We start from the raw sequence: 55,637 nt of genomic DNA on the forward strand, positions 1-55,637 counted from the left end.
CCACCCGACCCACCGTCACCCCGCCGCGCGACCTCGGTCCGCTGACCGGATCGCTCGCGCATCCGAAAAGCCGCTGGGTGCCCGTGGGCTGGTCCGAACTGCCGGGCTTCAGCGAAGACCCGCTGCATGAGGCGTGGATCGCGCTGCTGGCCAACTGCGCACGCCCCAACGCCGCCTTCGCGCCGCTGTGCCGCGAGGTGCGCCAGCTGGCCATTGCCACGCCCGAGGAGCAGCGCCGCTGGATGACCGACCGGCTGCAGCCCTACCGCGTCGAATCGCTCGCGGGCCAGAGCGAAGGCAAGCTCACCAGCTACTACGAGCCCGTGTACGAAGCCTCGCGCGTGCCCTCGGCCGGCTTCAGCGTGCCGCTGTACCAGGCGCCCGACGGCCTCGTGCCCAAGCGCCCCTGGTTCACGCGCCAGGAGATCGAGACCCTGCCCGAGGCCCAGGCCGCGCTGCGCGGTCGCGAGATCGCCTGGATGGCCGATCCCATCGACGCGCTGATGCTGCACATCCAGGGCTCGGGCCGCTTGCGCATCACCGAGGCCAACGGCTACCAGCACACGGTGCGCGTGGCCTATGCGGCCACCAACGAGCAGCCGTATCGCAGCGTGCAGCAGTGGCTCATGAGCCAGGGCGTCGCCAAGGTCGGCAAGTGGCCCGACGACACCAAGGCCTGGGTGGCGCAGAACCCGCAGCGCGTGTCGCAGCTGCTGTGGAGCAATCCGCGCTACGTGTTCTTCCGCGAAGAGACCATGAGCGAACTCGACGCCGCCTTCGGCCCGCGCGGCGCGCAGGGCGTGCCGCTGACGGCAGGGCGCTCCATCGCGGTCGACCGCGAGAGCATTCCCTACGGCACGCCGGTCTGGCTCGCATCGAGCGGCCCGACCGCGCAGCTGCAGAAGCTGGTGGTGGCGCAGGACACGGGCAGCGCCATCCTGGGCGCCGTGCGCGCCGACTACTTCGCCGGCACCGGTGCCGAGGCTGGACGGCTGGCGGCGAGCGTGAACCAGCCGCTGCGGCTGTGGGCGTTGTGGCCGAGGCAGTTGCCGGCGCCCTGACGGCCATTTCTCGTTCTTGAACGACACGACGGCGCGGTGATCCCGCGCCGTTTTGCATGCCGCCGGCCGGTGCGTGGGCGGGGTGTGGTCGTGGCGGTCGTCATCGTTCTGTCATGCGCGATGCATGCCTTCGTCATGGGCGCCTTTTAAGGTCTGCGCCCTGACAGAGGTCGACTTTCGGCCTCATGCCGAACCACCCACGATCCCTGGAAAACAAATGACTGATCAAGCCAAGGCGCCCGGCGCCTCCCGCCGTCACGCCCTGAAACTGCTGGGCGCCGCCCCGATGCTCCCACTGGGCGGCGTCGCCTTCCTCACCGCCTGCGGCGGTGGCGGCGGCGGTGGCCAGGCCTTCCCGCCCTTCGTGGTGCCGCCGCCGGCCCCCGCGCCGGCGCCCGCACCGGCCGCGCAGTTCGTGTCGGCCGAATTCAACGGCATGGCCGCGCCCACGCTGGCCGACCCGGCCGCCATGGCCACGAACACCGTGGGCTCCACGCTCAAGGTGTCGTTCGACAACGGCAGCTCCACCGAATACCGCCTGGCCTACCAGCCCTTCTTCCTGACCGGCGACATGGTGCCGGACGGCAAGGGCGGCAAGATCCTCGCGGGCGGCTACGTCGACATCAAGAACCAGCCGATCATCGACGCCTCGGTGGCGGGCAAGGAGCGCCAGTTCTTCTCGGACAGCCCGGACGGCACCTCGCTGATCTCGCTGCCCAACGCCAACGTGCCCGGCGTCAAGGGCAAGGCGGTGTTCGCCGTTGTGCAGTTCGAATACACCAGTCGCAACCTGAAGGGCGACAACACCTACGGCACGCTGCCTTCGCCCATCGCGGTGCTCACGCTCGACCAGGACCAGACCACCGGCAAGCTGAGCCTGGTCAAGTACCACAACGTCGACATGTCGAGCGCCCACGGCCTGTGGATCACCTGTGGCGCCAGCCTGTCGCCGTGGAACACCCACCTGTCCAGCGAAGAGTACGAGCCCGACGCCACCACCGCCGCCGGCACCGACATGTTCAAGGCCTACAGCAAGAACGTGTTCGGCGACGAGACCAAGGCCAACCCGTACCACTACGGCCACCTGCCCGAGATCACCGTGAACCCCGACGGCACCGGCAGCGTGAAGAAGCACTATTGCATGGGCCGCATCTCGCACGAGCTGATCCAGGTCATGCCCGACAACCGCACCGCCATCATGGGCGACGACTACACCAACGGCGGCTTCTTCATGTTCGTCGCGGACAAGGAAAAAGACCTGTCGGCCGGCACGCTCTACGTGGCCCGCTACGAAGCCGGCTACTCGATCGACCCCGCCGCTGCATCCGCCACCAAGATGACGTGGATCAACCTGGGTCATGCCACCAGCGCCGAGATCGAGGCACTGGCCGGTTCGCTCAAGGCCACCGACATCATGGACGTGACCACCACCAACCCCGCCGATCCCACGTACACCCACATGTTCCTGGACGGCAAGGAAAGCTGGGGCCGCGTGAAGCCCGGCATGGAAAAGGCCGCGGCCTTCCTGGAAACCCACCGCTACGCCAACGTGAAGGGCGCCAGCATGGCCTTCACCAAGATGGAAGGCACCACCGTCAACATCAAGGACAAGGTGGCCTACTCCGCGCTGCAGAACATCCAGGACTCGATGGTCAGCGGCGGCAAGGGCTGGTCGGCGGCCAACAACATCGCGCTGCCCAAGAAGCTCAGCGCCGGCGGCGTGATGGCGCACAACCTTGCGGGCGGCCAGAAGGACACCGACGGCAAGTCCATCAACAGCGACTGGGTGCCGACGCAGACCCGTGCGCTGATCGTGGGCGAAGACCTCCCCACGCCCGACGCGCTGGGCAACACCTCCAGCCCCGACAAGATCGGCAACCCCGACAACATCAAGTTCTCGGAAAAGCTGCGCACGCTGTTCATCGGCGAGGACAGCAGCAGCCACGTCAACAACTTCCTGTGGGCCTACAACATCGACACCAAGAAGCTCTCGCGCCTCATGTCGATCCCCGCGGGCGGCGAATCGACCGGCCTGCATGCCGTGGACGAGATCAACGGCTGGACCTACATCATGAGCAACTTCCAGCACGCGGGTGACTGGGGCGGCATCCACTCGAAGGTGCAGGCAACGCTCGACCCGCTGGTGCGCGCCAACTACAAGGACCGCTACGCCGCGGCCGTCGGCTACCTCACGGCCGACCCGATCCAGATCAAGCTGGCGAAGTAAGGCGAGGCTGCCGCTGCGGCGGCTTGCGCTTGCTTCAGGACGGCGCTGCTGGCAACGGCAGCGCCGTTTTGTATCTGACCTGCTTGAGCGCAAAGCTCGAGCGAATCTTCTCGATCCCTGGAATCGGCGTGAGCTGCTCCATGATGAAGCGCTCCAGCGCCGCCATGTCGGCCACGGCGATGCGGATCAGGTAGTCGCTGTCGCCGGTCATCAGGTAGCACTCCATCACCTCGTCGTGCTCGGCGATGCGCTGCTCGAAGTCGGCCAGCGACTGCTTGCTCTGCGTGGTCAGGCTGATCGAGATGAACACGTTGAGCCCCAGGCCCAGCGCCTTGGCGTTCGCCAGCGCCACGTAGCGGTCGATCACGCCGCTGGTCTCCAGCACCTTCACGCGCGCCAGGCAGGGCGAGGGCGACAGGTGCACGCGGCGCGCCAGTTCGACGTTCGACAGGGCGCCGTCGCGTTGCAGCTCGTCGAGAATGCGCAGGTCGATGGCGTCGAGTTCCATGAAATTCCGTGAAGCGCTTGAGTCGCGGCATTTTATGCTTGCGAATAGCCATGAAGTCGCAGGTGCCGGTAGCTAATTTTCTGCAAGGCGGCTTAAAGTGCTGGCATGAACGCCCCGATCTCCGCCGACCAGATGCGCGCCCTGTTGCTCGACACGCCGCCGTCGCACGACCCCGACCCCGAAGAGACCGCCGAATGGCGCGACGCCTTCCTGGCGCTGGCGCAGACGCAAGGTCCGCAGCGCGCGCGCCAGATGCTGGCCGAGCTGGCGCGCCTGGCGCGGCAGCAGCGCATCGGCTGGCAGCCCGAGCTGGCCACGCCGTACGTCAACACCATCGCCGCGGCCGACCAGCCGCCGTTCCCGGGTGACCTTGCCGTCGAGGAAAAGCTCGCCTCGCTCATGCGCTGGAACGCGCTCGCCATGGTGGCCAAGGCCAACCAGGCGTACGGCGAACTCGGCGGCCACATCGCCAGTTATGCGAGCGCGGCCGACCTGTTCGAAACCGGCTTCAACCACTTCTTCCATGCGCGCAGCCCGGCGCACCGCGGCGACCTCGTGTTCTTCCAGCCGCACAGCGCGCCCGGCGTGTATGCGCGGGCCTACCTCGAAGGCCGCCTGAGCGAAGAAGACCTGAACCACTACCGCCAGGAACTCACCGCGCCGGCCTTCACCGACGGCAGCGGCGCGCGCGGCCTGTGCAGCTACCCGCACCCGTATCTGATGCCGGACTTCTGGCAGTTCCCCACCGGCTCGATGGGCATCGGCCCGATCAGCTCGATCTATCACGCGCGCTTCATGCGCTACCTCACGCACCGCAACCTCTTGAACTGCGAAGGCCGCAAGGTCTGGGGCGTGTTCGGCGACGGCGAGATGGACGAGCCCGAATCGATGAGCGCGCTGACGCTCGCCGCGCGCGAAAAGCTCGACAACCTCGTGTGGGTCGTCAACTGCAACCTGCAGCGCCTCGATGGCCCGGTGCGTGGCAACGGCCGCATCATCGACGAGCTCGAGAAGCTCTTCGCCGGGGCAGGATGGAACGTCGTCAAGCTCGTGTGGGGCAGCGACTGGGACGGCCTGTTCGCGCAGGACGTGAGCGGCGCGCTCGCGCGCGTGTTCGCCGAAACCGTCGACGGCCAGATGCAGACCTTCGCCGCGAAGGACGGGCGCTTCAACCGCGACAACTTCTTCGGCCAGAACCCCGAACTCGCGCGCCTGGCCGAAGGCATGACCGACGAGCAGATCGACCGCTTGAAGCGCGGCGGCCACGACCTCGTGAAGATCCATGCCGCGTACGCCGCCGCTGCTGCGCACAAGGGCCAGCCCACCGTCATCCTGGCCCACACCAAGAAGGGCTACGGCATGGGCAGCGCCGCGCAGGGCAAGATGACCACGCACTCGCACAAGAAGATGGGCGACGTCGACCTCATCGAGTTCCGCGACCGCTTCAACCTGCCGCTCACCGACGCGCAGGCCACCGCGATGGACTTCTACCGCCCGGCCGAAGACAGCGCCGAAATGCGCTACCTGCGCCAGCACCGCGAAGCGCTCGGCGGCGCCATGCCGCGCCGCGAGACCGCCTGCGACGTCGTGCCCAAGCCCGACATCGCGGCCTACGCGCAGTTCGCCACGGCCGCCGCGGGCAAGGAGATGAGCACCACCATGGCCTTCGTGCGCATGCTGGGCAACCTCATGAAGGACAAGGCCCTGGGCCCGCGCATCGTGCCCATCGTGGCCGACGAGGCGCGCACCTTCGGCATGGCCAACCTGTTCAAGCAGGTCGGCATCTATTCGAGCGTGGGCCAGCGCTATGCGCCGGAAGACATCGGCTCGGTGCTGAGCTATCGCGAAGCCACCGACGGGCAGATTCTGGAAGAAGGCATCAGCGAAGCCGGCGCCATCGCGAGCTGGACGGCCGCGGCCACCAGCTACAGCGTGCACGGCCTGGCGATGCTGCCGTTCTACATCTACTACTCGATGTTCGGCTTCCAGCGCGTGGGCGACGCCATCTGGGCTGCGGCCGACCAGCGCGCACGCGGCTTCCTGCTGGGCGCCACGTCGGGCCGCACCACGCTCGGCGGCGAAGGCCTGCAGCACCAGGACGGCAGCAGCCACCTCGTGGCTGCGACGATTCCCAACTGCAAGGCCTACGACCCGGCCTTCGCGGGCGAGATGGCCGTCATCGTCGACGCGGGCATCCGCGAGATGATGGTCGAGCAGCAGGACGTGTTCTATTACGTCACGCTCATGAACGAGAACTACGCGCAGCCCGACCTGCCGGCCGGCGCCGAGGCCGACATCCTGCGCGGCTGCTACCGCTTCGGCACCTACGCACCGGCATCGGGCAAGGCGAAGCAAAGCGTCACGCTGCTGGGCTCGGGCGCGATCCTCACCGAGGTCATCAAGGCCGCGCAGCAGCTGGCCGACGAAGGCATCGCGGCCGAGGTGTTCAGCGTCACGAGCTGGAGCGAGCTCGCGCGCGACGGCCAGGCCTGCGAGCAGCGCGCACTGGCCGGCGAAAAAGACGCCGGCACGCCCTTCGTGGCGCAGCAGCTCGGCAGGGGCAGCAGCAAGGCCCCGATCGTCGCCGCCACCGACTACGTGCGCGCCCTGCCCGAGAGCGTGCGCGCCTTCCTGCCCGAAGGTCGCCGCTACCTCACGCTGGGCACCGACGGCTTCGGTCGCAGCGACACGCGCGCCGCGCTGCGCGGTTTCTTCGGCGTGGACGCGGCGAGCATCGCGCGCGCCGCGCGGCACGCGCTCGGCGCCTGACACCAGCGCGGCCATGCGGCGTGGCGGTGCGGTGCCTGCGTTAGAGTCGCAGGCCCCACCGCCTTCCCGCGCCCATGACCGCCCGCTTCCAGTCCCTTGCTCCCGCCGTCCGCCTGGCCGACCAGGTGGCGGAAGCGCTCGTGGCCGAGGTGCGCAGCGGGCGCCTGTCGGAAGGCGACCGGCTGCCCACCGAGACCGCGTTGGCCACCCAGTTCGGCGTGAGCCGCACGGTGGTGCGCGAGGCGGTGTCGCGGCTGAAGTCGCTCGGGCTGGTCGATTCGCGCCAGGGCAGCGGCGTGTACGTGCGCGCTGCCGGGGTGGAGCCGCTGCGCTTCGAGATGCCGCATGTGGCGTCGCGCGAAGCGGTGGTGCAGATGGTCGAGCTGCGCCGCGCGCTCGAGGCCGAGGTGGCCGCGCTCGCGGCCGAGCGCCGCACGCCCGAGGACATGCTGCGCATCCGCGACGCCATCGATGCGCTGCACGCGGCGGTGTCGATGGGTGGCAACGGCGCCGACGAGGACGTGCGCTTTCACCGCGCCATCGCCGAGGCCGCGCGCAACCCCTTCCTCATCGGCACGCTGCAGTACCTGCGGCAGTTCCTGCATGGCGCCACCCGCGTCACGCGCGCCAACGAGGCGCGCCGCGCCGACTTCGTGCGCGAAGTGGCGCAGGAACACGCGCGGATCGTCGAGGCGATCGACGCCGGCGACCCGCTGGCCGCGCGCGAAGCCGCCAAGGCGCACATGGACAACGCCATCCGCCGCATCGAGCAGGCCGACCCGGCCTTCTGGCAGCAGGAAGGCGCCCAGCTCGCCCGACCCTTGGTCGAAGGCTGGCCTGCGGGCAAGTAAGCCCACGCTCACAACTTTCCGGTAGGGGCAGAATGTGCGGGTTATCCCGTATCCGGGAACTTGTCTTAAATTTGTATGATGACCTGACAAGTAAGGGGAGACCGCGCCGCAGGGTGACGGGACGGCCCCGTTTTTTCATCCAGCGGACTCCCTCCCAATGACTTCCACCCTCCAGGCCGGCGCGCCCCTCGCGGCTGACGCGCCCGACGCCGCGCTCGAAAAACGCGCCTACGCCAAGGTGTTCTGGCGCCTCGTGCCCTTCCTGATGCTGTGCTACGTGGTCGCGTACCTCGACCGCGTGAACGTCGGCTTCGCCAAGCTGCAGATGGGCGCGGACCTCGGCTTCAGCGAAACCGTGTTCGGCCTCGGTGCCGGCATCTTCTTCCTGGGCTACTTCCTGTTCGAAGTGCCCAGCAACCTGCTGCTCAACCGCGTGGGCGCGCGCGTGTGGATCGCGCGGATCATGATCACCTGGGGCCTGCTGTCGGCCTGCTTCGTGTTCGTGGAAACGCCGACCAGCTTCTACATCCTGCGCTTCCTGCTCGGCGTGGCCGAGGCGGGCTTCTACCCCGGCGTGATCCTGTACCTGACGCACTGGTACCCGTCGCACCGGCGCGCGCGGATCATCGCGGTGTTCATGTCGGCGATTCCCGTGGCGGGCATCTTCGGCAACCCGCTGTCGGGCTGGATCATGGACGCCTTCCACGGCGTGTCGGCCATGCACGGCTGGCAGTGGATGTTCATCATCGAAGCCATTCCCGCCGTGCTGGTGGGCGTGATGGTGCTGTTCTACCTGGACAACGGCATCAAGCACGCACGCTGGCTCTCGCCTGAAGAAAAGCAGCTGCTGCAGCGCGAGGTCGACCGCGACCAGGCGCACGGCGCCAAGGGCCCGCACTCGGTGGGCGCGATGTTCCGCGACGCGCGCGTGTGGTGGATGGCGCTCATCTACTTCGCCTTCGTCATGGGCCAGTACGCGCTGACCTTCTGGCTGCCGACGCTGGTGAAAGCCACGGGTGTGCAGGGCAACTTCAACATCGGCCTGCTCAGCGCCATTCCGTTCCTGTGCGCGATCGTCGCGATGAACCTGTTCGGGCGCAGCGCCGACGCGCGCCGCGAGCGCCGCTGGCACCTGATCATCCCCGCGATGATGGGTGCGGTGGGCTTCACCGTGGCCGCTTCGTACACGCAGAACACGATCGTGTCGCTGACCTTCCTGTCGCTCGCAGCCGCCGGCGTGCTCACCTGCGCGCCGCTGTTCTGGTCGCTGCCCACCGCCTTCCTCTCGGGCACGGCGGCGGCGGCGGGCATTGCGGTCATCAACTCGGTGGGCAACCTCGCGGGCTTCGTGAGCCCGTACCTCATCGGCTACCTGAAGGACCTCACGGGCAGCACGCAGATCGGCATGTACGTGCTGGCCGGCGCGCTGGTGCTCGGCGCCATCGGCGTGTGGCTCACGCCCAAGCAGTTGGTCAACCGCTGATCGAAGGACGCACGACATGACTTCTTCTTCCAACACCACACCCGTCGTCGGCCTTGTGGGCCTGGGCGCCATGGGCAGCGGCATGGCGCAATCGCTGCGCCGCGCGGGCCACGCGCCGCATGTGTTCGACGTGCGCCCCGGCGTCGCCGAAGCCTTCGCGCGCGAAGGCGGCACCGCCTGCGACACGCTGGCCGCGCTTGGCGCGCAATGCGACATCGTGGTCAGCGTGGTCGTCAACGCGGCGCAGACCGAGTCGGTGCTGTTCGGCGACGGCACCACGCCCGGCTGCGCGGCATCGATGAAGCCCGGCAGCCTGTTCGTGATGTGCTCCACCGTCGACCCGAACTGGTCGGTGGCGCTCGAGGCGCGCCTTGCGCAACAGGGCATCCTGTACCTCGACGCGCCGATCTCCGGCGGCGCCGCCAAGGCCGCGAGCGGCCAGATGACGATGATGACCGCCGGCACCCCCGCGGCGTATGAGAAGGCCGGCGCGATGCTCGACGCCATGGCCGCCAAGGTCTACCGCCTGGGCGATTCGGCCGGCGCGGGCAGCAAGGTGAAGGTCATCAACCAGCTGCTGGCCGGCGTGCACATCGCCGCCGCGGCCGAGGCCATGGCGCTGGGCCTGCGCGAAGGCGTGAACCCCGACGCGCTGTACGAGGTCATCACCCACAGCGCCGGCAACAGCTGGATGTTCGAGAACCGCATGGCCCACGTGCTCGCGGGCGACTACACGCCGCTGTCGGCCGTCGACATCTTCGTGAAGGACCTGGGCCTGGTGCTCGACGTGGCGCGCGCCAGCAAGTTTCCGCTGCCGCTGTCGTCCACCGCGCACCAGATGTTCATGCAGGCCTCCACGGCCGGCTTCGCGCGCGAGGACGACAGCGCGGTCATCAAGATCTTCCCGGGCATCGAGCTGCCCGTTGCGAAAGAATCGAAAAAATAGCATCGAGCGTCTGCGCTCCACCGACCCAGGAAAGACACACACCATGAACGTTCTCATCACCGGCGGCTGCGGCTTCCTCGGCGCCCGCCTCGCCCGCACCCTGCTCGCCGGCGGCCCGCTCGCACTGGCTGGCGGCCAGCCTCAAGACATCGCACGCATCACGCTCGCCGACCGCGTGCCGCCGCCCGCCGACCTCGCGGCCGACGCGCGCATCCAGTTCGTGCAGGGCGACCTGTACGAGCAAGCCGCCAACGGCGCGCTGCCGCTGGCCGACACCGACGCCGTGTTCCACCTCGCCGCCGCCGTGAGCGGCGAGTGCGAGGCCGACTTCGACCTCGGCATGCGCAGCAACCTGGACACCACGCGCGCCCTGCTCGACGCCTGCCGCAGCGCCGGCCATGCGCCCGTGTTCGTGTTCTCCAGCTCCGTCGCCGTGTTCGGCGATTCGCCCGAGCAGCGCCTGCCCGCGGTGATCGAGGACACCACGCTGCCCACGCCGCAGAACAGCTACGGCATCCAGAAGTTCATCGGCGAGCAACTCGTGGCCGACTACACGCGCAAGGGCTTCGTGCAGGGCCGCAACGTGCGGCTCATGACGGTGTCGGTGCGCCCGGGCCGTCCGAACGGCGCGGCCTCCAGCTTCCTGAGCGGCATGCTGCGCGAGCCGCTGGCCGGCGTGCGCGCACGCTGCCCCGTGGCGCCCGAGACGCCGGTCGCGCTGGCCTCGCCCGGCAACACCGTCGCCGGCATCGTGCGCGCGGCCACCGCCGGCGCCGCCGAATGGGGTGCGCGCACCGCCGTCAACCTGCCCGCGCTGACCACCACCGTGCGCGAGATGGCGCAGGCGCTCGAGCGCATCGCCGGCCCCGAGGCCACCGCCCTCATCGACTGGGAGCCCGACGCCGCCATCGCGAAGATCGTCACCAGCTGGCCCAGCCGCATCCACGCCGCGCGCGCCGAGGCGCTGGGCCTGAAGGCCGACGCCAGCTTCGACGCCATCCTGCGCGACTACGTGCGCGAGAACGCGCAGGCGGTCACGCTCGCGCTGAAGGGCTGAGCGATGGCGAAGCTCGTGCTCGGCTGCATCGCCGACGACTTCACCGGCGCCACCGACCTGGCCAACAACCTCGTGCGCGCCGGCATGCGCGTGGTGCAGACCATCGGCGTGCCCGCCGGCCCGCTCGATGCCGACGTGGATGCGGTCGTGGTCGCGCTCAAGTCGCGCACCATCGCGCCGGCCGAGGCCATCGCGCAGTCGCTCGATGCGCTGCGCTGGCTGCAGGCGCAGGGCGCGCAGCAGGTCTACTTCAAGTACTGCTCCACCTTCGACAGCACGGCGCAGGGCAACATCGGCCCCGTGACCGAGGCGCTGATGGATGCGCTGCAATGCGACTTCACCATCGCCACGCCCGCCTTCCCCGACAACAAGCGCACCGTGTTCAAGGGCTACCTGTTCGCGGGCGACGTGCTGCTCAACGAAAGCGGCATGCAGAACCATCCGCTCACGCCGATGACCGACCCGAACCTCGTGCGCGTGCTGCAGGCGCAGTGCACGCGCAAGGTGGGGCTGATCGACCACGCGGTGGTCGCACGCGGCGCAGCGGCCATCGAAGAACGCATCGCGCAGCTGAAGGCCGAGGGCGTGTCGATCGCCATCGTCGACGCGGTCTCGAACGACGACCTGCTGCGCATGGGCCCGGCCCTCGCGAAGCTGCCGTTGCTCACGGCAGGCTCGGGCGTGGCCATCGGCCTGCCGGCCAACTTCGGCCTCGCGCCGTCGTCGCAGGCCAGCGCATTGCCGAAGGCCGGCGGCAAGACCGCGGTGGTCTCGGGCAGCTGCTCGCTGGCCACCAACCGGCAGGTGCTCGACTTCATCCAGCGCGGTGGCGCGGCCATGGCCATCGACCCGCTGCGCATCGCGGCGGGCGTCGACGTGACCGCCGAAGTGCTGGCCTGGGCCGCACCCCTCATCGACCAAGGCCCCGTGCTCGTCTACTCGACCGCCGAAGCCGGCGCCGTGAAGTCGGTGCAGGGCCGGCTCGGCGTGGAAGAAGCCGGCGCCATGGTCGAACGCACCATCGCCGCCATTGCGCGTGGCCTGGTCGAGCGCGGCGTGCACCAGCTGGTGGTGGCCGGCGGCGAAACCTCGGGCGCCTGCGTGCAGGCGCTGGGCATCGCGCAGATGCAGATCGGTCCGCAGATCGACCCCGGCGTGCCGTGGTGCCATGCGCGCTGCGACGCCGCGCCCGAAGCCGGGCTGCACATCACGCTGAAGTCGGGCAACTTCGGCAGCGACGATTTCTTCACCAAAGCTTTTACAGTGCTCGCATGACCGAGAACGAAGCCCGCGACGAAATCTGCCGCGTCGGCCGCAGCCTGTTCGAGCGCGGCTACGTGCACGCCACGGCCGGCAACATCAGCGTGCGGCTGGACGACGGTTTTCTCATCACGCCGACCGACGCCTGCCTGGGCTTTCTCGACCCCGCGCGGCTCGCACGGCTCGATGCGCAAGGCCAGCAGACCGGCGGCGACCGCGCCAGCAAGACCATCGCGCTGCACACGCGCATCTACGCCGCCGCGCGCGGCTTCGATGCCGGCACGGCCTGCGTGATCCACACGCACAGCACGCACTGCGTCGCCCTGACCCTGGGCAACCCGCAGGCCGAACTGCTGCCCGCGCTCACGCCCTACTTCGTGATGAAGGTCGGCCATGTGCCGGTCATCCCGTACCACCGCCCCGGCGCGCCCGAGGCGGCCGAACAGGTGGCGCACACCATTGCGCGCTACGGCGCGGCTGGCACGCCGATCCGCGCGGCGATGCTCGCGCGCCTGGGTCCCAACGTCTGGCACGAGACGCCGGCCGCCGCGATGGCCGTGCTCGAAGAGCTGGAAGAAACCGCCCGCCTGCAGATGCTCACGCAGACCACCCGGCCCGCACCGCTCACCCCCGACCAGATCGATGAACTGCGCCGCACTTTCGGTGCGCGCTGGTAGTACAAACACCCCATGCCCCAATTCGCCGCCAACCTCTCGATGCTCTATCCGGAGCTCGCATTTCTCGACCGCTTCGACGCCGCCGCGAAAGACGGCTTCCAGGCCGTCGAGTACCTCTTCCCCTACGACTTCAGCAAGGAAGACATCGTCGCCCGCCTGAAGCACAACGGCCTGCAGCAGGTGCTGTTCAACGGCCCGCCCGGCGACTGGGCCGGCGGCGAACGCGGCCTGGCCTGCCTGCCGGGGCGCGAGGGCGAGTTCCGCGAAGGCATTGCGAAAGCCATCGACTACGCCGTGGCGCTCGACTGCCCGCGCATCCACGTCATGGCCGGCCTCGTGCCCGAAGGCCTCGCGCGCGAGGCGGCAGAAACCGTCTATGTCGGGAACCTGCGCTGGGCCGCGGCCGAGGCCGCGAAGGCCGGGCGCGATGTGCTCATCGAGCCGATCAACACGCGCGACATCCCGCGCTTCTTTTTGAACCGGCAGGACCACGCGCACCAGATCGTCGAGACCGTGGGCGCCGCCAACCTCAAGGTGCAGATGGACCTGTACCACTGCCAGATCGTCGAGGGCGACGTGGCGATGAAGCTGCGCCAGTACCTGCCCACCGGCCGCGTCGGCCACCTGCAGATCGCGGGCGTGCCCGAGCGCCACGAGCCCGATGTGGGCGAGCAGAACTACGACTACCTCTTCGGCGTGATCGACGAGGTTTCGGCGCAGTGCGGCTGGCAAGGCTGGGTCGGTTGCGAATACCGCCCGCGCCGCGGCATGGAGCCCGGCGGCACCTCGGCCGGCCTGGGCTGGCTGCGCGACTGGCGCCAGCGCGCATGACGACGACGACGCTCGAAGCGCTGCGCATTCCGGCGCCGCTGCGGGGCTTTGCTGCAGCGGGCGATGCGCAGGTCTTCGACGTCACGATCGAAGGCGACAAGGTCGCGGCCATCGCGCCCAGCGCCTCGCAGACGCAAGCGCGCGGCACGCTGCTGAGCGCGCTCGTCGAGGCGCACGCGCACATCGACAAGAACTTCACCGTGCAGGACGTCGGCGCCGCGCAGGGCGACCTGTTCACCGCCATCGAACGCATGGGCCGCCACCGCGCGAGCTGGACCGGCGCTTCGCTGCGCCTGCGCATGGAGCGCGCGCTGCACGAGGCCTGGCGCGCCGGCACGCGCGCGCTGCGCACGCACCTGGACTGGGTCGAGCCCGAGCCGCCGGCCGCGCTGGCCGTGTTCGAGGCGCTGCGCGAAGAATGGGCCGGCCGCATCGAGCTGCAGTTCGTCGCGCTCGTGCCGCTCGACGTGTTCGCCGACCCCGCCGCCGGCGAGCGCATCGCGCGCGACGTGAAGCGCGCGGGCGGTTCGCTGGGCGCTTTCATCTACCGCAACGACGGCCTCTTCGCCAAGCTGGGCCGCGTGTTCGACCTCGCGCAGCAGCACGGGCTGGGGCTCGACTTCCATGTCGACGAAGGCCTGGACACCGACGCCAGCGGCCTGCGCAGCATCGCGCAGCTGGTGCGCGCGCGCGACTTCAAGGGCCGCGTGGTCTGCGGCCACGCCTGCTCGCTCTCGGTGCAGGACGACGCGGTGGCCGCCGAAACGCTCACGCTGTGCGCCGGCGCGGGGCTGCACCTCGTCGCGCTGCCGACCACCAACCTCTACCTGCAGGGCGCGTGGGACCGCACGCCCGTGGCGCGCGGCATCACGCGCATCCGCGAGGCCGCGGCGCACGGCCTGCGCGCGAGCCTGGCCACCGACAACGTGCAGGACGCCTTCTATCCCTACGGCAGCTACGACCTGCTCGAGACCTTCGGCCTGGGCGTGCAGATGGCGCACCTCGCGCCCGCCGCCGACTGGCTCGACACCATCACCGTGAACCCCGCGAAGGCGCTGGGTCTCGCGTGGGACGGCCGCATCGCGCCGGGCTGTCCGGCCGACCTGGTCGTGCTGGCCGCCACCGACGAACACGAACTCATCGGCCCGCGCGGACGGCAACGCACCGTCTACCGCGCAGGCCGGGCACTGGAGAACACACCATGAGCATGGGCAAGCCGATGGCCAACTATGCCGCCGCCAAGCGCGTCGGCGATTTCGTCTTCATGAGCGGCGTGGTCGCCGTCGACCCGGCCACGCGCCGCGCGGTGGCGGGCTACGATGCCATCCCCGAAGCCGCGCGCACCGCACTGCAGGGCGTGGGCTATGCCACGGGCCAGATGTCGGTCGACATCTTCGAGGCGCCCATCGTGGCGCAGAGCTGGTTCGTGCTGGAGCGCATCCGCCAGATCGCCGCCGAGCACGGCGGCACCATGGAAGACGTGGTGAAGCTGGTGCAGTACTTCCGCCACCTGCCGCACTACGCCTTCTACAACCGCGTGCGCGGCCTGTTCTATCCGGGCGAGCCGCCGGTGAGCACGGTGGTCGAGGTGTCGCGCTTCCTGCCGGGCGACGAGGTGCTCGTCGAGGTCGAGGCCACGATGTACCTGCCGCAGCGCGCGGCTACTTGACGCCCGCGCCCTTGAGCAGGAACTCCGTCACCTGCTCGATCAGGTAGCGCCGGTCCTTGTCCTCGCCCTGCTGCGCCGTGTTGCGGTAGTAGGCGGCCTGCGTGGCGTGGTCGGCGTAGAACTGCGTCACGGCCCAGATGTGGAACAGCACCAGCATCGGGTCGGCGGTGTCCATCAGGCCCTGGTTCATCCAGTTCTGGATCACGGCGGCGGCCTGGTCGGTGCGCTGCTTGCTGGTGTCCATCATGCTGTTGATGACGGGCGCGCCGCGCATCATCTCGGCGGTGAAGATGCGCGAACGCAGCGGATGCTCGAACGAGAACATCATCTTGCGCTGGATCAGGTCGCCCAGCACCTTGCGCGGGCCGAAGGCCTCGTCGCTGAAGCCGAACACCACGATCCAGTCGGTCAGGATGTCCTGCAATACCTGGCGGTACAGCGCCTCCTTGCTCTCGATGTAGTAGTGCAGCTGCGCCTTCGACAGGCCCGCCTTGTCGGCGATGGCCTGCGTCGAGGCGCCGGCCAGGCCCTCGCTGGCGAACACCTCGATGGCGGCCTGGTTGATGAGGCCCAGCACCTGCGTGTACTTGCGCGAACGCCCGCGCGTGGCGGGGGCTTCGCTGTCGGTGTCCGTCACGCTCACAGCTGCAGCACCAGGTCGGGGCCCTTGGCGCGCGAGCAGCACAGCGCCACCTTGGTGCGCCGCTCGGTGCCCGTGAGGCAGAAGTCGCGGTGCTCGGCGCCTTCGCCGTCGCCCTCGACCACGCAGGTGCCGCACAGGCCCTGCTGGCACGACACGGGGATGTCGATGCCCACTTCGTGCAGCGCATCGACCGCGGTCTGGTCGGCCGCCACCGGCACCTCGATGCCGCGCCGCGCCAGCTTCAGCGTGAAGGGCAGGCCGGTGGTGGCGGCGGCCGTGCCGGTGGGCGCGGCGAAGTACTCGGTGTGCAGCGCATCTTCGGGCCAGTGCGCGGCGGCCTCGCGCACGGCCTGCATGAAGCCGCCGGGGCCGCACACGTACAGGTGCGTGTCGGGCGTGCGCTCGGCCAGCAGGGCGCGCAGGTCGATGCGTTGCGTCGCATCGCCCTGGTCCAGGTGCAGCCTCAGGTGCGGCGCCAGCGCGGGCGCGTGCAGCGCCTCGGCGAAGGCCAGGTGTTCCTCGCTGCGCGCGAACACGCACAGCGTGAAGTCGGCGCCGCGCGCGGCCAGCGCCTGCGCCATCGCCAGCAGCGGCGTCATGCCGATGCCGCCGGCCAGCAGCAGGTGGCGCCGGGCCTCGGCGCGCAGCGGGAAGGTGTTGCGCGGCGCGCTGATCGCGATCAGGTCGCCCTCGCGCACGCGCTCGTGCATCGAGGCCGAGCCGCCGCGGCTGGCGTGCTCGCGCTTCACGCCGATCACGTAGCCGCCGCTGCCCGAGGGCGCGCGCGCCAGCGAGTACTGGCGCGAGAAGCCGCCGGGCATGTGCACGTCGATGTGCGCACCGGCCTCGTAGCCGGGCAGCGGCCGGCCCCACGGATGCGCCAGCTCGAAGGCCAAAATTTCCGGCGTCTGCCGCGAGATGCGTTCGACACGGACGGTCAGCGTGCGTTCGAGGCTCATGGTGTGTGTCTCCCTGCGTGTCTACTGGATGTTGTGCAGCGTGCGCGCCACGCGCGCGATGAAATGGGTGCGGTCGCGGTCGGTGACGGCGTTCATGTCGTGCAGCTGCAGCCACGTGACCTTGCAGCGCCATGCGAACAGCGCCCGCAGCGCGCGCGTGAACAGCCGCCGCCCCGGGTCGCCGATGGCCATCACGAACCAGCGCGGCGAGCCGCCGGTGGTCACCACCGTCAGCCGGCGGATGTGCCGCATGCCCGACTTCGCCAGCTGCCCTTTGCGCTCGGCGGGCAGGAAGGCCACGCCCGGCAGCCACACGCGCTCGAGCCAGCCCTTGAGCATGGACGGCGGTCCATGGAACCAGGTGGGGTAGACGAACACCAGGTGCTCGGCCCACAGCAGCGCTTCGACGTGGGGTTTCACGCGTTCGCGGATCAGTTCGGGGTTGTCGAGGTAGGCGATGCGCTCTTCGCGTGTCAGCGTCGGGTCGAAGCCCTCGGCGTACAGGTCGATGGCCTTGACGGGATGTCGCGGCGTGAGGGCCTCGAGGGCGGTGCGGTACAGCGCGTGGTTGAAGCTGTCAGGGTTCGGATGGCAATGGACGACGAGCGTTTTCATGGTTCGGGCCGGTTCGCCTGTTCGGCGAGACGGGGTCAGAGCCCAAGGGAACAAAGGCCGCGCAGTGCCTTATGGCAACCCAGGCGCCGGCATCTGACCCCGGCGCAAGCCCCGCGCGACCCACGGGAAAAAACGAAGCGAATTACTTGCCGGTGAGCTTCTTGCGGATGTCGACACCCACGCCCTTGTTGACGAACTGCGTGGTCGCGACCTTCGACAGGTCGATCTCGCCCGGCTTGTACAGGCCGGCCTTGACCATCTTGTCGTAGAAGTCCTTCACGCGTGCTTCGTCCATGGCGCCGATGCCCTTGGTGAGCGAGTCGCCGCTGTCGATGATGCCCATCTTCTTGATGAGATCGATGGAGCCCTGCAGCGCGGCCGGCGTGGCGTCGGGGTTGGTCTTGGCGATGAGTTCGTTGGCGGCCTTGTTGTCGCCGTACAGGTAGTTGTTCCAGCCGACGATCGAGGCCTCGATGAACTTGCGCACCGTCTCGGGCTTGGTCTTGATGAGGTCGGCGCGGGTCTCGATGGTGGTGGCGTAGGTCGAGAAGCCGTGGTCGGCCAGCAGGTGCACCACCGGGTCGAAGCCTGCCTGCGCCTTGATCGACAGCGGCTCCGAGATGGCATAGCCCTGCTGGATGGATTTCTTGTCGGCCAGGAACGGGCCCACGTTGAAGGTGTAGGGCTTGAGCTGCGCGTCCTTGAAGCCGTGCTCCGACTTCATCCACTGCCAGAAGCTGAACTGGCCGTCCTTGCCGATGAAGGCCACGGGCGCCTTGGTCATGTCCTTGAAGGTGTCGTAGCCCTGGCCCGGGTGGGCGAACATGGCCTGCGGGTCTTTCTGGAAGATGGCCGCGACCACCACGGTGGGCACGCCGTTCTTCACGTTGTCGAAGGACTGCAGCAGGTTGCCGGTCATGAGGAAGTCGACCTTGCCGGCCGGCAGCATGGGCCGGTTGTTGACCATCGGGCCGCCCTGCATGATTTCCACGTCGAGCCCGTACTTCTTGTAGGTGCCGTCCACCAGCGCCTGGTAGAAGCCGCCGTGGCCGGCCTGCGCCTTCCAGTTGGTGGCGAACACCACTTTGTCCTGGGCCTGTGCGGCGAAGGCGGCGCCTGCGAGGGCCAGGCCGAAGGCCAGCGGCCGAAGAGAGAAAGCGGGGATGCGCATGGGGACGGACTCCTGTGGAGGTTGGGGTGGGGACGGGATGCGAAGACTAAATGTTTTTCTCAGCGCTCGACGGCCATCTCGGGCGTCCAGCCGCGCGTCTTGCCGGGGTTCATCAGGCCCATCGGGTCGCTGCGCTTCTTGAACTCGATCTGCTGCGTGTCGATGGTCTTCATGCCGCCGTCCTCGATGGTGAAGACGTGCGGGTTGAAGATCTGCGCGCCGCCCTGCGACTCGATCTCGCGCATCACCTCGTACTGGTGGGCCTCGCCCTTCCAGCGCACGAGCAGGATGCCGAAGGTGCCGCACTGGCCGTTGGCGCGCGCGAAGTCCTGGTGCTGTAGCACGTCGTCGCCGAAGATCTGCATGTGGCGCTCGACCACGGCCGGGTCGAAGGGCTGGGCGTAGGCCACCTGCAGGTAGGTCCAGCTGCGGTCGGCCTTCAGCGCCTGCAGCGTCGTGTGGTTGAAGGCGCACTCGTAGGCCGGCGGCAGGCCCTCGGCCTGCAGCTCGGCCTCGGTGCCGGCCACCGACAGGGTGCCGCCGTGCGCCGCCGCGAGCGCGCGGAATTCGGTCATCGATTCGGGCGAGACCATGGTGAACACCGCGTGCCGGTCGGGCGGAAAGCGATCGCCCATGGCCGTGTAGTAGGGCGAGAAGCGCGCCTCCACGGTCGACAGCAGGAAGATGTCCAGCGACGGCGCCTGCGCGGCAATGCCGAAGTCGAGCGCGCCGCGGTAGGTGTCGAACAGCGCCGTGCAATGCACCCAGTCGACCGCCGGGCTCAGTGCCACTTCCACGTCGAGGATCACGCCGTTGGTGCCGTAGGCATGGTGCACCTGCTGGATCTCGTCGCCCACCAGCTCGATGACGCGGGGCTCGCGCTCCACCGTCATCACGCGCGCGCGCAGCAGGTTGCCGGGGTCGCGCAGGATGCCGTGGCGGAACGAGCCGATGCCGCCGAAGCCGCCCGCGATGAAGCCGCCGATGCTGGCCACGTGCCAGGTCGAGGGCCACATGCGCAGCGCCTGCCCGGTCTCGCGCGCGGCCAGGTCGATGTCGTGCATGCGCGCACCGGCCTCGACGCGGATGCGGCCGTCGGCCAGGTCGAGCACGCGGCACATCTGCGTCACGTCGAGCACGAGCCCGCCTTCAAGCGGCACGCACTGGCCGTAGTTGCCGGTGCCGCCGGCGCGCACGGTGAGCGGCAGCTTCCACTTGGCGGCCACGGCCGCGGCCTGGCGCACGTCGTCCTCGGTGCTGACCTTGACCACGAGGTCGGCCACGCAGCCCGCGAGCTGCGCCGTGAGGATGGGGCTGTACCAGTAGAAGTCCTTCGACAGCTGCTTGCGCTGGCTGGGCGTGGCGATCACGTTCAGGCCGCGCAGCTCGTCGCGCACGGCGTCCCAGTCGACGGTGGACAGCGGGGTTCTAGCGTTCACGGCGCATTTCGCTTTCATGCCAGTGGCCGAGCACGAGGCGCGACAGGGCGGCGAACACGATGAAGATCACGATGCCCAGCAAGGACACCAGCAGCAGCGCCGCGAACATCATCGGGATCTCGGTGCGGAAGCTCGATTCGAGGATGCGCGAGGCCAGCCCCGTCTCCTTGCCCGCCGTACCGGCCGTGAACTCGGCCACCACCGCGCCGATCAGGCTCAGGCCGCCGGCGATCTTCAGGCCCGCCATGAAGTACGGCAGCGCGCTGGGCGCCAGCAGATAGCGGAAGGTCTGCCAGGGCGAGGCCTTGTACAGCTGGAACAGGTCGCGCAGGTTGCTGTCGGCGCTCTTCAGGCCGATGACGGTGTTCGACAGGATGGGGAAGAAGGCCACGATCCACGCGCACAGCAACAGCGCCGCGGTGGTGCTCGACACGTAGATCAGGATCAGCGGCGCGATCGCGATGATCGGCGTCACCTGCAGGATCACGGCGATCGGGAACAGGCCGATCTCCACCCACTTGAACAGCGCGAAGGCAATGGCCAGCAGCACGCCGCCGACGATGGCGGCGCCCAGCGCCAGCAGCGTGAGCTTCACCGTGAACCACAGCGCGCCCGAGAGCGAACCCCAGTTGTCGAACAGCGTGCGCAGGATGAGCGAGGGCGCGGGCAGGATGTAGTGCGGGATGTCGTTGGCACGCACCATCCATTCCCACACCAGCAGCAGCGCGGCGACGATGACGACCGGCACGACGATGCGCAGCGTGGCCTCGCGTCGGCGCAGCTTGTCTTCGTGCGCGCGCAGCGTCTCGGCGGACGGCGTGGCTTCGTTGGTGTCGAGGGGCATCACGGTTTCAATGGTCGATGTCGAGGCCATGGAGCGCTCCGTGCAGAGATTGCGAAACAGCCGTGCAGTGCGCGTTGTAGCGGCTGGAGGTGCGGAAGGCTTCTCCGCGCGGGTAGGGCTCGTCGATGGCGATCTCGTCGATCACGCGGCCCGGGCGCGCCGCCATCACGACGATGCGGTTCGACAGGTAGACCGACTCGTACACGCTGTGCGTGACGAACACGATCGAGAAGCGGTGCTCGCGCCAGATGGCCAAGAGGTCGTTGTTGAGCTTGATGCGCGTCATCTCGTCGAGCGCGGCAAAGGGCTCGTCCATGAGCAGCAGGCGCGGGTGCGTGACCAGCGCGCGCGCGATCGACACGCGCATCTTCATGCCGCCCGAGAGCTCGCGCGGGTACACGTCGGCAAAGCGCGAGAGGCCGACCAGCTCCAGCACGTGCTGCACCACCGGCGCGGCTTCGTCGCGGCTCATGCCCGCGAGCTTGAGCGGCAGCCAGACGTTGTCGAACACCTTGGTCCAGGGCATGAGCGTGGGCTCCTGGAACACGAAGCCCAGGTCGCGGTCGCTCTTGCTGTCCTTGGCGCTGCCGGTGTTGGCGCCCGACCATTGCATGTCGCCCGAGCTGATGCGGGTGAGCCCGGCGATCAGCCGCAGCGCGGTGCTCTTGCCGCAGCCCGAGGGGCCCAGGAAGCTGACGAAGTCGTGCTCGCCGATGTCGAGCGTCATGCCCTGCAGGGCGAGCGTGCCGTTGGCAAAACGCTTGCCGACGTTGCGCAGGCGGACCAGGGGCGGCGTGGATGGCGTGGTGCTTTCCATGGGACTCCTTGGCGTCAGCGCCATGCGGGAACGTTGGCCAGGCGCGAGAGCGGGAAGCGGTCGATCTCGTGCAGCAGCTCGACGAAGCGCTGGCCCACGTGGTCGAGCACCGCGGCGCCCTTTTCGGCGCTGGCGCGGGTGGCGTCGCCGGCGGCGCCGGCCGGGTTGATGTCGTGCATCTGCCAGCCGAGTTTGCCGCTGGGCGTGATCGACAGGAACTTGTTCTCGGCCGCCAGTTGCTCGGTCATGGAGCCGAAGTTCTGGAACTGATCCTTGCGCACGTAATCGGGCGTGAGGTGCAGCATCACCGAGCTCTCGAGGTCGCCGGCATGGATGCCGTGCTTGCCTTCGTGCGCGGTGAACAGGCCCTCGGGCAGGCCCAGCGTGTACCAGTTGGCGGCCACGACCATCATGTCGTGCTCTTCGCGCAGGTCGCGCGCCACGATGTCCATGACGCTCATCTGGCCGCCGTGGCTGTTGTAGAGCACCAGCTTGCGCACGCCGGCCTTGGCGACGCAGGCGCCGACGTCCTTCCACAGAGAGATCAGCGTGTTCGCCGACACCGTGAGCGTGCCCGGGTAGCGCGAGTGCTCGTTGCTCTTGCCGTAGGGCACGGTGGGCAGGAACAGCACCGGCAGGTCGTCGGGCAGGTAGGGCAGGCTGGCGCGCACCATGCCGTCGATGGTGGCGGTGTCGGTCGACATCGGCAAATGGGGGCCGTGCTGTTCGGTCGCCCCCACCGGCAGCACGGCGATCAGCCGTTCGCGGTCGAGGCGGGAGAACTCTTCACTGGTCAGGTCGGACCAGAAGCGGCTGCGCAAGGGGGGGTGATTCATCGGGGTGTACCTCGTGGCGGGCGGACGGGATGATGGGCTAAATTATCCATACGGTCAAAAAAGACTGGCTATCCGTGGATACCCGTTGATATTTATCAAGCAAACCGCATGCCATCAAATTTGCACGGACGGTCAAAAGTCGAGCCGTCCGGGCACCCGGCGCCCCGGGGTCACCAGCGCATGCGCAGCCCCAGTTGCCCCTGCACGCCGGTCTGCTCGGTGATGCCGATAGCGCTGGTGTAGGCCAGGCCGCCGTAGACCGACAGCGTCCGGTTCACCTGCCCGACGATGCCGCCGCCCACTTCGAGGGCGCTCGCGTTGCGGCGGTTGGCGACCCGGTCGCTCGGCCCGAAGTAGATCGCGTTGCTGCCGCTGAAGGTGTGCCACAGGTTGAGCTTCAGGTAGGGCTTCCAGACGCCGCCGCCCGCCTCGAAGCGGCCTTCGAGCCGCGCGCCCAGCCGGCCGGTGACGGCGTTGTCGCGCTCGAAGCGCACGCGCGCGAGGCCGTCGTCGAAGTCGTCGAGCGAACTGCGCTGCCAGATGAGCTGCACCTGCGGCTGCAGCGTGACGGTGTCGCTCAGCGCCAGCGGGTAGCCGGCCTCGAGCGATGCGGTCACGCTGGTGCCGTGCGGGCGGCCGCCGCGCCCCAGGGTGGAGCGCGCATCGGCCTTGTAGCGCGTGGCCAGCAGCACGGCGTCGCTGTACCAGCCGCTGCTCGCGATGCGCGTCCAGTAGGCACCCAGGCTGTAGCCCTCGACGGTGAGCCGGCCGGCCGCCGCGTTGGTGGCGCCGCCGGCCACGCCGCTCGCGTGGCCGCTGGCCCGCGTGTAGCCGCCCAGCACGCCGACGCGGTGGCGCCCGCCCGCACTGTCGGTGGCCGCCAGAAAGTCGTGGCCCAGCTGCAGGCCGCTCACGCTGCCGTCGAACTGCGGATTGGCATCGCCGCGCAGGCGCTGCCGCGTGCTTTCGCCGAACACGCGGCCCCACGAGGCCTGCCGGCCTTCACCGTCCGCGAGCAGCTGGGCGTCGCCCTGCCGGTCGTGGAAGGTGCCCAGCTGCGCCAGCCCGAGGCGGCGCACGGCGATCGGCAGGGCGCTGTACAGCGGCACCTCGGGCCGGTAGAGCTTGACCTGTTCCACCGTCGCCGGCGCGCCGGTCTCGGCGATCACCTCGGCGGCTTCTTCCAGCGAGCCCACCACGGTGCCGCCCACGAGGTAGCCGTTGTTGCGCAGGTACCAGTTGTCGCGGTGGCCGCCCGTCGCGCCGCCGCGGAACAGCCGGTAGTTGTAGGCACCGGCCTCCACCGCCTGGGTCAGCGAGAACGCGTGGTCGGCCGTGGTGCCGCCGTTGACGGCCTGCACCACCAGGATGCCGTCGGCCAGCGTGGGCGCGCCCAGGCCGCCGCGGTTCACCACGCGCAGGCCGGTGGACCCCGTGGCCGCGCCGCCGTCGATCACCAGCTTGTCCGAGGGCGCGTTGTCGCCCGCCAGCACGGTGTTGACCTGCAGCAGCGCGCCGCTGCCGCCCACGTAGTTGCCGCGCACCGTGAAGGCGCCGAAGCCGACGCCGTCGTTCGGGCCGGGCAGCAGCGTGCCCTGGTTCGTCACGTTGCCCGCGAAGGTGCCGGTGCCGGCCACGGTGGCGCCGGGCAACACCGCGATGACGGGGCTGGTCAGCGTGGCGGGCAGGGTGAAGCGGCCGGACTCGACGCGGATCGAATCCGAGAAGCTCGCGTCGGTCTGCCACGACCACGCGGTGCCGCGCATCGTCAGGTGCTGGAAGTTGCGGAAGGCGTTGTCGACCGTGCCGCTGCCTTCGAGAAAGGTGCTGGCCGTCTTGCCGACGCCGCCGTCGGCACCGCCCTTGATGACCGAGCCGGTCTGCAGGATCAGCGTGCCGTTGCCGAGCGCGCCCATGTAGATCGCGTCGGTGCTGGCGGTGCCGCCGTGGCCTTCGATGGTGCCGGCATTGACCAGCACGTCGTTGCCGTTCTGGCCGCGGTAGCCGTAGCCGTTGGCGCTCGAGAGCGTGGCGCCGGCCCGGTTCTCCACGCGCGAGAAGAAGGTGCCGCCCAGCGTGTTCGCATGCACCGCGTCGGCGCCGCCCGACGGCGAGTTGGCGCCCGTGGTGGCGATGCTGCCGGTGTTCACCAGCAGGTTGGCCACGAGGTTGCCGCCCTGCAGGTACACGCCCTTGGCCGAGGTGCCGATGGCCGAGATGCTGCCGTTGTTGAGCACCGTGTTGCCCGGGCCCAGCAGGGAGATGCCATGCGAACTGCCCCCGTGGTGACGATGCTGCCGTTGTTGGTGATGCGCGTGCGCGTGCTGCTGTTCGACGTCACCAGGATGCCCGTGGTGCCGCTGCTCGTGGTGCTCAGCGTGCCGTTGTTGGTCAGCGTGTTGTCGTTGCCCGTGGCGACCATCGCCGCGCGCGCCGAGCCCGAGCCGCCCGACACCGTGATGGTGCCGTTGTTGGTGATGGTGCTCGCATCGCGCACCAGCAGCGCCTGCGTGGCGTTGGTGGTCAGCGTGGCGCCGCTGTTCACGGTGATGGTGACGCCGGTGCTGCCCGGCGTGGCGATCACGCTGGGCGATACGGTCGTGGTGCCGTCGCAGACCACGGTGTCGCCGGTGACCGGCGTGGCGGTGGGGCCGCAGGCCGCGTGCGCGGCGCCGGCCAGCCCCGCCAGGGCGGCCGCAAGCCAGGGAAGGGGGGATGCCGGGTGACGGCGGGAAAATGGAAACCGGGGGCCTCGCTCCATGCGCATGTCGTCTGCTCCTTCTTGTTTTTCATGAGGCCGTGGGGGCCTGGAGCGGCGGATTATTCAGTGCAATTGCCCTTCTGGAAACCGACGAACTTCCGTACTCACCGGGTCGGTCCCGATGGCGCGCCGACTTGAATGCGGCCCTTGTTGAGCCTATAACTCAAGCATGGTCTCTTGCTCGTCGCAAGACGGAAAGGAGGCGCCGTGAAAAGACGCATCTATTGGCTGTTGCCGGACCTGGCGAGTGCCAGGCAGGCGATGCACGATCTGCTGCAGGCGCGTGTCGACATCGCGCACCTGCATTTCGCCGCACGCGAAGGCCAGGACATGGCCGGGCTCCATGCGGCCAACGTCTGGCAGACCTCCGACCTCGTTCACGCCGCCAAGACCGGCTGGGTGCTCGGCACCGCCTGCGGCGTGGTCGTCGGGCTGCTGGCCGCGCTGCTGTTCCCCGTGTTCGGCGACGAGCCCGAATGGGCCGTGGCCGTGGGCCTGGCGCTGCTGGGCGGCGTGGTGGGCGCATGGTCGGCCACCATGGTCGGCGTGTCGATTCCGAGCCCGCGGCTGGCGCGCTTCGAGAGCGCCATCGCGCAGGGCCAGGTCCTGTTGATGGTCGACCTGCCGCCGTCGCGCGTGCGCGAGGTCGAGGCGATGCTGGAGGCCACGCACCCCGAGGCCCGCTTCGAGGGCGAAGAGCCGCGGATCCCGGCAATCCGCTGAAGCCGCCGCGCATGCGACTCCCGGAACCCACGATGGCCACCCCAGGGAGCGCAGCACATGACCATCGCCGTCGTCCTGTTGCTCATCGTGGTGGCCTCGGTGGCGTTCCACGCCGTCAACCCGTGGTGGACGACGCCGCTGGCCTCCAACTGGCAGCGCATGGACGACACGCTGACCATCACGCTGCTCATCACGGGCCTGTTCTTCGTCGTCATCAACCTGTTCCTCGCCTACACCGTGGTGCGCTTTCGCCACCGCGAGGGGCGCCGCGTGGCGCCGCATGCGCCCGAGAGCCGCACGCTGGAGCGCTGGCTCATCGGCGGCACCACCGTCGGCATCATGGCGCTGCTGGCGCCCGGCCTCGTGGTGTACGCGAACTACGTGCGCACGCCGCATGACGCGCTCGTGCTCGAGGTGCTGGGCCAGCAGTGGCAGTGGCGCTTTCGCCTGCCGGGCGCGGACGGCAAGCTGGGCGCGACCGACGCGCGCTTCGTCAGCGCCGCCAACCCCTTCGGGCTCGACCCGGCCGACGCGGCGGGGCTGGACGACCTGCTGGTTCCCGGCGACGAGGTGCACCTGCCGATCGGCCAGCCGGTGCTGGTGCTGATGCGCTCGCACGACGTGCTGCACGACTTCTTCGTGCCGCCCATCCGTGCCCGCATGAACATCGTGCCGGGGCAGGTCAGCCGCTTCTGGTTCACGCCCACCGTCGCGGGCCGCTACGAGGCGCTGTGCGCGCAGCTGTGCGGCGTGGGCCATCCGAACATGCGCGGCTTCGTGGTGGTGGAGGACGCGGCGGCCTACGACGCGTGGCGCGCGGCGCTGCCGACCTTCGGCGCGATGCAGTTGGCGCAAGCGGCCAAGGCGGCGCAGGCTGCCCAGGCACCGGCCGGCGGTGGCGGCCGCGTCGACCAGGGCCGCGCGCTGGCCGACGCCAAGGGCTGCGTGGCCTGCCACACCATCGACGGCAGCGCGCGCGTCGGGCCGACCTGGAAGGGCCTGTACGGCAAGACCGAATCGATGGCCGACGGCAGCACCGCGCTGGTCGACGAGGCCTACCTGCGCAGCTTCATCCGCGACCCGCAGGCGCGCCATGTGAAGGGCTTCCCGCCGGTGATGCCGAAGATCGACCTGAGCGACGAGGAACTGGCCGCGCTGGTGGCCTACATCCAGAGTCTGGGCAGCCCGCCGGCGCAGGCTGCCACCGAACAGAAGGCCGCGCGATGACCGACGCTGCTGTGCTCACCCCCGACGACGAACACGACGACGGCGGCCACGCGGCGCCGCAGGGCTTCCTGCGCCGCTACGTCTGGAGCCAGGACCACAAGGTGATCGCCGTGCAGTACGCCTGCACCGCCATCGCGGTGGGCGTGGTCGGGCTGGTGCTGTCCAACCTGATGCGGCTGCAGCTCGGGTTTCCGGGCCAGTTCGAGTTCATCAACGCCGAGCGCTACTACCAGTTCGTGACCATGCACGGGATGATCATGGTGATCTACCTGCTCACGGCGCTGTTCCTGGGCGGCTTCGGCAACTACCTGATCCCGCTCATGGTGGGGGCGCGCGACATGGTGTTTCCCTACCTCAACATGCTGAGCTTCTGGGTCTACCTGCTGTCGGTGGTGGTGCTGATGGCCAGCTTCTTCGTCGCGGGCGGCCCCACCGGCGCGGGCTGGACGCTGTACCCGCCGCAGTCGATCCTGCCCGGCACGCCGGGCCACGGCGGCGGCATCGTGCTGATGCTGGTGTCGCTGCTGATCTTCATCGTGGCCACCACCATGGGCGGCCTGAACTACGCGACCACCGTGCTGCAGGCGCGCTGCCGGGGCATGACGCTGCTGCGCATGCCGCTCACGGTGTGGGGCATCTTCGTGGCCACGGTGCTGGCGCTGCTGGGTTTTCCGGCGCTGTTCGTCAGCGGCGTGATGCTGCTGCTGGACCGCACGGTGGGCACCAGCTTCTTCATGCCGGCGCTGGTGTCGATGGGGCAGCTGTCGGGCCACAAGGGCGGCAGCCCGCTGCTGTTCCAGCACCTGTTCTGGTTCTTCGGCCACCCCGAGGTCTACATCGTGGCGCTGCCGGCCTTCGGCATCGTGTCGGACCTGATCAGCGTGCACGCGCGCAAGCGCATCTTCGGCTACCGCACGATGGTGTGGGCCATCGTGGCGATCGGCGGGCTCAGCGTGGTGGTGTGGGCGCACCACATGTTCGTGAGCGGCATGAACCCGTACTTCGGCTTCTTCTTCGCCACCACCACGCTGGTCATCGCGGTGCCCACGGCGATCAAGGTCTACAACTGGCTGCTCACGCTGTGGCGCGGCGACATCCACCTGTCGGTGCCGATGCTGTTCGCGCTGGCCTTCGTGTGCACCTTCGTCATCGGCGGGCTCACGGGGCTGTTCCTGGGCAACGTGAGCGTGGACATTCCGCTGTCGGGCACCTACTTCGTGGTGGCGCACTTCCACATGGTGATGGGCGTGGCGCCGCTGTTGGTGGTGTTCGGCGGCATCTACCACTGGTTCCCCAAGATGACCGGGCGCATGCTGGACGACCGGATCGGCCGGCTGCATTTCTGGATCACCTTCCTGGGCACCTACGCGATCTATTTCCCGATGCACTATCTGGGCGTGCTGGGCATGCCCAGGCGCTACTACAACTTCGACGGCTACAAGTTCATCCCGCCGTCGGCCTTCAGCCTGAATGAATTCATCACCGTGGTGGCGCTGGTGGTCGGCGCGGCGCAGCTGCTCTTCATCGTCAACCTGGCCTGGAGCGCCTGGCGCGGCCGGCCGGCCGGCGCCAACCCGTGGCGCGCCGCTTCGCTCGAATGGCAGACACCCGAGACGCCGCCCGGCCACGGCAACTGGGGGCCGCGGCTGCCCGTGGCCTACCGCTGGGCCTACGCCTACGGCGTGCCGGGCGCGGCGGAAGACTTCATCGCGCAGAACGCGCCGCCGCAGGCCAGCGACGACGAGAGCGACGTGCCGGTGAGCGGCGCGCGGGGAGCACCGGCATGAACGCGGATGCCGCCCTGCGCCTGCGCGGCCTGCCCCGCGACGTGCGGCTGCGCGACGCGCACGCGAGCGCCGCGGGCATCGGCCTGTGGGTCTTCATGGGCGTGGTCACCGCGCTGTTCTCCCTGTTCACCGTCGCCTACGTGATGCGCATGAGCAGCGGCGACGCGGTCGCGCTCGCGCTGCCGTGGCAGCTGTGGCTCAGCTCGGCGCTGCTGGCGGCGGGCAGCGTGGCGCTGGAAGCCGCTTCGCGCCGCGTGGACCCGGCGCGCATGCGCCGCCTGCTGCTGGCCGGCGGCCTGTGCGCCGTGGGTTTCCTCGGCGTGCAGCTGTGGGCCTGGGCCGCGATGGCGCACGCGCAGGTGCTGCCGGCGGGCAACCCGTCGGGCAGCTTCTTCTATCTGCTGACCGCCATGCACGGGCTGCACCTGGCGGGCGGCCTGGTCGGGTGGGCGATGGCGGCGCGCGTCGCGTGGGCCGACCCCGCCCGGGCCGGATGGCGCATCGCGCTGTGCGCGCGCTACTGGCACTTCATGCTGGCCGTGTGGCTGGCGCTGTTCGCGCTGCTGGGGTGGGTGACGCCGGAGGTGGCGCGCGTCCTCTGCGGCACGGCGTGAGGAGGCTTCGCATGAACTCCAGCACCGCAACCCTCACCGGCTCCGCCGTCGCCGCGAGCGGCTGGCGTGGCCTGGTGGCCGACTGGTCGTCCGACCGCCAGGCCTTCCACGTCTCGTGGGGCAAGGCCATGATGTGGATCTTCCTGCTGAGCGACATCTTCATCTTCAGCTGCTTCCTCACGGGCTACATGACGGTGCGTGTCTCGACCACCGTGGCCTGGCCGAATCCGAGCGAGGTGTTCGCGCTGCACGTGGGTGGGGCCGACGTGCCGCTTTTGCTGATCGCGATCATGACCTTCGTGCTCATCAGCAGCAGCGGCACGATGGCGATGGCGGTCAACTTCGCCTACCGCGGCGACCGCGTGAACGCCGCCACGCTGATGCTCGTGACCGCCACCTTCGGCGAGCTCTTCGTGGGCATGCAGGCCTTCGAGTGGTCCAAGCTGATCCTCGAGGAGGGCGTGCGGCCCTGGGGCAACCCGATGGGCGCGGCGCAGTTCGGCGCGGCCTTTTTCATGATCACCGGCTTCCACGGGCTGCACGTGTCGGCCGGCGTGGTGCTGCTGTTCGCGGTGGCCTTCAAGCTCATCCGCGGCGACTACGACAAGGCCGGCAACTACCAGGTGGTCGAGATCGTGGGCCTGTACTGGCACTTCGTCGACCTGGTGTGGGTCTTCATCTTCGCGCTGTTCTATCTCTGGTGAGGACCATCATCATGAACACCACCCACGCCACCACCGGCCAGCAGCACCCGATCGGCCTGTACCTGAAGATCTGGGGGCTCCTGTTCGTGCTCAGCGCGATGTCGTACATGGTCGACTACTTCCATGTGCAGGGCTACCTGCGCTGGGGCCTGATCATCGTCTTCATGCTGCTGAAGGCCGGGCTGATCGTCGCGGTCTTCATGCACATGGCGTGGGAGCGGATGGCGCTGGTCTACGCGATCCTGCTGCCGCCGCTGTGCCTTTTGGTGCTGGTCGGGCTGATGGCGGCGGAGGCCGACCATACCTTCCTCGCGCGGCTGGCGTTCTTCCGCTGACGGGCCTGCTGCTCAGCGCCGCACCACGAAGCGCGTGATCACCGGTGGCGACTCGCCCAGGTGGAAGGCCAGGCGGCGTTCGCGCAGCGCCATGTCGGCGGCGGTGGCGCGGTTGAAGCGGCGCAGGTGGTCGGTCCACGACTCGTCCACGATCTGTTCCACGTAACGTTCGGGCTGCGCGATGTCGTGCAGCAGCTCCCAGCCGATGGCGCCCTGGCCCAGGCGCGCGCGCCGGGTCTGCTGCATCACGAGGTGGAAGGCCGCGGCGCGCGACGGGTCGATGAGGTATTCGACCGTGATCACCACGCGGCCGTCTTCCTGCGGCGCCTCGGCCGGCGGGCCGGCGGCCCAGCCGGCCTGGGCGGGGCGCACGTCGTCCTCGCCGCTCACGTCGGTCACCCAGCGCATGGCCGCGAGCATCAGCAGCGTGCCGCTCACGGCGGCGATGGCCAGGCTCAGCTTCAGCGACGTGACGGTGGCCACCTGGCCCCACAGCGCCGCGCCGATCGCGCTCGCGCCCATGATCGCCATCTGGTAGGTCGACATGCCGCGCGCGCGCACCCAGTCGGGCAGCGCCAGCTGGGCCGACACCGACAGCGAGTTGGCCACCGTGATCCACGCCATGCCGCCGAAGAACATCGCCGGCACCGCGACCCAGGCGTTGGGCGCCACGGCCATCACGGCGGTGGCGGCCGACTGCAGCATGGCGCCGCGCAGCACCAGCTGGTCGCGCCCCAGCGCCTGGCGCAGCCGCGGCAGGAAGAGCACCGCGATGATCGCGCCCGTGCCCATGGCGGCCAGCAGCAACGTGAAGGTGCCGGCGCCGCCGCCCTGGAGGTTGCGCGCCAGGAGCGGCAGCAGCGCCAGCAGCGCGGTCGAGTGGAAGAAGAACAGCGACACGCGCGTGAGCACCGCGCGCATGCGCTGCGACTGGCGCACGAACTGCACGCCCACGCGCATCGCGCTGATGAGCTTCTCGCGCCCCAGCGGGTTGGGCGTGTGCTCGCGGCGCCAGCGCAGCACCACGAAGCCCGAGGCCACCGACAGCACCGCGTTGAGCGCGAACACCCACACGCTGCCCGCGCTGGCGATCAGCATGCCGGCCGTGAGCGGGCCGACGATGCGCGAAGCGTTCATGGCGATGCCGTTCAGGCCCAGGGCCGCCGGCAGTTGTTGGCGCGGAACGAGCTCGGGCACGATGGCCGAGAACACCGGCCAGCGCAGGGCCAGCCCGATGCCGTTGGCGAAGGTGAGCGCCAGCAGGAGCGGCGCGGTCATCACGTCGAGCGCGATGGCGGCGCACAGCACCACGGCGGTGCCGGCCAGCCAGAACTGCGTGGCCACCAGCCAGCGCCGGCGATCGAGGATGTCGGCCAGCGCGCCGCTGGGCAGGCCGAGCAGGAACACCGGCAGGGTGGAGGCCGACTGCACCAGCGCGACCCAGATCGGCGAGGTGGTCAGCGAGGTCATCATCCACGCCGCCGCCACATCGTTCATCCACATGCAGATGTTGGCGATGAGCCAGGTGCTCCACAGCATGCGGAACACGGGGAGCTTCAGGGGCTCGAGCGCCGCGAGGTTCGAGGGCTGCGGCCGGGCCGGCGGGAGGGGTGTCTCTTCGGGGGATATGGGCGGCATGTCGCGCTATTGTGGCGCGAGGCGGCGCGCCTAGCCCCGGTCGCTGCGTGCGAGACGGTGTTCCAGGCGGCGCAGCAAGGTCGTGAGCACCAGCGTCATCACCCAGTACACCACCGAGATCGCCAGGTACGGCTCCCAGTAGCGCGCATAGGCGCCGGCCACGGTGCGCGCGGCGTAGGCCAGTTCGGCCAGGCCGATGGCCGACACCAGCGAGGTGTCCTTGAGCAGCGCGATCGCGTTGTTGCCCAGCGGCGGCAGCATGCGGCGAAAGGCCTGCGGCAGCACCACGTAGCGCATCACCTGCGCCGGGCTCAGGCCCAGCGAACGGCCGGCGTCGAACTGCCCGCGCGAGATCGACTGGATGCCGGCGCGGAACACTTCGGAGATGTAGGCCGCCGAGTTCAGCGTGAGCGCGACCACGCCGGAGATGAGGGCGCCGTGCTCCTGCTTGAGCGTGCGCGCCAGCTCGCCGTCGATCAGGATGCCCGTGCTCGGGTGGATGAACACCGGCATCACCGCGAAGTGGATGAGCAGGATCTGCACGAACAGCGGCGTGCCCCGGAAGAAGCTCACGTACACCGTGGCGGGCCAGCGCAGGAACACGCGCGTAAGCCAGGTCCACGGCGCATGGCGCGCCTGCGCCAGCCGCGCCAGCGCCAGGCACAGGCCCCAGCTGGCGCCCAGCAGCACGCAGACCACGGTCATGCGCAGCGTCATCCAGGCGCCCTGCCAGAACAGGTCCTTGTATTCCACGAGGATGTCCCAGCGGAACCATCCGAAAAGCAGCACTGGTTGTTCCATGCTTGCGTCCTCAACTCTCTGTCTATCTGTCGGTCAGCGGAAAAACGAAACGGCCGCGTGAGGGCGGCCGTGTTCAGGAAAATGCCGTGCGGCTCAGCGCACGTTCGGGTCCTTGTTGAACCACTTCTTGTAGATCGTCACGTAGCTGCCGTCGGCGCGGATGGCCGCCAGGCCGGCCGACAGCTTGTCGAGCAGCGCCTTGTCGCCCTTCTTCACGACGATGCCGAAGCCTTCTTCGGGGAAGGACTTGTCGTCCAGCGTCTTCAGCTCGGGGTGCTGTGCCACGCGGTAGGCGATCACGCCGTTGTCGCCCATGGCGGCATCGACGCCGCCGCCGGCCAGCTCGGAAATGATGAGCGGCGTGCTCTCGAAGCGGCGGATGTTGGGGCTGGTCTTGCCGAACTCGCGCGAGGCGATGTCGTCGGCGGTGGAGGCGCTGACCACGGCGATCTTCTTGCCCGTGAGGTCCTTCAGCGAGGCCACGGTGCTGTTCTTCGGCAGCGCGATCAGCTGGCGCGCCGCGAAGTACGGCGGCGTGAAGTCGTAGCTCTGCTTGCGCTTCTCGTTGATGGTGACGCCCGAGATCACGAGGTCGACGTCGCCGTTGTTCAGCGCGCCGAAGATGCCGGTGAAGGGCGTGTTGACGATCTTGATCTTCAGGCCCTGCTGCTTGGCGATGGCATTGATGATGTCGATGTCGAAGCCGACGATCTGCTTGTCCTTGTTCTCGAAGGCAAACGGCGCGTAGGTGGCGCTGGAGGCCACGGTGAGTTCGCGGTTCTGGGCCTGGGCACCGAAGGCGAGCGTGGCGGCAGCGAGGCCGAGGGCCAGGGCGCGGCGTAGAGAGTTCATTCGGGGTCCTTGTGTCTTTGCCGCCCGGCGGGAAGCGGTGGGCGAGCATTTTAGGCGGTCGCTATCGGGACCCCTTGCCGCCTACCGGGCGAACAGGAAGTAGAGCGCGACCGCCACCACGGCCACGACGGCGATCACCTTGCCCGCGCGGGGCGAGCCGGAGGCGCCAGTGGAACTCCACGTCACGCTGCGGGAGCGCACGGTCTTCGTGCGCCCGCCGCTGCTGCGCTCCGTGCGGACGAGCGCGTCGGCCACGACCTGCCGGCCTTCCGGCGAGACCGCGGACATCGGCGTGGCGAGCATCTGCAACTGCGCGGGCGTCAGCACGCCGGTGCGCACGGCCCAGGCGAGCGTGGCGGCCGGCGAGGCGGGCGCCGCCCATTCGGGTTCCTGGGCGGGCAGCAGGCTGAAGGCCTGTGCGTGCTGCGCAGGATCGATCAACTGCAGCGCCTGCAGTTGATCGAGGGCGCTCTCGGTCACGCCGTCTTCTAGGCGGTTCGCCATGAGGCTGATCTCGAGCAGCACCCAGGCCGGCGCCTGGCCGCTGACCATGGCCACCGCATTCGCCACGGTGCGGTGCGCCTCGTCTTGCGCGCCGGGGGCGGCGCGGGCGCGCAGGCCGGGCAGCGACTCCGGCGCGACGATGCCCTTGGCGGCCGCCCAGCCCAGCGCTTCGCTCGGGGTGCGCAGCGCGGTGTTCGGCAGGTCGGGGTGCGCGAGCGCCTGCGCGTGTTCCGCGTCGGTCAGCAGGCCCAAGGTGTGCAGGTGCGACAGGGCCCGTGGGCCAGCTTCTTCGGGATTCATGGGGCCCAGTGTCCCAGAGGTCTTGCGAAGGGCCGCGACGCCAGCCCGGCGCTCCCATCGTGTGCGTTACTTCTCGGTGCACGTCCAAATTTGGGCATCGAATCGATACACAACGCATCAATTAGTTAACACATATAACAATGAGGAACTATTAAAAGCAATTGCTCAGGGAAGAAGGTATGCCATTGGTTTTGGGCGTCATGGGGCTCCCTCAGGTCGAGGTCGAGCTGCTGCGGATCATCGTTCGCCTCAGTTCCAATCTCCGGTCGTTGTGGACGGTCAGCGAGTCGCAGCCCTGCGACCTGTTGCTGGTGGACGGCGATGCGCCGGCCGCCGAGCGGCAGACACCGGCCGCGCGCTTCGTGGTGCCGATGGTGGCGCGCGGCGAGGCCGTGGCCGCCGCGCCCGTGCGCCGCACGCTGGCGCGTCCCATCTACGCGGAAGAGCTGGTCGCGTTGCTCAACCAGGTCGCGCCGAGCGGGGCCTCGGGCGACGCGGCACGCGCCATGGTGCGCTCGATCCGCGCGCGCGCTTCGCTGATCCGCTGGCCCTCGCAGGTGACCCTGCAGCGCCATCCGATCTACGTGCGGCTGGCCGCTGCCCTGTCGAAGAGCGCGCAATCGGCCGAAAGCCTCAGCGTGCTGGGCCGCATCGACGTGCAGGAGTGCAGCACCTTCCTCGGCCTGCTGGAGGAAGAAGGCGCGCTGACCTGGTCGGAGGAAGCCCGCGCGCCGCGCCCCTCGGGGGCCAGTGCCGGCGCCGAGGCCGCGCAGCACAAGCGCGGCCTGCTCTCGCGCATCCGCCGACGCCTCGGGCTGGCCTGAGCGGGGCGCCGGCATGAGGGATTTCAAGCTCGTCTTCACGGGCCCGATGGGCGTGGGCAAAACCACGGCCATCGCAGCCATCAGCGAGACCGCGCCGATCGCCACCGAGGTTGCGAACGCCGACACCTCGGTCGCCAAGGCCACCACCACGGTGGGGCTCGACTTCGGCCAGGTGACGCTGGACAACGGCGACCGGCTGCGCCTGTACGGCACGCCGGGCCAGAGCCGCTTCGACTTCATGTGGAAGATCCTGGTGCGCGACGCGCTGGGCCTGGCGATCCTGCTGGACAACAGCCGCCCCGACCCGATGGCCGACCTGGCCCAGTACCTGGACGGCTTCGCCGGCGCGCTCGAGCGCATGCCCTGCGCCGTGGGCGTGAGCCGCCTGCCGTCGCACCCCACCCCCACGCTCGACGACTACGCGCAGGCGCTGGCGGCGCGCGGGCTGGTGCTGCCGCTGCTGGCGGTCGATCCGCGCCGCAAGGACGACGTGGTCGCGCTGATCGAGACGCTGCTGATGCAGATCGAAGTGCTCGACGAGGAGGCCGCGCCATGAAGATTCCCCACGCCCTGAAGCTGCGCGCCGCAGTGGAGGCCCGCCGCGTGCTCGACGAAGTGAGCGGCGTCGCCTCGGTGGTGGTGGCCACGCCCGACGGCTTCGAGATCGCCAGCGTCGCCCGGCGCGACGTCGAGCCCGCGCGCATCGCCGCCATGGCCAGCTCGATCGCCGCCATCGGCGCCGTGGTGTCGCAGGAGGCCGGCCTGGGCCGCTGCACCTGCATCACGGTCGCGACCGACAACGGCTTCGCACTCGTCAGCCCGGTGCACAGCGGCGAGACCTCGCTGGTGGTGAACGTGATCGCCGACGCCGACGCGGTGCTCGCGCAGGCGATGTACCGCACGGCGGCCTGCGTGCGGGCGCTCGAGGCGCCGCAGCCCTAGGTTCTGGCTACGAATTCACGGGCGGAGACGGATTGGCATGCGACGTCTCCACCCTCTTTTTTCATTCGCATGAATTTCACTCACAGGACTTACTGACATGGCCTCGATCCAGACCAGCCTCGACTCCCTCCTGACCGCCGACGGCGCCCTGTGCGCTGCCGTGGTCGACTCCGCCAGCGGCATGATGCTGGGCGCCGCCGGCTCCGGCGTGGACCTCGAAGTGGCCGCCGCCGGCAACACCGAAGTGATGCGTGCCAAGCTCAAGACGATGCGCGCGCTGGGCCTGAGCGACACCATCGAAGACATCCTGATCACGCTGGGCAAGCAGTACCACCTGCTGCGCCCGATGGCGCAGAAGGAAGGCGTGTTCATCTACTTCGTGCTCGACAAGGCGAAGTCGAACCTGGCGCTGGCCCGCCGCAAGCTGCAGGACGTCGAGAAGGACATCACCTTCTAATCCATCCGCCAAGGCGCATCGCCGTCGGGCCGGCTCCCTCGCGGGAGGCGGCCCTTTTCTTTTTTGGGGGCGGCTACTTCGCCAGGTGCCCCAGCGGCAGCGCGCTGTTGGCCTTCACCTCGCCCAGCGAGAAGCTGGTGTGCAGGTCTTTCACGTTCGGCAGGTTCATGAGGTTCTGCCGCGCGAAGGCCGAGAAACCGTTCAGGTCCTGCGCCACCACCTGCAACTCGAAGGTGCCGGTGCCGCTGATGTAGTGGCAGGCCACCACCTCGGGCATCTTGCGGATCGCGTCCTCGAGCTTGCGCGTGGCTTCGTGGGTGACGCGCTCGGTGTCCACGCGCACGAAAGCGAGCACGCCCAGCCCGATCTTGTGGCGGTCGATCTCGGCGCGGTAGCCCTTGATGAAGCCGGCGTCTTCCAGCGCCCGCACGCGGCGCCAGCAGGGCGCCGCCGACAGGCCCACGCGCTGCGCCAACTCGGCGTTCGTGAGGCGGCCATCGGTCTGCAGTTCTTGCAGGATAGCGAGGTCGAACTTGTCAATGCTTTCCATAGGGGTGGATGTTAAGCAAGATTCTTTCTGAAAGTCGTTTTTCCGAGGCAAAAAACGCAAACACCTGTCGCAGACCCCGGCATACACTTTGCGTCACCATGGGCTTGCGCCCTACCGGGCACAGACCCACACCCCTCAGCCAGGCCCACAAAGCCCTGCCAATACGGAGACAGAGAACATGAACGCCCCGCTGCCCGAGCACATTCGCCGCGCGCTAGAAACCGTCACGCTCGACGACAAATACAGCCTCGATTACGGGCGCGCCTTCATGAGCGGGGTGCAGGCCCTGGTCAAGCTGCCGATGCTGCAGCGCCTGCGCGACAAGCAGGTCGGCAAGAACACCGCCGGTTTCATCAGCGGCTACCGCGGCTCCCCGCTCGGCGGCTACGACCAGGCGCTGTGGAAGGCCAGCAAGTTCCTCAAGGAACAGAACATCGTCTTCCAGCCCGGCGTGAACGAAGAGCTCGCGGCCACGGCGCTGTGGGGCACGCAGCAGTTGGGCTTCTCGCCCCAGGGCACCAACAAGTTCGACGGCGTCTTCGGCATCTGGTACGGCAAGGGCCCGGGCGTGGACCGCTGCTCCGACGTCTTCAAGCACGCCAACATGGCCGGCACCACCGCCTGGGGCGGCGTGATCGCGGTGGCCGGCGACGACCACATCTCCAAGAGCAGCACGGCCGCGCACCAGAGCGACCACATCTTCAAGGCCTGCGGCACGCCGGTGTTCTTCCCGGCCAACGTGCAGGAAATCCTGGACCTGGGCATCCACGCCTTCGCGCTGAGCCGTTTCTCGGGCGTGTGGTCGGGCATGAAGACGATCCAGGAAATCGTCGAGTCCAGCGCCACGGCCATGATCGACCCCGAGCGCGTCGACATCGTCATCCCGACCGACTTCGAGATGCCGCCCGGCGGCCTGCACATCCGCTGGCCCGACCATGCGCTGGAGCAGGAAGCCCGGCTCATGCACTACAAGTGGTACGCCGCGCTGGCCTACATCCGCGCCAACCGCTTGAACCACAACGTGATCGAAGGCCCGAACGACCGCTTCGGCATCATGGCCAGCGGCAAGGCCTACAACGACACGCGCCAGGCGCTCATCGACCTGGGCCTGGACGACGCGGCCTGCCGACAGCTGGGCATCCGCCTGCACAAGGTGGGCGTGGTGTGGCCGCTCGAAGCGCAGCTCACGCGCGAATTCGCCACCGGCCTGCAGGAAATCCTGGTGGTCGAGGAGAAGCGCCAGGTCATCGAATACCAGCTCAAGGAAGAGCTCTACAACTGGCGCTCCGACGTGCGCCCCAACGTGGTCGGCAAGTTCGACGAAGGCGCGAGCTCCACGGACGACGGTTACTCCGGCGGCGAATGGTCGATGCCCAACCCGACCTCGCACACGCTGCTGCGCGCCAACGCCGACCTGAACCCGGCGCTCATCGCCAAGGCCATCGCCGCGCGCCTCAAGAAGACCGGCCTGCTGGCCGCCGCCGGCGCCGACATGGCCGCCCGCATCGACGCGCAACTCGCCATCCTCGAGGCCAAGGAGCGCGCGATGGTGGTGCAGCAGGCCTCCACCAGCGTGGCCGACGCCACGCGCCAGCCCTGGTTCTGCTCGGGCTGCCCGCACAACACCAGCACCGTCGTGCCCGAAGGTTCGCGCGCGATGGGCGGCATCGGCTGCCACTTCATGGCGACCTGGATGGACCGCTCCACCATCGGCTTCACGCAGATGGGTGGCGAGGGCGTGCCATGGGTGGGCCAGCAGCCCTTCACGACCGACCAGCACATCTTCGCGAACCTGGGCGACGGCACGTACTTCCACAGCGGCCTGCTGGCGATTCGCCAGAGCATCGCGGCGGGCGTGAACATCACCTACAAGATCCTCTACAACGACGCGGTCGCCATGACCGGCGGCCAGACCGTGGGCGAACGCCCCGAGGGCCACTCGGTGCTGCAGATTGCAGAAAGCCTGCACGCCGAGGGCACGAAGAAGGTCGTGATCGTCACCGACGAGCCCGAGAAGTACGAGGGCGTGAACATCCCCGGCGACCACGTGCAGGTGAAGCACCGCGACCTGCTCGACGACATCCAGCGCGAGTTCCGCGCCATGGCCGGCACCACGGCCATCATCTACGACCAGACCTGCGCCACCGAGAAGCGCCGCCGCCGCAAGCGCGGCACGGCCGTCGATCCGGCCAAGCGCGTGGTCATCAACGAGCTGGTCTGCGAAGGCTGCGGCGACTGCAGCGTGCAGAGCAATTGCCTCTCGGTGGAGCCGCTGGAAACCGAATTCGGCCGCAAGCGCACCATCAACCAGAGCAGCTGCAACAAGGACATGAGCTGCCTGAAGGGCTTCTGCCCGAGCTTCGTGACCGTCGAGGGCGGCCAGCTCAAGAAGAAGGGCAAGAACAAGGCGGCCACGCCGGCCGAGTTCGGCCTGCTGGCCGAGCCCGCCATTCCGTCGCTCGCGGGCGGCAAGGTCTGGGGCGTGGTGGTCGCCGGCGTCGGCGGCACGGGTGTGATCACCATCGGCCAGCTGCTGGGCATGGCCGCGCACATCGAGGCCAAGGGCATCGTCACGCAGGACGCGGCGGGCCTGGCGCAAAAGGGCGGCGCCACCTGGAGCCACGTGCTCATCGGCGACACGCAGGACGACATCCGCACCACCCGCGTGGGCACCGCGGCGGCCGACCTGATCCTGGCCTGCGACCCGCTGGTGACGATCAACGCCGAGACCATGGCGCGCATGCGCGAAGGGCGCACGCACGTGGCGCTCAACAGCCACAGCGCGCCCACTGCCGCCTTCGTGCGCAACGCCAACTGGCAGAACCCCGAAGACGCCTGCGCCGCTGAAATTGCGCGCGCCGTGGGCATCGACGGCCTGGGCGCCTTCGACGCCGATGCCGCCGCCACCGCGCTGATGGGCGACACCATCTACGTCAACCCGATGATCCTGGGCTACGCCTGGCAAAAGGGCTGGGTGCCGCTGGCGCACGAGTCGCTGATGCGCGCCATCGAGCTGAACGCCGTGGCCATCGAGAACAACAAGACCGCCTTCGAGTGGGGCCGCCAGGCCGCCGTGCGTCCCGATGAGCTGCAAAAGCGGGTGCGCCCGGGCCAGGTCATCGAGTTCAAGAAGCGCGAGACGGTCGAGGCGCTCGTCGCTCGCCGCGCCGAGTTCCTGACCGGCTACCAGAACGCCGCCTACGCCGAGGAATACAAGGCCTTCGTCGGCCGCGTGCAGCAGGTCGAGTCGGCCGTCGGCAAGAGCACGGGCCTGGCCGAAACGGTGGCGCGCTACCTGTTCAAGCTCATGGCTTACAAGGACGAGTACGAAGTCGCCCGCCTGCACACCGACCGCACCTTCCTGGACCGCGTCGAGGGCATGTTCGAGGGCGACTACAAGCTCAACTACCACCTGGCGCCGCCGCTCATGGCCAAGAAGAACACCAAGGGCCAGCTGCAGAAGCAGAAGTTCGGCCCCTGGATGCTCACGGGCTTCCGCTTCCTGGCGAAGCTCAAGGGCCTGCGCGGCACGGCGCTCGATGTCTTCGGCCGCACCGAAGAGCGCAAGACCGAGCGCGCCCTCATCGGCGAATACCGCGCCAGCATCGAGGAAGTGCTCAAGGGCCTGCGCGCCGACAACCACGCGCTGGCGCTGGAGATCGCGAGCCTGCCCGAGCAGATCCGCGGCTACGGCCACGTCAAGGAGCGCAACCTCGCGGCGGCCCGCACCCGCTGGACCGAGCTGATGGGCAAGTGGCGCAACCCCCAGGCGCAGCGCGCAGCGGCCTGATCCGACAGGCCCGTTTCCCCTGACAAAGAGCGCCCCTGCGGCGCTCTTTGCTATTTAAACGATAGCTGAAAGCCCTCGGGGGTGCGCCGGATAAGGGCGCGAAACGGCCATCCGCGCCGAATACAATGCCCGACTGCGCGCGGCCTCCCCCGCCGAGCCTTTGACTTGCGGCCCGCATCCCTCGTGGGCGCGGAACCGCGGGCCCGGCCCGCGCATCTGAAGTCTTTTTCTTCTCTCTTCCCTCTGCTGGAGACTCTCTTGTTCATTTCCTCTGCTTTCGCTCAAACCGCGCCCGCAGCCGCCGGTGGTGGCGACATGTTGTCTTCGCTGGGCAGCATGCTGCCGCTGGTGCTGATGTTCGTGGTGCTGTATTTCGTCATGATCCGCCCGCAAATGAAGCGCCAGAAAGAGGCCCGCGCCATGATCGAAGCCCTGGCCAAGGGTGACGAAGTCGCCACGGCCGGCGGCGTGCTCGGCAAGATCACCTCGCTGAACGACCAGTACCTCGGCCTGGAAATCGCCAACGGCGTCGAGATCAAGATCCAGCGCAGCGCGGTGGTCCAGGTGCTGCCCAAGGGCGCCGTCAAGCAATAAAAGCGTGAGCTGAACCTTGCGCTTCAGGGCGCAGGGCCCCAAGTCACGCCGTGTTCCATTTCTGAAACGCTTGTGAAAAGCGCCTTCTCATGAACCGTTACCCGGTCTGGAAGTACACGATCATCGTGATCGTGCTGCTCGTGGGGCTCATCTACGCCCTGCCCAATTTCTTCGGCGAGGCACCCGCGGTGCAGGTGTCCGCGGCCAAGACGACCGTCAAGGTCGATGCCGCCACCCAGACCCGGGTCGAGGAGGCGCTGAAGGCGGCCGGCCTGACGCCCGACCTGGTGACGATGGACGCCGGCTCGCTGCGCGCCCGCTTCACCACCACCGACGACCAGCTCAAGGCGCGCGACGTCGTGCAGCGCGCCCTGGTGCCCGACGCCAGCGACCCGCCCTACACGGTGGCACTGAACCTGCTGTCGCGTTCGCCCAAGTGGCTCACGTCGCTGCATGCGTTCCCGATGTACCTGGGCCTGGACCTGCGCGGCGGCGTCGACTTCCTGCTGCAGGTCGACATGAAGGGCGCCATCGACAAGAAGGCCGAATCGTTCGCGAGCGACCTGCGCACCACCTTCCGCGACAAGAGCATCCGCGGCACCCAGGTCAGCCGCAACGGCCAGACCGTCGAGGTGACCTTCCGCGACGCGGCCTCGCTGGAGACCGCCAAGCGCCTGATCGTGGACCAGTTCCCCGACCTCAGCACCACCGACACGCAAGACGGCACCAACTGGCGCCTGACCGCCACCATCAAGCCCGAGGCGGCCCGCCGCCTGCAGGACGCCGCGCTCAAGCAGAACATCACGACCCTGCACAACCGGATCAACGAACTCGGCGTCGCCGAGCCGGTGATCCAGCAGCAGGGCCTGGACCGCATCGTCGTGCAGCTGCCCGGCGTGCAGGACACGGCCAAGGCCAAGGAAATCCTGGGCCGCACCGCCACGCTCGAAATGCGCATGGTCGACGAAAGCTCCGAAGGCCGCGCGGCCGAGCTGAGCGGCGCGCCCGTGCCCTTCGGCTCCGAGAAATTCCTCGACCGCGGTGGCCGCCCGGTGATCGTGAAGAAGCAGGTGCTCGTCACCGGCGAGAACCTCACCGACGCCCAGCCCGGCTTCGACCAGCAGAGCAACCAGCCCAAGGTCGACCTGACCATGGACGCCAAGGGCGGTCGCATCATGCGCGACGTCAGCCGCGAGAACTACAAGAAGCGCATGGCCATGCTGATCTTCGAGAAGGGCAAGGGCGAAGTGCTCACGGCCCCGTCGATCAACGGCGAACTGGGCAACCGCTTCCAGGTCTCGGGTTCGATGACGGTGGCCGAAGCCAGCGACCTGGCCCTGCTGCTGCGCGCCGGCTCGCTGGCCGCGCCCATGGAGATCATCCAGGAGCGCACGATCGGCCCGACGCTCGGCGCCGACAACATCGAAAAAGGCTTCAAGAGCGTGATGTACGGCTTCCTGGCCATCATGGTCTTCATGTGTGCCTACTACGCGCTGTTCGGCCTGTTCTCGTCGATCGCGCTGGCCGTGAACCTGATGCTGCTGGTCGCCATTCTCTCGATGCTGCAGGCCACGCTCACGCTGCCCGGCATCGCGGCCATGGCGCTCGCCATCGGCGTGGCCATCGACTCCAACGTGCTGATCAACGAACGTGTGCGCGAAGAATTGCGCAACGGCGCCTCGCCGCAGGCCGCCATCCACGCGGGCTACGACCGCGCCTGGGGCACGATTCTCGATTCGAACGTGACCACGCTGATCGCGGGCATCGCGCTGCTGGCCTTCGGCTCGGGCCCGGTGCGCGGCTTCGCGGTGGTGCACTGCATCGGCATCGTCACCTCGATGTTCTCCGCCGTGTTCTTCTCGCGTGGCCTCGTGAACTTCTGGTACGGCCAGAAGAAGAAGCTCAAGTCTGTGTCGATCGGCACCGTCTGGCGGCCCAAGACCGACGGCACGGCCGTGGTCGACACCAAGTAACGGCCGAGGACCATCGCCATGGAATTCTTCCGCATCCACAAGACCATCCCGTTCATGCGCCATGCCCTGGTGCTGAACATCATTTCCTTCGCAACCTTTGCGCTGGCGCTGTTCTTCCTGTTCCACCGCGGGCTGCACCTGTCGGTGGAGTTCACCGGCGGCACGGTGATGGAAGTGGCCTACGAGCAATCGGCCGACATCGGCAAGGTGCGAGAGGCCGTCACCAAGCTCGGCTATCCCGAAGTGCAGGTGCAGAACTACGGCACCTCGCGCGACGTGCAGATCCGCCTGCCCACCCAGAAGGGCATGAGCTCCGACCAGCAGAGCGCGCAGGTCATGCAGGCGCTGAAGTCGGTCGACCCGTCGGCCACGCAGCGCGGCATCGAGGTCGTCGGGCCACAGGTCGGCGACGAGCTGACCTCCAACGGCATCAAGGCGCTGGCCATGGTGGTGATCGGCATCATGATCTACCTGGCGTTCCGCTTCGAGTGGAAGTTCGCGCTGTCCACCGTGCTGGCCAACCTGCACGACGTGGTGATCATCCTGGGCTTCTTCGCCTTCTTCCAGTGGGAGTTCTCGCTGGCGGTGCTGGCGGCGGTGCTCGCGGTGCTGGGCTACTCGGTGAACGAGTCGGTCGTGATCTTCGACCGCGTGCGCGAGAACTTCCGTCGTTACCGCAAGATGACGACCACCGAAGTCATCGACAACGCGATCACCTCGACCATCAGCCGCACGATCATCACCCACGGCTCCACGCAGCTCGTGGTGCTGTCGATGTTCTTCTTCGGCGGCCCCACGCTGCATTACTTTGCGCTGGCGCTGACCATCGGCATCTGCTTCGGCATCTACTCGTCGTGCTTCGTGGCCGCCGCGATCGCGATGTGGCTGGGCGTGAAGCGTGAAGACCTGATCAAGGGCCCGCCGGTCAAGCGCGACGGCGACTCCGGCGGCGACGACCCGAACGCCGGCGCCGTCGTCTGAGGGATACTTCGGCGCCAGCTTCGCGTCACCCGCACTTGTGCGGTGGCGCATCCCGATGCAAGCTCGGGGCTGTCGCCGATGAACCGTTCTCTCCGGCCTTTCCGATCCATCAATGAGCACTGCGCGGTCCGCTTCTTCCCTGCAGCTCGCACGCGAGGCGCGTGAGCGTTTCGTGGCGGCCACGGAAGGTGCGATCGCTCCGCTGGCCCAGGCCATCCGCGACCGGCTGACCGCGGTGGCCTCCGATGTCGGCAGCGCGCGCACCATGCAGGAAAGCCGCGACGACCTCGTGGCGTTCCAGGGCCATGCCTCGCAGTGGGTGTCGCTGGCGCAGACCGGCTGGCGCAAGGCGCTGGGCACGGGCCCGGCGGGCGGCACCTCGTCGGCCCCCGCGGCGCTGCGGCTGGAACTCATCGGCGACGAGGTGGTCGAGAGCAACATCCTCGCCTCGCGCCTGGCACAGACCATCCACGACAAGGCCAGCTTCGAGCTCAGCGACCTGCGCCTGCGCATCCAGCACCTCGAAGGCACGCACGAGCTCGATGCCCGGGACGTGCTGAAACCCGAGACCCTGGCCAAGCTGCTGGTGGAACAGTGGCTGGCCGCCGGCCTGAGCCGCGAGGCCTGGGGCCGCGTGCAGGGCACGGCGCAGCAGGCGCTGGCGGACGTGGTCGTGAAGGCCTACGAAAGCGCCAACGCCTTCCTGATCGCGCAGGGCGTGATGCCCGAAATCGACCTCAAGAGCTTCGTGCGCCGCACGGGCGATTCGGGCGGCGGCCCGTCCTCCATGGGCATGCCGGTGTCGTCAAGCATGCCGATGGGGCAGGGCTCGCCGGCAGGTGCGGCCGTGCCGCACGGCCAGCAGCCATCGCAGCCGCAGCGTCCGGGCTTCGCTTTCCAGGCCTCGCATGCGGCGTCCGTGCCGTCGTCGGGGCCGGCCTCCAGTTCGATGATGGGCAGCTCGCCGCTCGCCTTCGCGCGGCAGCGCGCGCAGACCGCGCTGCTGAGCCTCAAGCGCTTTGTCGCCGCGCGCATCGGCGGCGAGGCCGGCGCCTCGCAACCGGGCGGAGGCACGACCGGCACCGGCGGCGGCGTGGCCGCGCCCCGCGTGTTTTCACGCACCTTTGCCGGCGCCATCGCCGATGCCGAGGTCGCCTACCGCATGGCGGCCACGCAGTACATCGACGGCGGTGGCGAGCAGGCCACGTTGATCCAGCAGACCGCGGTCGACCTGCGCCGGCGCACCGCCGAGCTCAAGAAGCGCGCGCCCACCACGGCCGACAAGGCCACGGTCGAGATCGTGGCGCTGATGTTCCAGGCCATCCTCGCGGAAGAGCGCATCCCGTTCTCCGCCCGCGTGTGGTTCGCGCGGCTGCAGATGCCCGTGCTGCGCGTGGCCATCGCCGAGCCCGAATTCTTCGGCACCCTGCAGCACCCCGCGCGCATGCTGATCGACCGCATGGGTTCCTGCGTGATGGGCTTCGACGCCGCCGCCATCACCGGCAGCGCGCTCGAAAACGAGATCAAGCGCGTGGTGCAGGTGATCGAGCAGTACCCCGAAACCGGCCAGCGCGTGTTCAAGCTGGTGTTCGACGAGTTCGTCGCTTTCCTCAGCCGCTACCTCACGCAGAGCGACGCCACGCAGCGCGTCATGAGCGTGGCGCAGCAGGTCGAGCAGAAGGAGACGATGGCGATCCAGTACACCATCGAGTTGCGCAAGATGCTCAACGACATGCCGGTGCGCGACGAGATCCGCGAGTTCCTGTTCAAGGTCTGGGCCGAGGTGCTGGCCATCGCCGCGCTGCGCTACGGCGCACAGGGCGAGCACACCGTGATGCTCAAGCGCGTGGCCTCCGAGCTGGTCTGGGCCGCCAGCGCCAAGCCCAACCGCGCCGACCGCGCCCGCGTGATCCAGGACCTGCCGCAGCTGCTGCAGCGCCTGCGCCAGGGCATGGACCTGCTGGGCATCGTCGGCGAGCCGCAGGAAGGCCACATCAAGACCATCGGCGCCACGCTCACCGACGCCTTCATGTCGAAGACCGAAGCCATTCCGCAGGCCAAGATCGAGGCCATGGCCGAGCGGCTGGCGCACCTGGAAGACTTCGTGACCGACGACGGCAGCGCCTCCAGCCTGCCGCTGGACGCGCAGAGCATCGAACTGCTGCTCGGCGTGGACGCGACCGCGATCGAGGTCATTTCCGACACCGCCGGCGTCAAGGTGGCCGAGGACATGCTCGCGTGGACCCACGAGCTGCAGGTCGGCAACTGGTTCATGCTGGACCACAACGACCGCGTCACGCAGGTCCAGTTCGTCTGGCGCAGCGACCGCAAGCAGCTGCACCTGTTCGCCTCGGCCGACGGCCGCAGCTTTCTCATCCAAGCTGGGCGCTTGGCGATGTACTTGCAGGCTGGCCTGCTGGTGCCGGCCGAGGAAGAAACGCTCACCGCACGCGCGACGCGCGAGGCGCTGGCGAAGCTCGATGCGAATCCCGAGCGACTGCTGAACTGATCAGCTCGCAGCTGTTCTCGTCTGTTCCGGGGAGAGCGTGAACTGCCTTGGGGGCGAGCTCAGTGTGCTGTTCGGCCTTCGCGGCTCTCGCAAAGCTCGTCGAGCACGAGTGCATCGGGCTCGATGCCCGTGCTCCAGTGCACCATCAGCACGATGATCTTGAGTTCGTCCAATGCCACCGGGTCACCCGGTGCGGCCATCGCGCGTTCGACGACGATCTCGCGCAGGCCGCAGGGCAGCACGTTCGACAGTTCGAGAAAACGGATGAAGCCGAGGCACTCGGCGCCGAGGTGTTCCTGCTCCGACGGCGAGTACACGCGCATCGACTGGCTCGACTGGGGCAGCGCCGCATCGGGCGCGCCGCCCAGCGTGACGCGGGCAGTGGTGATGGCGTTGTCGGCATCGCCTTCACTGGCCTGGGGTTCGAACTGCAGGCCTTGTGTGGCCAGGCTCAGGCCGTCGAGCCACTGCAGGGCGTCGCGAATCTCGTCCGCCTCGAAGCCGTGCGCACTGAGCTTGCGGCCCAGCTGTTCGGGTTCGGGGCAGGCATCGCCGCGCCAGTAGTTTTCATACACAAACACGAGCACTTCGAACATGGGCCCAATATAGCCGAGGAATCTGTCGTGTGTCCCCAGGCTTTCGTGCACTTCGCGTGTCAGCCGACGGCGGCTCTTTGAAACAGGCCACCGGGCAGCCGCGAGACATGCCCGTCGAGTTCAAGCTCGAGCATCTTCGCCTGCAGTTGGGCCGCGCTCCAGCCGGTGCGTGCGCTCAGCGCATCGAGGCTCACCGGGTCGAAGCCGAGGGCATCGAGCAGCGGATGCTCCGGGGCCGGCGAAGGCGTGTCGCTGGCAACCGTGCGAGCGGCTGGCGCCAGCGGCGGCAGCTCTTCGAGGATGTCGTTCACCGACTCGACCAGCTTCGCGCCTTGCCGGATCAGCGCATGGCAGCCGCGCGATTGCGGCGAGTGGATCGAGCCCGGGATCGCGAACACTTCCTTGCCCTGCTCCGACGTGAGGCGCGCGGTGATGAGCGAGCCCGAGGCCAGTGCCGCTTCGACCACCAGCGTGCCGCGCGCCAGGCCCGCGATCAGGCGGTTGCGCTTGGGAAAGTTCTGCGTGAGCGGCGGCGTGCCCAGCGGCAGCTCGCTCACGATCAGTCCCTGCAGCGTGATGCGGTGCGCCAGGTCGCGGTGCCGCGCGGGGTACACGCGGTCCAGGCCGGTGCCGACCACCGCCACCGTGGCGAGCACCGGAGCGTCGCCGGCCGCGTCGAGCGCGCCCAGGTGCGCTGCGCCGTCGATGCCGAGCGCCAGCCCCGAGACCACGGGCAGGCCCGCTTCGCCCAGCGCCCGTGCGAAGGCGCGCGCGTGGCTGGCGCCCTGCGGCGTCGGGTTGCGGCTGCCGACCACGGCCAGGCTGCGGCCGAGTTGCGTGAGGTCGAAGGCGGCGGCGCCGAGCACGTAGAGCATCAGCGGCGGGTCGACCATCTCGAGCAGCGAACTCGGGTAGCCGGTGTCGCCGAGCGTCACGACGCGGCGCGTGATGGCGCCGCCGGTGGGGTCGTCCGCGGGGTGCAGCCATTGCCAGGTCTGGTCGACCTGCGCCTGCAGGCCGGAGGGCGGCTGTTTCAGTGCGGCGGCCTGGGCGGTGCTGACGACTTCGCACAGCGTTGCCTCGGGCTGCGCGAAGATCGCGTCAGGCAGCCCGAAGGCCGCCAGCAGGCGGCGTGCGGCGCCGTCGCCGACGCCTGGGGTCAGTGAAAGTCGCAGCCAGCCTGCGAGTTCTGCGCGTTCCAAACGAGTGTGCGAGAAAGAAGCCTCAGGCGCGTGTCAGGGATTGACGAGGAAGTCGCCGGCGCGGGGAGTGTCGTTGATTTCGAGCACGAGTGCGTACGAGACTTTCTCGAAGGTGCGGAACACCATCAGCAGGCCGATGCGTTCGTTCGGCAGCTTGATGGTTTCCTTGCGCGCACCGGTGCGGTCGAGGATGGTCTCGCCGTTCTTCAAGATGGCCAGCACGTGGCCGTTGTCGACGCCGTCGCGCGTGCCCTTGTTGATGGCCACGACCTGGTTCTGCGCGGCGTACTGCACGGCATTGCCGTAGACCGACACGATGCGGCCGTCCACCTGGGTGGAGGGCGCGCGCGGTGCGTAGCTCAGCAGCTGGCGCGGCGGCTCGGGCAGCAGGCGGTCGCCGGCGCGCATTTCCTCGCGCGACGCGATGATGTCGATGCTGGCCGGCACGACGGTGATGACGTCCTTGTCGCCGGTCGTCTCGATGGTGGTCGATTCGCCGCGCTGCAGCTGCGCCTTGCCCAGGTACTGCGCCTCGTAGCCGAGGATTTCGCCGGTGCCGGGGTCTTTCAGCGGCGTGGCGCTGCGGAAGATGCGGTAGTGCTGCACCGGGCCCGGCTTCTCGACCAGCGGCGACTCGGCATTGCCGCGCGCATAGGCGCGGTCGCCGCGCGACAGCAGCACGCGGCTGTCGTTGCCGGCCACGATGCGCGGCGCGGCGTCCAGCGTGTTGGCGTCGACCACGATGGGTTCGCTGAGGAAGGGCTCGATCAGGCTCGGGTTGAGCGTGGGCAGGGCCATGCCGGCGAGCGAGTCGAAGCGCGTGCGCGGCGACAGCTTGATGGTGCCGCCGTCGCCGCCAGAGACGCCGCGGCGCGTGGTCAGGCGGGCGCGGCCGCCGCTCTTGTCCAGGTACAGCACCTGCCCCGGGTAGATGCGGTGCGGGTCCTGGATCTCGTTGATGTTCATGCCCCACAGCTCCGGCCAGCGCCAGGGGCGCAGCAGGTACAGGCGTGAGATGGCCCAGAGCGTGTCGCCGGGCTTGACGGTGTACTCGTCGGGCGCTTTCGGCGACAGCTCGCTCAGCGGCACGCCGGCCTGGGCGGTCTGCTGGGCGGTGGCGCGCTGCTGGGGCGTGACCGGGTAGGTCGTCTGCGCCCAGGCCGCCGTGGCGCCGCAACTGCCGGCCACCGCCAGGGCGGCCGTCCAGAAGGCAAAAAGGGTCGGGCGCTGGTGTTCGGTGGAGCTGGGCTGTGTCATGTCTGGATGGGTGAGCGCACGAAGTATCGTGGCGCATACGAATCTCACAATTTGCTACGAATTCTGCGCCCGAAGCCCTTGCAAGGGCAACGTTTTCGCGTCAATGCGCCGCGACGCGTCGCGGAATTGGCGAAAATAGCCACAACTTCCCCCCGATTTCATGGCCAAACGAATCATTCTGAGTTACCCCGACAAGCGCCTGCACACGGTGGCCAAGCCGGTGCAGGGCGTGGACGCGCGCATCAAGACGCTGGTCGCCGACATGCTGGAAACCATGTACGACGCGAGCGGCATCGGCCTGGCCGCGACCCAGATCGACGTGCACGAGCGCGTGGTCGTGATCGACGTCTCCGAAGAGCGCAACGAGCCGATCGTGCTCATCAACCCGGAAATCACCTGGGCCAGCGACGAAAAAGTGCTGAATGAAGAGGGCTGCCTCTCGGTGCCCGGCATCTACGACGGCGTGATGCGTTCCACCTCGGTGAAGGTCCAGGCGCTCGACGCCGACGGCAACACCCACACCATCGAGGCCGACGGCCTGCTGGCCGTGTGCATCCAGCACGAACTCGATCACCTCATGGGCAAGGTGTTCGTCGAATACCTGTCGCCGCTCAAGCGCAACCGCATCAAGAGCAAGCTCCTCAAGCAGCAGCGCGAGGACATGAAAGAAGCACGGGCATGAGCCACCGGGCTGCGTGGTCCTCGCTGGCCGCCGCCGGACTGCTGTTCCTGGCGGGTTGCGTCAGCGAACCCACGCGCATCCAGCCCGGCACCTCGGCCGCCGAGACTCTGCAGCGCCTGGGCGCGCCCACCGGCCGCTACCCGCTCAACGGCGGCGGCGAGCGCCTGCAATATTCGCGCATGCCGGCCGGCTTCGAGGTGGTCGACATCGACCTCGACGCGTCCGGCAAGGTCGTCTCGGTGACCCAGGTGCTCACCGAGGCGCGCTTCGACCACGACATCCAGGTCGACCGCTGGCGCCAGAACGAGGTGCTGGCCTTCTACGGCAAGCCCTACGAAATCAGCCGCGTCAGCTCCTTCGACGGCACCGTCTGGACCTGGCGCTACAAGGCCATCAACGAGCGCCGCATGCTCTATATCTACATCGACCCCACCGGCGTGGTGCGCCGGTACCACACGGGGGATGACCTCGAATTCGAACGGATCCGGGATTGAGCGCGTTGAAAGTCGTTTTTGCGGGCACGCCCGAGTTCGCGCGCGTCGCCCTCGAGGCCATCGCCGCCGCCGGCCATGACATCGTCGGCGTGATGAGCCAGCCCGACCGGCCCGCCGGCCGCGGCATGAAGCTGCAGGCGTCGCCCGTCAAGCAGTGCGCCGTGGCCCACAACTGGCCCGTGGCCCAGCCGCGCAGCCTGCGGCTGGACGGCAAGTACCCCGACGAGGCCACGGCCGCGCGCGACACGCTGCTCGCGTGGCAGCCCGACGTGATGGTGGTCGCGGCCTACGGGCTGATCCTGCCGCAGTGGGTGCTCGACCTGCCGGCGCACGGCTGCCTCAACATCCACGCCAGCCTGCTGCCGCGCTGGCGCGGCGCGGCGCCGATCCACCGCGCCATCGAGGCCGGCGACGCACAGACCGGCATCACCATCATGCAGATGGACGCCGGCCTGGACACCGGCGACATGCTGCTGCGCGAGGCGATCGACATCGCGCCCGGCGAGAACACCGCCCGCCTGCACGACCGGCTGGCCGCGCTCGGCGGTCGCATGGTGGTCGAGGCACTGGCGCAGATCGGCCAGCTGGTTCGCACGCCGCAGCCCACCGAAGGCATCACCTACGCCCACAAGGTCGAGAAGCATGAAGCGCTGATCGACTGGACGCAGCCGGCCGCTGCCATCGTGCGCCGCGTGCTGGCCTTCGATCCGTTCCCCGGCGCCAACAGCCCGCTCGGCGGCGAGACCGTCAAGCTCTGGGCTGCGCACGTGGCGCCCGGCCCTGCAGGCGCCGCGCCCGGCACCATCGTCTCGGCTGATGCAACGGGCGTCGCCGTGGCGGCGTCGGACGCCACCGTGGTGCTCACCGAACTGCAACGCCCGGGCGGCAAGCGCCTGCCCGCGGCCGATTTCCTGCGCGGCTTCGACCTGAAGGCCGGCCAGGTCTTCGGCTGATGTTCCTCTCGCCCACGCTGCGCCGCCAGCCCGAGTTCCGCGCTGGCATGCGCGACATGGCCTCGGCCGCGCTCGGCATCGGCGCCTGGGGCCTGATGACCGGCGTCGCCATGGTCAAGTCGGACATGAGCGTGCTCGAGGCCGTGGCGATGACCCTGTTCGTCTACGCCGGCAGCTCGCAGCTGGCCGCCATCCCGCTGCTGGCCGCGGGCGCGCCGGCCTGGGTGATTCTGGCGACGGGCTTCTGCGTCAACCTGCGCTTCGTGGTGTTCAGCCTGCACCTGCGGCCCTACCTCATGCACATGCCGCGCTGGCGTCGCCTGCTGCACGGCTACCTGACGGCCGACCTGAGCTACGCGCTCTTCACGAAGCAGTACACGGCCCCGCCGACCACGCCCGCCGAGCGGCTGGCACAAGAGGCCTACCTCACCGGCAACTACTTCGTGACCTGGTGCGCGTGGATGGGCATGAGCCTGCTGGGCATCGCGCTGGCCAACCTCATTCCGCAGACCTGGGGCCTGGGCTTTGCCGGCGTGCTGAGCCTGGTGGCCATCGTCTGCTCGATGGCGACGACGCGGCTGCGCGTGCTGGCCGCGCTCATCGCGGGCGCCACGGCGGTCGCGGCCTATGCGCTGCCGCTCAAGCTCAACATCGTGGTCGCGATCGGCGTGGCGGTGCTGCTGTGCTTCTGGCTCGAAAAGCAGTTCGGGCTCGACCCCGACGCGGAGGACGACAAGTGAACGCCGGCGGCACCGACTGGTGGTCCATTGCCGTGATCGCCGGCCTCGCGGCCGTCACCGTGCTCACGCGCTGCTTCTTCTTCATCCTCGACCGGCCCTGGGGCCTGCCCGAGTGGGCGCATCGTGCGCTGCACTACGCACCGGCCGCCGCGCTGGCCGGCGTGATCGCGCCCGAGATCGTGATGACGCAGGGCCACCTGATCACCACCTTGCACGACGCCCGCCTCTATGCGGCGGTCGTCGGCGGCGCCTACTACTTCTGGCGGCGCGGCGTGCTCGGCACGATGCTGGCCGGCATGGCCGTCTACCTGCCCCTGCACCTCGGCTTGGGCTGGTGATCGGCTCAGACTAGTCGAGCTTCACGCCGGCGGTCTTGATGATGTTGCCCCAGCGCTCGCTCTCCGCGCGCGAGAGCTTGTAGAAGTCCTGCGGCGTGCCGGGCAGCGCCTCGAAGCCGAACTCCGCAAACAGCTTCACCACCTTCGGTGCCTTCATCGCCTTGTGCAGCTCGGTGTTGATGCGCGCCACGGCCTCGGGTGGCATGCCGGCCGGGCCGATCAGGCCGTGGAAGGCGTAGGCGTTGACGTCGCTGAAGCCGGCCTCGACGAAGGTCGGCACCTCGGGCAACGCACTGGCGCGCTGCGGCAGCGCGATGGCCAGCACGCGCACCTTGCCCGACTTGATGATCGGCAGGCCCGAGGCCAGGTCGAGCATCATCGTCGGCACCTGGCCGCCCATCACGTCGGTCATGGCGGGCGCGGCGCCCTTGTACGGCACGTGCGTGATCGTCAGGCCCGCCTTCTGCTTGAACAGCTCCATCGCCATGTGGTGCGGCGAGCCATTGCCGGGCGAGGCGTAGCTCACCTTGTCGGGGTTGGCCTTCACGTAGCGCACGAACTCGGCCACGTTCTTCGCGGGGAAGTCGGGGTGCACCACCAGCGCCACCGGGAAGCGCCCGATGGTGCCGATGTAGGTGAAGTCGGTCGCCGGCTTGTAGGGCAGCTTGGCGAACATGTGCTCGTTGAACAGCAGCGCCGCGTTCTCGGCCTGCATGATCGTGTAGCCGTCGGGCTTGGCCTGCATCATCACCGACACGCCGATGTTGGTCGACGCGCCGGGGCGGTTGTCGATGATCAGCGGCTGGCCGAGCGAGGGCTGCATGGCCTCGGCCAGCGAGCGCGCGAGGTTGTCGGTGCCGCCGCCGGCCACGTAGGGCACGATCCATTTCACGGGTTGGCTGGGGTAGGCCGCAGGCTGCGCCGACGCGAAGGATGCGGCGGCGAGCGCGAGGGTCGCGGCCAGCAGGGGAAGGAAGCGCTTCATCGTTTGTTGTCTCCGTTGCTTTGTTGAAAAAGAGGGCGGCTCAGGTGCCGCGCAGGACCTGCCAGAGCTCGCGGTCGCGCTCGGCGGTCCACACGACCGGGTGCTCGATGCCGCGCAGCTCGTCGTAGGCGCGCGAGACGTCGAAGGGCAGCACGTGCTGGAACACCGGCCAGCCGCCGAAGCGCGGCGTCATGGCCGCCTCGGCGCGCGCGAAGCAGCCCTTGAGCGTCTCGCCCGCGGCGATGCCCGCGCGCACGCTGTCGAGCAGCGTCGAGAGAAAGTCCTTCGTGAGCCCGATCGCCTCGGCGCAGGCGGCTTCGCCCTGCAGCACTGCGCCGCGCCCGGGCACCAGCACGCGCGGCTTGAGCGCGCGCACCGCGTCGAGCGTGCCGGCCCAGTCGCCGATGTAGGCGTCGCCCGCGTACACGCCGCAGTGGTTTTCGACCACGTCGCCCGCAAACAGGACGCCGCTGTCGGGCAGCCAGGCCACGGTGTCGCCGCTCGAATGGCCGCGGCCCAGCGCCATGAGCCGCAACTCGCGGCCGTCGCCCAGCAGCAGCGTCATCTCGCGTTCGAAGACCGTGGTGGGGAAGGTCAGGCCCGGAATCTCTTCCACGCCCGCGAACAGGCGCGGGAAGCGGCCGACCTCCGACTCGAAGTCGGCCTGGCCGCGCGTGCGGATCCAGTCGAGCGTGCCGTTGCTGGCGACGATCTCCTGCACCTCGTCGAAGGCGCTCGCGCCCATCACGCGCACCGCGTGGTAGTGCGTGAGCACGATGGTGCGGATCGGCTTGTCGGTCACGCTGCGGATCGCTGCGAGAAAGTCACGCGCCATGCGCGGCGTGGGGCGGGTGTCGATCA

The 55,637-nt window shown here is 68.9% G+C and carries 52 protein-coding genes and 1 pseudogene (1 of these 53 running past the window's edge); 33 read left to right on the forward strand and 20 right to left on the reverse strand.

The features are described from left to right. Positions 1–1,061 (forward strand): murein transglycosylase A (gene mltA / locus AC3WQR_RS18355; protein ID WP_492743080.1); only part of this gene is annotated, 1,061 nt, incomplete at its 5' end. 217 nt (positions 1,062–1,278) lie between these two features. Further along, the gene (locus tag AC3WQR_RS18360; protein WP_354348039.1) at positions 1,279–3,288 is read left to right on the forward strand and encodes a PhoX family protein; all 2,010 of its coding nucleotides are present in this window, start codon (positions 1,279–1,281) and stop codon (positions 3,286–3,288) included. Positions 3,289–3,322: 34 nt separating this feature from the next. On the opposite strand, the gene AC3WQR_RS18365 is transcribed toward AC3WQR_RS18360, so the two are convergent. Further along, a complete protein-coding gene (locus tag AC3WQR_RS18365; RefSeq protein WP_159279182.1) occupies positions 3,323–3,796 on the reverse strand; it encodes an Lrp/AsnC family transcriptional regulator in 474 nt (157 codons plus the stop codon). A gap of 105 nt (positions 3,797–3,901) precedes the next feature. Between AC3WQR_RS18365 and mdeB the strand changes: the two genes are divergently transcribed. From mdeB to AC3WQR_RS18415, 10 genes and pseudogenes are all read left to right on the forward strand, one after another. Beyond that, positions 3,902–6,565 carry an alpha-ketoglutarate dehydrogenase gene (mdeB, locus tag AC3WQR_RS18370; RefSeq protein ID WP_492743081.1) on the forward strand — a complete coding sequence of 888 codons (2,664 nt, stop codon included), beginning with the start codon at positions 3,902–3,904 and terminating at the stop codon, positions 6,563–6,565. Between the two features lie 74 nt (positions 6,566–6,639). Continuing rightward, positions 6,640–7,416 carry a FadR/GntR family transcriptional regulator gene (locus AC3WQR_RS18375; RefSeq protein WP_070063260.1) on the forward strand — a complete coding sequence of 259 codons (777 nt, stop codon included), beginning with the start codon at positions 6,640–6,642 and terminating at the stop codon, positions 7,414–7,416. 157 nt (positions 7,417–7,573) lie between these two features. Then, entirely contained in the window at positions 7,574–8,899 is a 1,326-nt protein-coding gene (locus AC3WQR_RS18380; protein WP_492743082.1) for an MFS transporter, read from the forward strand. A gap of 13 nt (positions 8,900–8,912) precedes the next feature. After that, positions 8,913–9,845, forward strand: a pseudogene (ltnD, locus tag AC3WQR_RS18385) (L-threonate dehydrogenase); the annotation flags it as partial. Positions 9,846–9,888: 43 nt separating this feature from the next. Further along, on the forward strand, positions 9,889–10,902 hold the full coding sequence (denD, locus tag AC3WQR_RS18390) for a D-erythronate dehydrogenase (protein WP_492743083.1): 1,014 nt from the start codon (positions 9,889–9,891) through the stop codon (positions 10,900–10,902). Positions 10,903–10,905: 3 nt separating this feature from the next. Beyond that, entirely contained in the window at positions 10,906–12,177 is a 1,272-nt protein-coding gene (otnK, locus tag AC3WQR_RS18395; RefSeq protein WP_492743084.1) for a 3-oxo-tetronate kinase, read from the forward strand. Next, entirely contained in the window at positions 12,174–12,839 is a 666-nt protein-coding gene (locus AC3WQR_RS18400) for a class II aldolase/adducin family protein (protein ID WP_492743085.1), read from the forward strand. Before otnK ends, AC3WQR_RS18400 begins: the two co-directional genes overlap by 4 nt. Positions 12,840–12,851: 12 nt before the next feature. After that, entirely contained in the window at positions 12,852–13,670 is an 819-nt protein-coding gene (gene otnI, locus AC3WQR_RS18405; RefSeq protein ID WP_492743086.1) for a 2-oxo-tetronate isomerase, read from the forward strand. Further along, positions 13,667–14,875, forward strand: coding sequence for an amidohydrolase family protein (locus tag AC3WQR_RS18410; protein WP_492743087.1), 1,209 nt, complete (start codon positions 13,667–13,669; stop codon positions 14,873–14,875). The genes otnI and AC3WQR_RS18410 overlap by 4 nt, the downstream gene beginning before the upstream one ends. Continuing rightward, a complete protein-coding gene (locus tag AC3WQR_RS18415) occupies positions 14,872–15,339 on the forward strand; it encodes a RidA family protein (RefSeq protein ID WP_492743088.1) in 468 nt (155 codons plus the stop codon). The genes AC3WQR_RS18410 and AC3WQR_RS18415 overlap by 4 nt, the downstream gene beginning before the upstream one ends. On the opposite strand, the gene AC3WQR_RS18420 is transcribed toward AC3WQR_RS18415, so the two are convergent. The 9 genes from AC3WQR_RS18420 to AC3WQR_RS18460 all read right to left on the reverse strand — a co-directional run bounded on the left by AC3WQR_RS18420 (position 15,332) and on the right by AC3WQR_RS18460 (position 24,900). Continuing rightward, positions 15,332–15,982 (reverse strand): TetR family transcriptional regulator C-terminal domain-containing protein, encoded by a 651-nt coding sequence (locus AC3WQR_RS18420; protein ID WP_489060683.1) that lies wholly within the window; start codon positions 15,980–15,982, stop codon positions 15,332–15,334. The two genes, AC3WQR_RS18415 and AC3WQR_RS18420, sit on opposite strands and share 8 nt — an antisense overlap. Continuing rightward, complete coding sequence (locus AC3WQR_RS18425) at positions 15,979–16,941, reverse strand: PDR/VanB family oxidoreductase (RefSeq protein ID WP_492743089.1); 963 nt, start codon at positions 16,939–16,941, stop codon at positions 15,979–15,981. The genes AC3WQR_RS18420 and AC3WQR_RS18425 overlap by 4 nt, the downstream gene beginning before the upstream one ends. Before the next feature lie 21 nt (positions 16,942–16,962). Next, the gene (locus AC3WQR_RS18430; RefSeq protein WP_062479647.1) at positions 16,963–17,556 is read right to left on the reverse strand and encodes an NAD(P)H-dependent oxidoreductase; all 594 of its coding nucleotides are present in this window, start codon (positions 17,554–17,556) and stop codon (positions 16,963–16,965) included. A gap of 142 nt (positions 17,557–17,698) precedes the next feature. Continuing rightward, positions 17,699–18,727: an ABC transporter substrate-binding protein gene (locus AC3WQR_RS18435; RefSeq protein WP_070063250.1), complete on the reverse strand. Its 1,029-nt coding sequence runs from the start codon at positions 18,725–18,727 to the stop codon at positions 17,699–17,701. Between the two features lie 59 nt (positions 18,728–18,786). Further along, complete coding sequence (locus AC3WQR_RS18440) at positions 18,787–20,184, reverse strand: FAD-binding oxidoreductase (protein ID WP_492743090.1); 1,398 nt, start codon at positions 20,182–20,184, stop codon at positions 18,787–18,789. Beyond that, a complete protein-coding gene (locus AC3WQR_RS18445; RefSeq protein ID WP_216360118.1) occupies positions 20,156–21,040 on the reverse strand; it encodes an ABC transporter permease in 885 nt (294 codons plus the stop codon). The genes AC3WQR_RS18440 and AC3WQR_RS18445 overlap by 29 nt, the downstream gene beginning before the upstream one ends. Next, positions 21,018–21,827, reverse strand: coding sequence for an ABC transporter ATP-binding protein (locus AC3WQR_RS18450; RefSeq protein WP_062479639.1), 810 nt, complete (start codon positions 21,825–21,827; stop codon positions 21,018–21,020). The genes AC3WQR_RS18445 and AC3WQR_RS18450 overlap by 23 nt, the downstream gene beginning before the upstream one ends. Before the next feature lie 14 nt (positions 21,828–21,841). Next, the gene (locus AC3WQR_RS18455; protein ID WP_062479637.1) at positions 21,842–22,663 is read right to left on the reverse strand and encodes a creatininase family protein; all 822 of its coding nucleotides are present in this window, start codon (positions 22,661–22,663) and stop codon (positions 21,842–21,844) included. Positions 22,664–22,833: 170 nt separating this feature from the next. Further along, positions 22,834–24,900: an autotransporter family protein gene (locus AC3WQR_RS18460; protein ID WP_492743091.1), complete on the reverse strand. Its 2,067-nt coding sequence runs from the start codon at positions 24,898–24,900 to the stop codon at positions 22,834–22,836. A gap of 30 nt (positions 24,901–24,930) precedes the next feature. Between AC3WQR_RS18460 and AC3WQR_RS18465 the strand changes: the two genes are divergently transcribed. The 7 genes from AC3WQR_RS18465 to AC3WQR_RS18495 all read left to right on the forward strand — a co-directional run bounded on the left by AC3WQR_RS18465 (position 24,931) and on the right by AC3WQR_RS18495 (position 30,814). After that, the gene (locus AC3WQR_RS18465; RefSeq protein ID WP_492743092.1) at positions 24,931–25,389 is read left to right on the forward strand and encodes a hypothetical protein; all 459 of its coding nucleotides are present in this window, start codon (positions 24,931–24,933) and stop codon (positions 25,387–25,389) included. Positions 25,390–25,631: 242 nt separating this feature from the next. Continuing rightward, entirely contained in the window at positions 25,632–26,147 is a 516-nt protein-coding gene (locus AC3WQR_RS18470; protein WP_062479635.1) for a hypothetical protein, read from the forward strand. Positions 26,148–26,204: 57 nt separating this feature from the next. Continuing rightward, positions 26,205–27,374, forward strand: a complete 1,170-nt coding sequence (locus tag AC3WQR_RS18475; protein WP_492743093.1) for a cytochrome c oxidase subunit II — start codon at positions 26,205–26,207, stop codon at positions 27,372–27,374. After that, positions 27,371–29,161, forward strand: a complete 1,791-nt coding sequence (locus AC3WQR_RS18480; RefSeq protein ID WP_492743094.1) for a cytochrome c oxidase subunit I — start codon at positions 27,371–27,373, stop codon at positions 29,159–29,161. The genes AC3WQR_RS18475 and AC3WQR_RS18480 overlap by 4 nt, the downstream gene beginning before the upstream one ends. Continuing rightward, entirely contained in the window at positions 29,158–29,775 is a 618-nt protein-coding gene (locus tag AC3WQR_RS18485) for a cytochrome c oxidase subunit 3 family protein (protein ID WP_307637684.1), read from the forward strand. Before AC3WQR_RS18480 ends, AC3WQR_RS18485 begins: the two co-directional genes overlap by 4 nt. An 11-nt stretch (positions 29,776–29,786) precedes the next feature. Beyond that, positions 29,787–30,479 (forward strand): heme-copper oxidase subunit III family protein, encoded by a 693-nt coding sequence (locus AC3WQR_RS18490; protein WP_487847620.1) that lies wholly within the window; start codon positions 29,787–29,789, stop codon positions 30,477–30,479. 11 nt (positions 30,480–30,490) lie between these two features. Further along, positions 30,491–30,814 (forward strand): cytochrome C oxidase subunit IV family protein, encoded by a 324-nt coding sequence (locus tag AC3WQR_RS18495; protein WP_095747775.1) that lies wholly within the window; start codon positions 30,491–30,493, stop codon positions 30,812–30,814. 12 nt (positions 30,815–30,826) lie between these two features. On the opposite strand, the gene AC3WQR_RS18500 is transcribed toward AC3WQR_RS18495, so the two are convergent. The 4 genes from AC3WQR_RS18500 to AC3WQR_RS18515 all read right to left on the reverse strand — a co-directional run bounded on the left by AC3WQR_RS18500 (position 30,827) and on the right by AC3WQR_RS18515 (position 34,909). Next, on the reverse strand, positions 30,827–32,452 hold the full coding sequence (locus AC3WQR_RS18500; RefSeq protein ID WP_070063242.1) for an MFS transporter: 1,626 nt from the start codon (positions 32,450–32,452) through the stop codon (positions 30,827–30,829). Positions 32,453–32,482: 30 nt separating this feature from the next. After that, a complete protein-coding gene (locus AC3WQR_RS18505; RefSeq protein WP_307582189.1) occupies positions 32,483–33,253 on the reverse strand; it encodes an amino acid ABC transporter permease in 771 nt (256 codons plus the stop codon). Positions 33,254–33,346: 93 nt separating this feature from the next. Continuing rightward, positions 33,347–34,105, reverse strand: coding sequence for a basic amino acid ABC transporter substrate-binding protein (locus AC3WQR_RS18510; RefSeq protein WP_062479619.1), 759 nt, complete (start codon positions 34,103–34,105; stop codon positions 33,347–33,349). Positions 34,106–34,186: 81 nt separating this feature from the next. After that, the gene (locus tag AC3WQR_RS18515; RefSeq protein WP_492743095.1) at positions 34,187–34,909 is read right to left on the reverse strand and encodes a hypothetical protein; all 723 of its coding nucleotides are present in this window, start codon (positions 34,907–34,909) and stop codon (positions 34,187–34,189) included. 200 nt (positions 34,910–35,109) lie between these two features. Between AC3WQR_RS18515 and AC3WQR_RS18520 the strand changes: the two genes are divergently transcribed. The 4 genes from AC3WQR_RS18520 (at position 35,110) to AC3WQR_RS18535 (ending at position 37,132) form a co-directional block, all read left to right on the forward strand. Then, a complete protein-coding gene (locus AC3WQR_RS18520) occupies positions 35,110–35,733 on the forward strand; it encodes a hypothetical protein (RefSeq protein ID WP_492743096.1) in 624 nt (207 codons plus the stop codon). Positions 35,734–35,746: 13 nt separating this feature from the next. Beyond that, positions 35,747–36,289: a GTP-binding protein gene (locus tag AC3WQR_RS18525; RefSeq protein ID WP_070063237.1), complete on the forward strand. Its 543-nt coding sequence runs from the start codon at positions 35,747–35,749 to the stop codon at positions 36,287–36,289. Then, complete coding sequence (locus AC3WQR_RS18530; RefSeq protein WP_489060715.1) at positions 36,286–36,675, forward strand: roadblock/LC7 domain-containing protein; 390 nt, start codon at positions 36,286–36,288, stop codon at positions 36,673–36,675. Before AC3WQR_RS18525 ends, AC3WQR_RS18530 begins: the two co-directional genes overlap by 4 nt. A gap of 97 nt (positions 36,676–36,772) precedes the next feature. Then, positions 36,773–37,132 carry a hypothetical protein gene (locus AC3WQR_RS18535; protein ID WP_492737465.1) on the forward strand — a complete coding sequence of 120 codons (360 nt, stop codon included), beginning with the start codon at positions 36,773–36,775 and terminating at the stop codon, positions 37,130–37,132. 73 nt (positions 37,133–37,205) lie between these two features. Here the strand turns inward: AC3WQR_RS18535 and AC3WQR_RS18540 are convergent, their stop codons facing one another. After that, positions 37,206–37,682 carry an Lrp/AsnC family transcriptional regulator gene (locus AC3WQR_RS18540; protein WP_062478228.1) on the reverse strand — a complete coding sequence of 159 codons (477 nt, stop codon included), beginning with the start codon at positions 37,680–37,682 and terminating at the stop codon, positions 37,206–37,208. A 178-nt stretch (positions 37,683–37,860) separates the two neighbouring features. On the opposite strand from AC3WQR_RS18540, the gene AC3WQR_RS18545 reads away from it, so the two are divergent. The 5 genes from AC3WQR_RS18545 to AC3WQR_RS18565 all read left to right on the forward strand — a co-directional run bounded on the left by AC3WQR_RS18545 (position 37,861) and on the right by AC3WQR_RS18565 (position 47,529). Further along, positions 37,861–41,472, forward strand: coding sequence for an indolepyruvate ferredoxin oxidoreductase family protein (locus tag AC3WQR_RS18545; protein ID WP_492743097.1), 3,612 nt, complete (start codon positions 37,861–37,863; stop codon positions 41,470–41,472). A gap of 258 nt (positions 41,473–41,730) precedes the next feature. Then, positions 41,731–42,066: a preprotein translocase subunit YajC gene (gene yajC / locus AC3WQR_RS18550; RefSeq protein ID WP_062478234.1), complete on the forward strand. Its 336-nt coding sequence runs from the start codon at positions 41,731–41,733 to the stop codon at positions 42,064–42,066. A gap of 89 nt (positions 42,067–42,155) precedes the next feature. Next, a complete protein-coding gene (gene secD, locus AC3WQR_RS18555) occupies positions 42,156–44,039 on the forward strand; it encodes a protein translocase subunit SecD (protein ID WP_492743098.1) in 1,884 nt (627 codons plus the stop codon). Positions 44,040–44,057: 18 nt separating this feature from the next. Beyond that, a complete protein-coding gene (gene secF, locus AC3WQR_RS18560) occupies positions 44,058–45,020 on the forward strand; it encodes a protein translocase subunit SecF (RefSeq protein WP_062478240.1) in 963 nt (320 codons plus the stop codon). Positions 45,021–45,132: 112 nt separating this feature from the next. Next, positions 45,133–47,529: a DUF1631 family protein gene (locus AC3WQR_RS18565; protein ID WP_492743099.1), complete on the forward strand. Its 2,397-nt coding sequence runs from the start codon at positions 45,133–45,135 to the stop codon at positions 47,527–47,529. A gap of 59 nt (positions 47,530–47,588) precedes the next feature. Here AC3WQR_RS18565 and AC3WQR_RS18570 read toward each other — a convergent pair whose 3' ends face one another. The 3 genes from AC3WQR_RS18570 to AC3WQR_RS18580 are packed head-to-tail and all read right to left on the reverse strand — an operon-like array spanning position 47,589 to position 50,584. Further along, positions 47,589–48,125 carry a Smg family protein gene (locus AC3WQR_RS18570; protein WP_492743100.1) on the reverse strand — a complete coding sequence of 179 codons (537 nt, stop codon included), beginning with the start codon at positions 48,123–48,125 and terminating at the stop codon, positions 47,589–47,591. Between the two features lie 59 nt (positions 48,126–48,184). Next, positions 48,185–49,327 carry a DNA-processing protein DprA gene (gene dprA, locus AC3WQR_RS18575; protein WP_492743101.1) on the reverse strand — a complete coding sequence of 381 codons (1,143 nt, stop codon included), beginning with the start codon at positions 49,325–49,327 and terminating at the stop codon, positions 48,185–48,187. Between the two features lie 33 nt (positions 49,328–49,360). Next, positions 49,361–50,584, reverse strand: coding sequence for a LysM peptidoglycan-binding domain-containing protein (locus AC3WQR_RS18580; RefSeq protein WP_095950491.1), 1,224 nt, complete (start codon positions 50,582–50,584; stop codon positions 49,361–49,363). 160 nt (positions 50,585–50,744) lie between these two features. Between AC3WQR_RS18580 and def the strand changes: the two genes are divergently transcribed. Genes def through AC3WQR_RS18605 form a run of 5 tightly spaced genes read left to right on the forward strand, consistent with a single transcriptional unit; the run spans position 50,745 to position 53,791 of the window. Then, positions 50,745–51,266, forward strand: coding sequence for a peptide deformylase (def, locus tag AC3WQR_RS18585; RefSeq protein ID WP_070063231.1), 522 nt, complete (start codon positions 50,745–50,747; stop codon positions 51,264–51,266). Continuing rightward, positions 51,263–51,760: a hypothetical protein gene (locus AC3WQR_RS18590; protein ID WP_095950492.1), complete on the forward strand. Its 498-nt coding sequence runs from the start codon at positions 51,263–51,265 to the stop codon at positions 51,758–51,760. The genes def and AC3WQR_RS18590 overlap by 4 nt, the downstream gene beginning before the upstream one ends. Next, positions 51,757–52,713: a methionyl-tRNA formyltransferase gene (gene fmt / locus AC3WQR_RS18595; protein WP_492743102.1), complete on the forward strand. Its 957-nt coding sequence runs from the start codon at positions 51,757–51,759 to the stop codon at positions 52,711–52,713. Before AC3WQR_RS18590 ends, fmt begins: the two co-directional genes overlap by 4 nt. Next, positions 52,713–53,453, forward strand: coding sequence for an AzlC family ABC transporter permease (locus AC3WQR_RS18600; protein WP_062478259.1), 741 nt, complete (start codon positions 52,713–52,715; stop codon positions 53,451–53,453). The genes fmt and AC3WQR_RS18600 overlap by 1 nt, the downstream gene beginning before the upstream one ends. Continuing rightward, on the forward strand, positions 53,450–53,791 hold the full coding sequence (locus AC3WQR_RS18605; protein WP_492743103.1) for an AzlD domain-containing protein: 342 nt from the start codon (positions 53,450–53,452) through the stop codon (positions 53,789–53,791). The genes AC3WQR_RS18600 and AC3WQR_RS18605 overlap by 4 nt, the downstream gene beginning before the upstream one ends. Before the next feature lie 10 nt (positions 53,792–53,801). Here the strand turns inward: AC3WQR_RS18605 and AC3WQR_RS18610 are convergent, their stop codons facing one another. Both AC3WQR_RS18610 and AC3WQR_RS18615 read right to left on the reverse strand, forming a co-directional pair. Beyond that, positions 53,802–54,776 carry a Bug family tripartite tricarboxylate transporter substrate binding protein gene (locus AC3WQR_RS18610; protein WP_095950494.1) on the reverse strand — a complete coding sequence of 325 codons (975 nt, stop codon included), beginning with the start codon at positions 54,774–54,776 and terminating at the stop codon, positions 53,802–53,804. A 40-nt stretch (positions 54,777–54,816) separates the two neighbouring features. Further along, positions 54,817–55,637 carry the 3' portion of an MBL fold metallo-hydrolase gene (locus tag AC3WQR_RS18615; protein ID WP_492743104.1) on the reverse strand. It continues 145 nt past the right edge of the window, so only the last 821 of its 966 coding nucleotides appear in the window; its start codon lies off the right edge, out of view; the stop codon is at positions 54,817–54,819.

Source organism: Variovorax sp. FW305-3-2-15-B-LB1 (genome assembly GCF_058787635.1).

Excerpts from the sequence above, each read along its gene's own strand:
- AC3WQR_RS18360 (WP_354348039.1), top strand. The coding sequence starts at position 1,279 with ATGACTGATCAAGCCAAGGCGCCCGGCGCCTCCCGCCGTCACGCCCTG.
- AC3WQR_RS18365 (WP_159279182.1), bottom strand. The coding sequence starts at position 3,796 with ATGGAACTCGACGCCATCGACCTGCGCATTCTCGACGAGCTGCAACGC.
- mdeB (WP_492743081.1), top strand. The coding sequence starts at position 3,902 with ATGAACGCCCCGATCTCCGCCGACCAGATGCGCGCCCTGTTGCTCGAC.
- AC3WQR_RS18375 (WP_070063260.1), top strand. The coding sequence starts at position 6,640 with ATGACCGCCCGCTTCCAGTCCCTTGCTCCCGCCGTCCGCCTGGCCGAC.
- AC3WQR_RS18380 (WP_492743082.1), top strand. The coding sequence starts at position 7,574 with ATGACTTCCACCCTCCAGGCCGGCGCGCCCCTCGCGGCTGACGCGCCC.
- denD (WP_492743083.1), top strand. The coding sequence starts at position 9,889 with ATGAACGTTCTCATCACCGGCGGCTGCGGCTTCCTCGGCGCCCGCCTC.
- otnK (WP_492743084.1), top strand. The coding sequence starts at position 10,906 with ATGGCGAAGCTCGTGCTCGGCTGCATCGCCGACGACTTCACCGGCGCC.
- AC3WQR_RS18400 (WP_492743085.1), top strand. The coding sequence starts at position 12,174 with ATGACCGAGAACGAAGCCCGCGACGAAATCTGCCGCGTCGGCCGCAGC.
- otnI (WP_492743086.1), top strand. The coding sequence starts at position 12,852 with ATGCCCCAATTCGCCGCCAACCTCTCGATGCTCTATCCGGAGCTCGCA.
- AC3WQR_RS18410 (WP_492743087.1), top strand. The coding sequence starts at position 13,667 with ATGACGACGACGACGCTCGAAGCGCTGCGCATTCCGGCGCCGCTGCGG.
- AC3WQR_RS18415 (WP_492743088.1), top strand. The coding sequence starts at position 14,872 with ATGAGCATGGGCAAGCCGATGGCCAACTATGCCGCCGCCAAGCGCGTC.
- AC3WQR_RS18425 (WP_492743089.1), bottom strand. The coding sequence starts at position 16,941 with ATGAGCCTCGAACGCACGCTGACCGTCCGTGTCGAACGCATCTCGCGG.
- AC3WQR_RS18430 (WP_062479647.1), bottom strand. The coding sequence starts at position 17,556 with ATGAAAACGCTCGTCGTCCATTGCCATCCGAACCCTGACAGCTTCAAC.
- AC3WQR_RS18435 (WP_070063250.1), bottom strand. The coding sequence starts at position 18,727 with ATGCGCATCCCCGCTTTCTCTCTTCGGCCGCTGGCCTTCGGCCTGGCC.
- AC3WQR_RS18440 (WP_492743090.1), bottom strand. The coding sequence starts at position 20,184 with ATGAAAGCGAAATGCGCCGTGAACGCTAGAACCCCGCTGTCCACCGTC.
- AC3WQR_RS18445 (WP_216360118.1), bottom strand. The coding sequence starts at position 21,040 with ATGGCCTCGACATCGACCATTGAAACCGTGATGCCCCTCGACACCAAC.
- AC3WQR_RS18450 (WP_062479639.1), bottom strand. The coding sequence starts at position 21,827 with ATGGAAAGCACCACGCCATCCACGCCGCCCCTGGTCCGCCTGCGCAAC.
- AC3WQR_RS18455 (WP_062479637.1), bottom strand. The coding sequence starts at position 22,663 with ATGAATCACCCCCCCTTGCGCAGCCGCTTCTGGTCCGACCTGACCAGT.
- AC3WQR_RS18465 (WP_492743092.1), top strand. The coding sequence starts at position 24,931 with ATGCGAACTGCCCCCGTGGTGACGATGCTGCCGTTGTTGGTGATGCGC.
- AC3WQR_RS18475 (WP_492743093.1), top strand. The coding sequence starts at position 26,205 with ATGACCATCGCCGTCGTCCTGTTGCTCATCGTGGTGGCCTCGGTGGCG.
- AC3WQR_RS18480 (WP_492743094.1), top strand. The coding sequence starts at position 27,371 with ATGACCGACGCTGCTGTGCTCACCCCCGACGACGAACACGACGACGGC.
- AC3WQR_RS18485 (WP_307637684.1), top strand. The coding sequence starts at position 29,158 with ATGAACGCGGATGCCGCCCTGCGCCTGCGCGGCCTGCCCCGCGACGTG.
- AC3WQR_RS18490 (WP_487847620.1), top strand. The coding sequence starts at position 29,787 with ATGAACTCCAGCACCGCAACCCTCACCGGCTCCGCCGTCGCCGCGAGC.
- AC3WQR_RS18495 (WP_095747775.1), top strand. The coding sequence starts at position 30,491 with ATGAACACCACCCACGCCACCACCGGCCAGCAGCACCCGATCGGCCTG.
- AC3WQR_RS18500 (WP_070063242.1), bottom strand. The coding sequence starts at position 32,452 with ATGCCGCCCATATCCCCCGAAGAGACACCCCTCCCGCCGGCCCGGCCG.
- AC3WQR_RS18505 (WP_307582189.1), bottom strand. The coding sequence starts at position 33,253 with ATGGAACAACCAGTGCTGCTTTTCGGATGGTTCCGCTGGGACATCCTC.
- AC3WQR_RS18510 (WP_062479619.1), bottom strand. The coding sequence starts at position 34,105 with ATGAACTCTCTACGCCGCGCCCTGGCCCTCGGCCTCGCTGCCGCCACG.
- AC3WQR_RS18515 (WP_492743095.1), bottom strand. The coding sequence starts at position 34,909 with ATGAATCCCGAAGAAGCTGGCCCACGGGCCCTGTCGCACCTGCACACC.
- AC3WQR_RS18520 (WP_492743096.1), top strand. The coding sequence starts at position 35,110 with ATGGGGCTCCCTCAGGTCGAGGTCGAGCTGCTGCGGATCATCGTTCGC.
- AC3WQR_RS18525 (WP_070063237.1), top strand. The coding sequence starts at position 35,747 with ATGAGGGATTTCAAGCTCGTCTTCACGGGCCCGATGGGCGTGGGCAAA.
- AC3WQR_RS18530 (WP_489060715.1), top strand. The coding sequence starts at position 36,286 with ATGAAGATTCCCCACGCCCTGAAGCTGCGCGCCGCAGTGGAGGCCCGC.
- AC3WQR_RS18535 (WP_492737465.1), top strand. The coding sequence starts at position 36,773 with ATGGCCTCGATCCAGACCAGCCTCGACTCCCTCCTGACCGCCGACGGC.
- AC3WQR_RS18540 (WP_062478228.1), bottom strand. The coding sequence starts at position 37,682 with ATGGAAAGCATTGACAAGTTCGACCTCGCTATCCTGCAAGAACTGCAG.
- AC3WQR_RS18545 (WP_492743097.1), top strand. The coding sequence starts at position 37,861 with ATGAACGCCCCGCTGCCCGAGCACATTCGCCGCGCGCTAGAAACCGTC.
- secD (WP_492743098.1), top strand. The coding sequence starts at position 42,156 with ATGAACCGTTACCCGGTCTGGAAGTACACGATCATCGTGATCGTGCTG.
- secF (WP_062478240.1), top strand. The coding sequence starts at position 44,058 with ATGGAATTCTTCCGCATCCACAAGACCATCCCGTTCATGCGCCATGCC.
- AC3WQR_RS18565 (WP_492743099.1), top strand. The coding sequence starts at position 45,133 with ATGAGCACTGCGCGGTCCGCTTCTTCCCTGCAGCTCGCACGCGAGGCG.
- AC3WQR_RS18570 (WP_492743100.1), bottom strand. The coding sequence starts at position 48,125 with ATGTTCGAAGTGCTCGTGTTTGTGTATGAAAACTACTGGCGCGGCGAT.
- AC3WQR_RS18580 (WP_095950491.1), bottom strand. The coding sequence starts at position 50,584 with ATGACACAGCCCAGCTCCACCGAACACCAGCGCCCGACCCTTTTTGCC.
- def (WP_070063231.1), top strand. The coding sequence starts at position 50,745 with ATGGCCAAACGAATCATTCTGAGTTACCCCGACAAGCGCCTGCACACG.
- AC3WQR_RS18590 (WP_095950492.1), top strand. The coding sequence starts at position 51,263 with ATGAGCCACCGGGCTGCGTGGTCCTCGCTGGCCGCCGCCGGACTGCTG.
- AC3WQR_RS18600 (WP_062478259.1), top strand. The coding sequence starts at position 52,713 with ATGTTCCTCTCGCCCACGCTGCGCCGCCAGCCCGAGTTCCGCGCTGGC.
- AC3WQR_RS18610 (WP_095950494.1), bottom strand. The coding sequence starts at position 54,776 with ATGAAGCGCTTCCTTCCCCTGCTGGCCGCGACCCTCGCGCTCGCCGCC.